The 56272-nt window shown below is 67.1% G+C and carries 57 protein-coding genes (2 of these 57 running past the window's edge); 26 read left to right on the plus strand and 31 right to left on the minus strand.

Annotated features, from left to right (window positions below):
* Positions 1–100 carry the 5' portion of an alternate-type signal peptide domain-containing protein gene (locus tag FIV50_RS17250; protein ID WP_140038496.1) on the minus strand. Its footprint begins 584 nt before the window's first position, so 100 of the gene's 684 nt are visible here — the first part of the coding sequence; the start codon lies at positions 98–100; its stop codon lies beyond the left edge, outside the window.
* On the opposite strand from FIV50_RS17250, the gene FIV50_RS17255 reads away from it, so the two are divergent.
* Positions 99–1261, plus strand: a protein-coding gene (locus FIV50_RS17255) for an IS3 family transposase (protein WP_140038497.1) whose coding sequence is annotated in 2 segments (ribosomal slippage) — positions 99–383 and positions 386–1261 — 1161 coding nt in all. Because the reading frame shifts where the segments join, the coding sequence is not laid out codon by codon here. The two genes, FIV50_RS17250 and FIV50_RS17255, sit on opposite strands and share 2 nt — an antisense overlap.
* A 659-nt stretch (positions 1262–1920) precedes the next feature.
* Entirely contained in the window at positions 1921–2220 is a 300-nt protein-coding gene (locus FIV50_RS17260; protein WP_140038498.1) for a hypothetical protein, read from the plus strand.
* A gap of 219 nt (positions 2221–2439) precedes the next feature.
* Here FIV50_RS17260 and dnaB read toward each other — a convergent pair whose 3' ends face one another.
* Entirely contained in the window at positions 2440–3822 is a 1383-nt protein-coding gene (dnaB, locus tag FIV50_RS17265; protein WP_375137385.1) for a replicative DNA helicase, read from the minus strand.
* Positions 3823–4377: 555 nt separating this feature from the next.
* On the opposite strand from dnaB, the gene FIV50_RS17270 reads away from it, so the two are divergent.
* The 6 genes from FIV50_RS17270 to FIV50_RS17295 all read left to right on the plus strand — a co-directional run bounded on the left by FIV50_RS17270 (position 4378) and on the right by FIV50_RS17295 (position 9374).
* On the plus strand, positions 4378–5475 hold the full coding sequence (locus tag FIV50_RS17270) for a hypothetical protein (RefSeq protein ID WP_140038500.1): 1098 nt from the start codon (positions 4378–4380) through the stop codon (positions 5473–5475).
* Positions 5476–5584: 109 nt separating this feature from the next.
* Positions 5585–6742 (plus strand): chaplin family protein, encoded by a 1158-nt coding sequence (locus FIV50_RS17275; protein ID WP_140038501.1) that lies wholly within the window; start codon positions 5585–5587, stop codon positions 6740–6742.
* 235 nt (positions 6743–6977) lie between these two features.
* Entirely contained in the window at positions 6978–8183 is a 1206-nt protein-coding gene (locus FIV50_RS17280; RefSeq protein ID WP_140038502.1) for a hypothetical protein, read from the plus strand.
* Positions 8180–8596: a hypothetical protein gene (locus tag FIV50_RS17285; protein WP_140038503.1), complete on the plus strand. Its 417-nt coding sequence runs from the start codon at positions 8180–8182 to the stop codon at positions 8594–8596. Before FIV50_RS17280 ends, FIV50_RS17285 begins: the two co-directional genes overlap by 4 nt.
* Positions 8596–8886 (plus strand): WXG100 family type VII secretion target, encoded by a 291-nt coding sequence (locus FIV50_RS17290; protein WP_140038504.1) that lies wholly within the window; start codon positions 8596–8598, stop codon positions 8884–8886. Before FIV50_RS17285 ends, FIV50_RS17290 begins: the two co-directional genes overlap by 1 nt.
* Positions 8883–9374: a hypothetical protein gene (locus FIV50_RS17295; protein ID WP_140038505.1), complete on the plus strand. Its 492-nt coding sequence runs from the start codon at positions 8883–8885 to the stop codon at positions 9372–9374. The genes FIV50_RS17290 and FIV50_RS17295 overlap by 4 nt, the downstream gene beginning before the upstream one ends.
* A gap of 113 nt (positions 9375–9487) precedes the next feature.
* Here FIV50_RS17295 and rplI read toward each other — a convergent pair whose 3' ends face one another.
* The 4 genes from rplI to rpsF form a co-directional block, all read right to left on the minus strand.
* Positions 9488–9940, minus strand: a complete 453-nt coding sequence (gene rplI, locus FIV50_RS17300) for a 50S ribosomal protein L9 (RefSeq protein WP_140038506.1) — start codon at positions 9938–9940, stop codon at positions 9488–9490.
* An 11-nt stretch (positions 9941–9951) separates the two neighbouring features.
* Positions 9952–10206, minus strand: a complete 255-nt coding sequence (gene rpsR, locus FIV50_RS17305; RefSeq protein ID WP_042541518.1) for a 30S ribosomal protein S18 — start codon at positions 10204–10206, stop codon at positions 9952–9954.
* A 71-nt stretch (positions 10207–10277) separates the two neighbouring features.
* Complete coding sequence (locus FIV50_RS17310; protein WP_042541519.1) at positions 10278–10793, minus strand: single-stranded DNA-binding protein; 516 nt, start codon at positions 10791–10793, stop codon at positions 10278–10280.
* A 5-nt stretch (positions 10794–10798) separates the two neighbouring features.
* Positions 10799–11167: a 30S ribosomal protein S6 gene (gene rpsF, locus FIV50_RS17315; RefSeq protein WP_042541520.1), complete on the minus strand. Its 369-nt coding sequence runs from the start codon at positions 11165–11167 to the stop codon at positions 10799–10801.
* Between the two features lie 226 nt (positions 11168–11393).
* Between rpsF and FIV50_RS17320 the strand changes: the two genes are divergently transcribed.
* Complete coding sequence (locus FIV50_RS17320) at positions 11394–12092, plus strand: hypothetical protein (protein ID WP_258184331.1); 699 nt, start codon at positions 11394–11396, stop codon at positions 12090–12092.
* Positions 12093–12310: 218 nt separating this feature from the next.
* Here the strand turns inward: FIV50_RS17320 and FIV50_RS17325 are convergent, their stop codons facing one another.
* The 6 genes from FIV50_RS17325 to FIV50_RS17350 all read right to left on the minus strand — a co-directional run bounded on the left by FIV50_RS17325 (position 12311) and on the right by FIV50_RS17350 (position 18053).
* Entirely contained in the window at positions 12311–12589 is a 279-nt protein-coding gene (locus FIV50_RS17325) for a hypothetical protein (protein ID WP_140038508.1), read from the minus strand.
* A gap of 199 nt (positions 12590–12788) precedes the next feature.
* Positions 12789–13628 carry an ABC transporter ATP-binding protein gene (locus FIV50_RS17330; protein WP_140038509.1) on the minus strand — a complete coding sequence of 280 codons (840 nt, stop codon included), beginning with the start codon at positions 13626–13628 and terminating at the stop codon, positions 12789–12791.
* Positions 13621–14487, minus strand: a complete 867-nt coding sequence (locus FIV50_RS17335) for an ABC transporter ATP-binding protein (RefSeq protein ID WP_140038510.1) — start codon at positions 14485–14487, stop codon at positions 13621–13623. Before FIV50_RS17335 ends, FIV50_RS17330 begins: the two co-directional genes overlap by 8 nt.
* Entirely contained in the window at positions 14484–15395 is a 912-nt protein-coding gene (locus FIV50_RS17340; RefSeq protein WP_056275557.1) for an ABC transporter permease, read from the minus strand. Before FIV50_RS17340 ends, FIV50_RS17335 begins: the two co-directional genes overlap by 4 nt.
* Positions 15392–16453 (minus strand): ABC transporter permease, encoded by a 1062-nt coding sequence (locus tag FIV50_RS17345; RefSeq protein ID WP_140038511.1) that lies wholly within the window; start codon positions 16451–16453, stop codon positions 15392–15394. Before FIV50_RS17345 ends, FIV50_RS17340 begins: the two co-directional genes overlap by 4 nt.
* A gap of 13 nt (positions 16454–16466) precedes the next feature.
* Complete coding sequence (locus tag FIV50_RS17350; RefSeq protein ID WP_140038512.1) at positions 16467–18053, minus strand: ABC transporter substrate-binding protein; 1587 nt, start codon at positions 18051–18053, stop codon at positions 16467–16469.
* Positions 18054–18202: 149 nt separating this feature from the next.
* On the opposite strand from FIV50_RS17350, the gene FIV50_RS17355 reads away from it, so the two are divergent.
* Positions 18203–18790, plus strand: coding sequence for an Lrp/AsnC family transcriptional regulator (locus tag FIV50_RS17355; RefSeq protein ID WP_258184332.1), 588 nt, complete (start codon positions 18203–18205; stop codon positions 18788–18790).
* Here FIV50_RS17355 and FIV50_RS17360 read toward each other — a convergent pair whose 3' ends face one another.
* The gene (locus tag FIV50_RS17360) at positions 18791–19150 is read right to left on the minus strand and encodes a hypothetical protein (protein WP_258184333.1); all 360 of its coding nucleotides are present in this window, start codon (positions 19148–19150) and stop codon (positions 18791–18793) included.
* A gap of 237 nt (positions 19151–19387) precedes the next feature.
* On the opposite strand from FIV50_RS17360, the gene FIV50_RS17365 reads away from it, so the two are divergent.
* Positions 19388–20350: a hypothetical protein gene (locus FIV50_RS17365; RefSeq protein WP_258184334.1), complete on the plus strand. Its 963-nt coding sequence runs from the start codon at positions 19388–19390 to the stop codon at positions 20348–20350.
* Positions 20347–21477: a hypothetical protein gene (locus tag FIV50_RS17370; RefSeq protein ID WP_140038514.1), complete on the plus strand. Its 1131-nt coding sequence runs from the start codon at positions 20347–20349 to the stop codon at positions 21475–21477. The genes FIV50_RS17365 and FIV50_RS17370 overlap by 4 nt, the downstream gene beginning before the upstream one ends.
* A gap of 311 nt (positions 21478–21788) precedes the next feature.
* Here the strand turns inward: FIV50_RS17370 and FIV50_RS17375 are convergent, their stop codons facing one another.
* Both FIV50_RS17375 and FIV50_RS17380 read right to left on the minus strand, forming a co-directional pair.
* Positions 21789–22109: a type II toxin-antitoxin system RelE/ParE family toxin gene (locus FIV50_RS17375; protein WP_140038515.1), complete on the minus strand. Its 321-nt coding sequence runs from the start codon at positions 22107–22109 to the stop codon at positions 21789–21791.
* Positions 22106–22351, minus strand: a complete 246-nt coding sequence (locus FIV50_RS17380; protein WP_140038516.1) for a ribbon-helix-helix domain-containing protein — start codon at positions 22349–22351, stop codon at positions 22106–22108. The genes FIV50_RS17375 and FIV50_RS17380 overlap by 4 nt, the downstream gene beginning before the upstream one ends.
* A gap of 119 nt (positions 22352–22470) precedes the next feature.
* Here FIV50_RS17380 and FIV50_RS17385 point away from each other — a divergent pair, with 119 nt between their 5' ends.
* From FIV50_RS17385 to FIV50_RS17410, 6 genes are read left to right on the plus strand one after another with little or no spacing between them, the layout of a single operon-like run.
* Positions 22471–23166: a DUF1684 domain-containing protein gene (locus FIV50_RS17385; protein ID WP_140038517.1), complete on the plus strand. Its 696-nt coding sequence runs from the start codon at positions 22471–22473 to the stop codon at positions 23164–23166.
* Between the two features lie 28 nt (positions 23167–23194).
* On the plus strand, positions 23195–24688 hold the full coding sequence (locus FIV50_RS17390) for an ABC transporter substrate-binding protein (RefSeq protein WP_140038518.1): 1494 nt from the start codon (positions 23195–23197) through the stop codon (positions 24686–24688).
* A 52-nt stretch (positions 24689–24740) separates the two neighbouring features.
* Positions 24741–25703 carry an ABC transporter permease gene (locus tag FIV50_RS17395; protein WP_140038519.1) on the plus strand — a complete coding sequence of 321 codons (963 nt, stop codon included), beginning with the start codon at positions 24741–24743 and terminating at the stop codon, positions 25701–25703.
* Positions 25700–26560, plus strand: a complete 861-nt coding sequence (locus FIV50_RS17400) for an ABC transporter permease (RefSeq protein ID WP_181164269.1) — start codon at positions 25700–25702, stop codon at positions 26558–26560. The genes FIV50_RS17395 and FIV50_RS17400 overlap by 4 nt, the downstream gene beginning before the upstream one ends.
* Positions 26557–27354, plus strand: coding sequence for an ABC transporter ATP-binding protein (locus FIV50_RS17405; RefSeq protein ID WP_140038520.1), 798 nt, complete (start codon positions 26557–26559; stop codon positions 27352–27354). Before FIV50_RS17400 ends, FIV50_RS17405 begins: the two co-directional genes overlap by 4 nt.
* The gene (locus tag FIV50_RS17410; RefSeq protein ID WP_140038521.1) at positions 27351–28106 is read left to right on the plus strand and encodes an ABC transporter ATP-binding protein; all 756 of its coding nucleotides are present in this window, start codon (positions 27351–27353) and stop codon (positions 28104–28106) included. The genes FIV50_RS17405 and FIV50_RS17410 overlap by 4 nt, the downstream gene beginning before the upstream one ends.
* 128 nt (positions 28107–28234) lie before the next feature.
* On the opposite strand, the gene FIV50_RS17415 is transcribed toward FIV50_RS17410, so the two are convergent.
* A complete protein-coding gene (locus FIV50_RS17415; RefSeq protein ID WP_140038522.1) occupies positions 28235–28699 on the minus strand; it encodes an HIT family protein in 465 nt (154 codons plus the stop codon).
* Between the two features lie 198 nt (positions 28700–28897).
* Here FIV50_RS17415 and trpS point away from each other — a divergent pair, with 198 nt between their 5' ends.
* The gene (trpS, locus tag FIV50_RS17420) at positions 28898–29932 is read left to right on the plus strand and encodes a tryptophan--tRNA ligase (protein ID WP_140038858.1); all 1035 of its coding nucleotides are present in this window, start codon (positions 28898–28900) and stop codon (positions 29930–29932) included.
* A 125-nt stretch (positions 29933–30057) separates the two neighbouring features.
* Here trpS and FIV50_RS17425 read toward each other — a convergent pair whose 3' ends face one another.
* The 3 genes from FIV50_RS17425 to FIV50_RS17435 all read right to left on the minus strand — a co-directional run bounded on the left by FIV50_RS17425 (position 30058) and on the right by FIV50_RS17435 (position 33658).
* Complete coding sequence (locus tag FIV50_RS17425) at positions 30058–30474, minus strand: DUF779 domain-containing protein (RefSeq protein ID WP_140038523.1); 417 nt, start codon at positions 30472–30474, stop codon at positions 30058–30060.
* An 81-nt stretch (positions 30475–30555) separates the two neighbouring features.
* Positions 30556–32121, minus strand: coding sequence for an acetaldehyde dehydrogenase ExaC (gene exaC / locus FIV50_RS17430; RefSeq protein WP_140038524.1), 1566 nt, complete (start codon positions 32119–32121; stop codon positions 30556–30558).
* Between the two features lie 211 nt (positions 32122–32332).
* A complete protein-coding gene (locus tag FIV50_RS17435; RefSeq protein ID WP_140038525.1) occupies positions 32333–33658 on the minus strand; it encodes a GAF domain-containing protein in 1326 nt (441 codons plus the stop codon).
* 330 nt (positions 33659–33988) lie between these two features.
* Between FIV50_RS17435 and FIV50_RS17440 the strand changes: the two genes are divergently transcribed.
* Positions 33989–34846, plus strand: a complete 858-nt coding sequence (locus FIV50_RS17440; RefSeq protein WP_181164270.1) for a response regulator — start codon at positions 33989–33991, stop codon at positions 34844–34846.
* Positions 34847–35142: 296 nt separating this feature from the next.
* Here FIV50_RS17440 and FIV50_RS17445 read toward each other — a convergent pair whose 3' ends face one another.
* Positions 35143–36570, minus strand: coding sequence for a CCA tRNA nucleotidyltransferase (locus FIV50_RS17445; RefSeq protein WP_140038527.1), 1428 nt, complete (start codon positions 36568–36570; stop codon positions 35143–35145).
* 168 nt (positions 36571–36738) lie between these two features.
* Between FIV50_RS17445 and FIV50_RS17450 the strand changes: the two genes are divergently transcribed.
* Complete coding sequence (locus FIV50_RS17450; RefSeq protein ID WP_258184335.1) at positions 36739–38499, plus strand: alkaline phosphatase family protein; 1761 nt, start codon at positions 36739–36741, stop codon at positions 38497–38499.
* A gap of 21 nt (positions 38500–38520) precedes the next feature.
* Positions 38521–38982 (plus strand): ASCH domain-containing protein, encoded by a 462-nt coding sequence (locus FIV50_RS17455; RefSeq protein ID WP_140038529.1) that lies wholly within the window; start codon positions 38521–38523, stop codon positions 38980–38982.
* A gap of 120 nt (positions 38983–39102) precedes the next feature.
* Here the strand turns inward: FIV50_RS17455 and FIV50_RS17460 are convergent, their stop codons facing one another.
* Together FIV50_RS17460 and FIV50_RS17465 are read right to left on the minus strand one after the other, a co-directional pair.
* Positions 39103–40158: an LLM class flavin-dependent oxidoreductase gene (locus FIV50_RS17460; RefSeq protein ID WP_140038530.1), complete on the minus strand. Its 1056-nt coding sequence runs from the start codon at positions 40156–40158 to the stop codon at positions 39103–39105.
* A gap of 40 nt (positions 40159–40198) precedes the next feature.
* Entirely contained in the window at positions 40199–41755 is a 1557-nt protein-coding gene (locus FIV50_RS17465; protein ID WP_140038531.1) for a DUF7059 domain-containing protein, read from the minus strand.
* A 75-nt stretch (positions 41756–41830) separates the two neighbouring features.
* On the opposite strand from FIV50_RS17465, the gene FIV50_RS17470 reads away from it, so the two are divergent.
* The 4 genes from FIV50_RS17470 (at position 41831) to trxA (ending at position 47097) form a co-directional block, all read left to right on the plus strand.
* Positions 41831–44032 carry a DUF6049 family protein gene (locus FIV50_RS17470; RefSeq protein WP_140038532.1) on the plus strand — a complete coding sequence of 734 codons (2202 nt, stop codon included), beginning with the start codon at positions 41831–41833 and terminating at the stop codon, positions 44030–44032.
* Positions 44025–45644: a murein biosynthesis integral membrane protein MurJ gene (gene murJ, locus FIV50_RS17475; RefSeq protein WP_140038533.1), complete on the plus strand. Its 1620-nt coding sequence runs from the start codon at positions 44025–44027 to the stop codon at positions 45642–45644. Before FIV50_RS17470 ends, murJ begins: the two co-directional genes overlap by 8 nt.
* Positions 45645–45732: 88 nt before the next feature.
* Positions 45733–46707, plus strand: coding sequence for a thioredoxin-disulfide reductase (trxB, locus tag FIV50_RS17480; RefSeq protein WP_140038859.1), 975 nt, complete (start codon positions 45733–45735; stop codon positions 46705–46707).
* 66 nt (positions 46708–46773) lie between these two features.
* The gene (trxA, locus tag FIV50_RS17485; RefSeq protein WP_042541543.1) at positions 46774–47097 is read left to right on the plus strand and encodes a thioredoxin; all 324 of its coding nucleotides are present in this window, start codon (positions 46774–46776) and stop codon (positions 47095–47097) included.
* A gap of 147 nt (positions 47098–47244) precedes the next feature.
* Here the strand turns inward: trxA and FIV50_RS17490 are convergent, their stop codons facing one another.
* The 9 genes from FIV50_RS17490 to yidC form a co-directional block, all read right to left on the minus strand.
* Positions 47245–47673, minus strand: coding sequence for a GrpB family protein (locus tag FIV50_RS17490; protein WP_219846228.1), 429 nt, complete (start codon positions 47671–47673; stop codon positions 47245–47247).
* A 22-nt stretch (positions 47674–47695) separates the two neighbouring features.
* Positions 47696–48031 (minus strand): tryptophan synthase subunit alpha, encoded by a 336-nt coding sequence (locus FIV50_RS17495; protein ID WP_140038535.1) that lies wholly within the window; start codon positions 48029–48031, stop codon positions 47696–47698.
* Positions 48032–48040: 9 nt separating this feature from the next.
* Complete coding sequence (locus tag FIV50_RS17500) at positions 48041–49489, minus strand: sugar porter family MFS transporter (protein ID WP_140038536.1); 1449 nt, start codon at positions 49487–49489, stop codon at positions 48041–48043.
* A 64-nt stretch (positions 49490–49553) separates the two neighbouring features.
* Positions 49554–50525, minus strand: a complete 972-nt coding sequence (locus FIV50_RS17505) for a ParB/RepB/Spo0J family partition protein (RefSeq protein ID WP_140038537.1) — start codon at positions 50523–50525, stop codon at positions 49554–49556.
* Positions 50525–51400, minus strand: a complete 876-nt coding sequence (locus FIV50_RS17510; protein ID WP_308810380.1) for a ParA family protein — start codon at positions 51398–51400, stop codon at positions 50525–50527. The genes FIV50_RS17505 and FIV50_RS17510 overlap by 1 nt, the downstream gene beginning before the upstream one ends.
* A 216-nt stretch (positions 51401–51616) precedes the next feature.
* A complete protein-coding gene (locus tag FIV50_RS17515) occupies positions 51617–52057 on the minus strand; it encodes an AAA family ATPase (RefSeq protein WP_140038539.1) in 441 nt (146 codons plus the stop codon).
* Between the two features lie 2741 nt (positions 52058–54798).
* Positions 54799–55422, minus strand: a complete 624-nt coding sequence (gene rsmG, locus FIV50_RS17525; RefSeq protein WP_258184337.1) for a 16S rRNA (guanine(527)-N(7))-methyltransferase RsmG — start codon at positions 55420–55422, stop codon at positions 54799–54801.
* Between the two features lie 34 nt (positions 55423–55456).
* Positions 55457–55948, minus strand: a complete 492-nt coding sequence (locus tag FIV50_RS17975) for a Jag family protein (protein WP_258184338.1) — start codon at positions 55946–55948, stop codon at positions 55457–55459.
* Positions 55945–56272: the 3' end of a membrane protein insertase YidC gene (gene yidC, locus FIV50_RS17530; protein ID WP_140038541.1), read on the minus strand. It continues 743 nt past the right edge of the window; the window shows 328 of its 1071 coding nt (coding positions 744–1071); its start codon lies off the right edge, out of view; its stop codon occupies positions 55945–55947. The genes FIV50_RS17975 and yidC overlap by 4 nt, the downstream gene beginning before the upstream one ends.

The raw sequence follows: 56272 nt of genomic DNA on the forward strand, positions 1-56272 counted from the left end.
ACTTGACGTTGATACTGGTGCTTGCCGCGGGACTGCCGCACTGATAGGTGACATCTGATCTGGCTTGCCCGTAGGGGCGGCCTGGAAGGATGTGCACCATGCCCGCTCCCTACCCACAGGAGTTCCGCGAAGATGTCGTGCGCGTGGCCCGGTCCCGTGAGGACGGCGTCAGTCTCGCGCAGATCGCGAAGGACTTCGGCGTCCATGAGATGACGCTCCACAAATGGATCCGCCAAGCCGACATCGACGACGGCAACCGCCCCGGAAGGAGCCGGGAGGAGTCGACCGAATTGCGCGACGCCCGCAAGCGGATCCGGCTGCTGGAGCAGGAGAACGAGGTCCTCCGCCGCGCAGCCGCCTACCTCTCGCAGGCGAACCTGCCGGGAAAAGGCTCTACCCGCTCGTGGGCGAGCTCGCCGATGACGGCATCCCCGTCGTGGTGTCCCTGCGGGTCCTGAAGCTCTCCCGCCAGCCTTACTACCGCTGGCTCAAACACCAGGTCACGGAATCAGAGATAGTCGAGGCGTATCGCGCCAACGCGCTGCTGGACGCCCACCACGACGATCCCGAGTTCGGCTACCGGTTCCTCGTCGGCGAAGCGGCAGGAGCCGGCGAGGAGATGTGTGAGCGGACCGCGTGGCGGATCTGCCGAGACAACCAGTGGTGGTCCGTGTTCGGGAAGAAGCGCGCCAAGAACGGAAAGCGCCCCGGCCCGCCAGTCCACGACGACCTCGTCAAGCGGGACTTCTCCGCCGATGACGTCAACGAACTGTGGCTCACTGATATCACGGAGCACTGGACCGACGAGGGCAAGCTCTACCTCTGCGCCATCAAAGACGTGTTCTCCGGCCGCATCGTGGGCTACTCGATCAGCGACCGAATGAAGGCCCGTCTCGCGGTGAACGCCCTGGACAACGCAGTATCCCGGCGTCGCGACGCGGCCGGTTGCATCGTCCATTCGGACCGCGGATCTCAGTTCAGGTCCCGGAAGTTCGTGCACGCTCTGAACCGTCATCACCTCATCGGATCGATGGGCCAGGTCGGCGCTGCCGGTGATAATGCCGCGATGGAATCGTTCTTTGCCCTGCTGCAAAAGAACGTCCTGGACCGCAAACGGTGGCGAACCCGAGAAGAGCTCCGAATCGCAATCATCACCTGGATCGAAAGGACCTACCACCGACGCCGCCGGCAAGCTGGCCTGGGCCGATTGACCCCCATCGAATACGAGACCATCATGAACCCGGTCGCACTCGCGGCCTGACACCCCAACTGTCACCTGTTCGTGCGGCAGTCCCGTAGTCCGGCACGTGTGCACGCCGAGTACCGCTTGCGGCGAGGAGCTTGAACGGTTGCGACCACATGCGCACAACATCGTGATCGAACTCGGCCACAAGCAAGTGACTGAGTTCGAGACGCGACTCGTAGCCAACATGCGCCTGCATCTTCTCGGACCAGAACGAACCCGGAAAGTTCGGTTGGCCGTGGTTCCACCGGAACGACCTGAACGGCACGGAATCGCCCATCGCCTCAAGCGACAGTCGCGCCAGCGTCAGCGCGTCGACCGCCCCTGCTGGCCGACGCACGTGCACCGACGTTTCCCACAGCTCGCCACGTCTTTCGCGATTCGCGATTCGCGAAATGCCAGCATGGGACTACTTTGCCTGCATACGCCGCACAGCGCAATAGTCCGTCTGCACTGCTCGCGATGCAACGAGTAGCACCCAGCCCGCTCGACCTCACACAGCCTCGACGGGCCGGTGAGCGACGCGGGCGGCGCCCGTTGACGTCTGAATCATGCAGTGCACCGCCCGACGTCAACTCATACAGTTGAGCCGACACTCGACCCTCGGCTGACGGCTTTACTACGCTAGACATGTCTAGGTTGCACATGTGCAACGCGTGCGAACGGGGCAGGAAGCAGTGACGAACACCACGACACGCGAACAGTCGAAGTTGCTCTTCGGCAACAGCAACATGTTCGCGTTCCTCTGCGCCCTCCGCGAGCTCGATACGGATGAGTTCACCATGCGGGATCTGCTCCATCGCACCGACATCCCTACGAACATCGCGTACGGACTGCTCTCCAGGTGCATCAAGCTCGGCATCGTCGCCGCAGTCGATGAGTCGACACTCGAACGAGCAACTCGGTATCGACGCCTCGCGCATCCATTGCTCGCGCAGTTGCCTGACCTCGAGCAGGCGTTCGCGAACAACATCTAACGGCAGACCTGCGGCCACGAGCCGAGCGCGGAGCGACAGAACGAGACTCGCGCACGCACGACGGCGGGCACCAAGCACGAGTCGCCTATTGGCACGGACCCGACACGCTTGACGCCCGCTGCCTCCGACTTGAGCAGACTACGCAGTCTCGTCCAATTCCGGCCGACCTGTCCCATCGGACATCTCTATGACAAATCAGCCCGGAATTGGACATTTCACTCAGGAACCGTCATTGAAGTCGCCGCCCGGCGCCATGTCCATGAAGCGCGAGTAGTGCCCCTGGAAGGCCACGGTGATCGTCGCGGTCGGGCCGTTACGGTGCTTGGCCACGATCAGGTCGGCCTCGCCCGGACGAACGTCCTTGTCGTAGACGGAGTCGCGGTGCAGCAGGATCACCATGTCGGCGTCCTGCTCGATCGAGCCGGACTCACGCAGGTCGCTGATCGCGGGCTTCTTGTCGGTGCGCTGCTCAGGACCACGGTTCAGTTGCGACAGTGCGATGACCGGAACCTGCAGTTCCTTGGCGATGAGCTTGAGGCTTCGCGAGAACTCCGAGACCTCCTGCTGACGCGACTCGACGCGCTTGCCCGACGTCATCAGCTGCAGGTAGTCGATGATGACCATCCGCAGCCCCTCACGCTGCTTGAGTCGACGACACTTCGCCCGGATCTCGACCAGCGTCATGTTCGGGCTGTCATCGATGTACAGGGGGGCATCGTTGATGCGTCCTCGGGTCGCCGCGACCGTCGTCCAGTCCCGAGGGTCGAGGTTTCCCTTTCGCATGTTCTGCAGCGGGATCTGCCCCTCGGCGCTCAGCAGACGCATCGCGATCTCGCTCTTGCCCATCTCGAGCGAGAAGAAGACGGAGGGGATGTTGTGACCGATGGATGCCGAGCGCGCGAAGTCGAGCGCGAGCGTCGACTTACCCATCGCAGGACGCGCGGCGACGACGATCATCTGCCCGCCGTGAAGGCCGTTCGTCAGCTCGTCGAGCTCTTTGAAGCCGGTCGGAACGCCCGTCATCGAGCCGTCGCGGCCGCTGGCCGCCTCGATCTCCTCGAGCGCGGCGTCGACCGCGATCTGCAGCGGCACGTAGTCTTCGGCGGTCTCCGAGCCGGTGATCGAGTAGATCTCGGCCTGGGCGTTGTTGACGATGTCGGTCGCGTCGCCCTGGCCGTCGTAACCGAGCTGCACGATGCGGGTGCCCGCATCGACCAGACGACGCAGGATCGCCCGCTCCGACACGATGCCCGCGTAGTAGCCGGCGTTCGCCGCGGTGGGGACGATCGAGGTGAGCGTGTGCAGATAGTCGGCACCGCCGGCCCGACTCAGCTCGCCCGTCTTGATGAGCTCGTCGGTGACGGCGACGACGTCGGTCGGCTCGCCGTGCGAGTAGAGCGACAGGATCGCCTCGAAGATGAGCTCGTGCTTGGGGATGTAGAAGTCAGCGCCCTTGAGCGTCTCGATCACATCGGCGACAGCATCCTTCGAGAGGAGCATTCCGCCCAGCGCGCTCTGTTCGGCGAGCGTGTCGTGCGGGGGCGTGCGCTCTGGTGGACGCTTGCCCCCGAGGCGCTCCTCTGAGATGTCGGCGATCGACACACTGCTCCCTTCGATGCGACGTTCTTTCCGGTGTGCTCCGTGCCGACTGCGTCGGACACTCGATGCGAGTCAGCTGGAGAAGGACCGTTCGCACAGCAAAACAGGCACTTCCGACATCGGGTCGCTGCACCACGCTACGAGCGGGGGTTTTCGGTCGCAACACGCCCTGTGGATAACTATGTGGAAAGCGTGCGAACAAGTCCGGAGAGTCTGTGCAGAACACATGTGGATAACTCGGTGGAGTACGTCGAAACCGAGGTCTGTTTTTCCACTTGGCCTGGAGTTTAGAGTTTCCCCAGCCTGTGGATGAGAACGTGGTTCAACCGGGCGTTGAAGGTTGATCGAATCCGGTGGGGGATGTGTAGAACCTGGGGAAAGTCAAGCCGAGATGCAACCGGGCGAGTCACACTGCGCAACCCTCTGAAATGTGCGCGCGATGACGCCGTTTTCGAGCGGATCCCTCTAGACATCGCGATCTACCGGGAGTAACGTCACCCGCAATCGACGCAGTGTGCGTCGACGACGAACGATGGCTCTCGGGGGAGGGAAGTCGACGTGAACGCTCAAGCAACCCGGCGTGGCCTTCCGGCTGTCGCCCTCTGGGGCAGCCTGGGCGCGGTCGCGTGGGCGGCGCTCACGGTCTTCACGGGAGGGTCGTCTGCGAGCGCGGACGACAGCTCGAACGATTCGCTGCTCGGCGACGTCGCCTCTGTCGTGAGCGAGACGGTCTCGACCGTCGACGACACCGTGACGGCAGTGACTGCACCGGTCGTGGCCCCGGCCGCACCCGTCGTCACGCAGGTCGTGGCCCCGGCCGTCGAACACGTCGTCGAAGCGGTCGACACTCAGGTCGTCGAGCCGGTCGTCGCCCCCGTCGTCGAGCCCGTGCAGCAGATTGCTCAGCCGACCGTCGAACACGTCGCGGAGACGATCACGCAGGTTCCGGTCGTCGGCCCGGCGACATCGCCGATCATCGACGTCGCCGCCGACACCGCCGAGGCCGTCGTCACTCCCGTGACCGACCTGATCGACGGATCCCCGGTGGCGTCGATCGTGACACCCGTGACGGACGCGATCGCAGAGTTGCCGATCGTCGGAGACGTGACCGACGACATCGGAGTGCCCGCCGTGATCGACGTGGTCGTCGGAGTCATCGACGACACGACACCGATCGTCGGCGGGGTCGTCGACGACACCGTGCCGCCGGTGGTCTCGGGCGTCACGCCCACTCGGCCCACCATCCCGGCATCCGAGCCCGAATCCGATCCCCTCGGAGCGGCGCCGCTCGCCTCCGACACTGCAGAGGTCGTCTCCGCAGCATCCGATACACGGGCAGGCGGCTCCTCCCCCGCGGTCGCGCGCCTTCAGCTCGCCGGCCCGGCAGCATCCGACCTCCGGTCGGCAGCACCCGTCGCTGCGCCGGCCACGACTGTGCCGGCATCCGACCGTGGGCACTCGCCGTCCGCACCGCCCGCCGGAGCTCCCGCGGCTCCCTCTTCCTCCGCCGGTTCGAGCGGAGCCTCCTCGCTGTCCCCCGCGCTCCTCAGCGACGCGGGCCTTTCCGCGCTCCGTGCTGTGGAGCGCACCCCCGGTGCACCCGACGACGTCTTGCCGACGTCTCTGGTCGCCGACACCGACGTCTCTCCTGACTGAGGGGTTGTCCGGTCGTTCCATGTGAACGACAGATGCCGTGCTGCGCGCGCACATGCTCTTCGCGTGCACCCATCCAGACACACCCAATTCCAATCAGGAGAAGGTCATCATGCGTACATACATCAAGCGGGCCCTGTGGGGCACGCTTCTCGCCGGCGGGATCACCCTGCTCGGCGCGACGGCCGCTAACGCGGCAGACACCTCAGGAGAAGACGGGCTGCTCTCGGGCACCCAAGCGGATACCGCGATCTCGGCGCCCATCACGGTCGTCGACAACGCCGTCTCCCTGCTCGGAGATTCGTCCGCTCAGCAGGCCCCGGCGCCCGCTCCGGCACCAGCGCCGGCACCAGCGCCGGCCCCCACCACGAGCGGAGACTCCGGCACCGCCTCCGGCACTCAGGCCGTCGTCGACGTGGTCGCGCCGGTCACAGTGACCGGCAATGCGATCGCCGTGCTCGGCGACTCGTCGAGCGAGTCGGCGGCGCCGGCCGAGGCTCCCCAGGCACCGGCCCCCGCCCCCGCTCCGGCGATCACGACGAACGGCGATGACGGTCTGCTGTCAGGCACCCAGGCCCTGCTTCAGGTCGACGCACCCGTCACGGTGTCCGGCAATTCGATCGCCGTGCTCGGCGACAGCGAGACCCTCGGACAGGATGCCGCAGCACCGGCCCCCTCGAGCGGCAGCGCAACCGGATCCACAGCGCCGTCGACGTCGGGCGACGACGGCGTCGCGAGCGGCACGCAGGTGACCGCACCCGTGACCGCACCCGTCACGATCGGCGGCAACGCGATCTCCGTGATCGGAGACAGCGAGTCGACGAGCGGGACCGGCTCCACCGGAACCACCGGGGGAACCCCGTCCACCGGCAGCACCACCTCCGGTGACGATGGAATCCTCGGCGGCACCCAGGTCACCGCACCCGTGACTCTTCCGATCACGATCGGCGGCAACGCGATCTCCGTGGTCGGCGAGAGCACGGTCACGGCTCCCCCGAGCGATCCCGGGACCGATCCCGGAACCGACCCGGGAACCGATCCCGGCACCGACCCCGGAACCGACCCCGGCACGACTCCCGGCACTGACCCCGGAACAGACCCCGGAACAGCTCCCGGCACAGACCCCGGAGCCGATCCCGTGACGACATCCGCTCCGGCAGAGGGACTCGCCGCCACCGGTGATTCCACCTCGCTCGGCTTCGCCTTCCTCGCCGCACTCCTGCTCCTCCTCGGAGCCGGAATGCTGCGTCGTCGTCCCATGACGGCGTAGCCGCAGACCCCGGCGGTGTCGACGTCCTCGGGGGAGGAGATGCGACACCGTCGGTGTGCGGGTCCCGTGATGCCATGAGCAGGTTCCCCAGACCTGCCCGCGTCTGCGATGCCGCACAGTTCACGGATGCCCCGCGTCCCCAGCGCGGGGCATCCGTCGTGCTCGGAACCCGCCGCAAACGCTTCAGATGAGGCCGATGGCGATGCGCCTAGACTCTCTGAGGGGGAGGTTCAACATGCAGGTCGATTACGGTCAGATGGCGCTCGCGTCGCAGGTGCTGCGGAGGCAGCAGGAGACGCACACTCGAGCGATCGCCGACTACATCCAGCGCTACGGCGTCCTCACGCCATCGGATACGGGCATCGTCATGCTGCCGTTCACCGGGGTCTCGCTGGTGGTGGCCATGCTCGGAGTGCAGGCGGCAGACACGTTCGGGCAGGTCTGCGCGCTGGCAGCCGATCGGGTCGATGATGCCGCGCGCTCATACGAAGCCCATGAGCAGCAGGCCCATCAGGCCGCGCAACAGTTGATGCAGCAGATCGGCCTCAGTCTCCCTCCGTATCAGAGCCCTCTGTCGTCCTCGCCCACGCTCGGCGCTGCCGGTGCTGCTGCGGATGCCGACCACGGCGCGCCGGAACCGAACCTCATCGTGGAGCTCGTCGAGACGCCGGGGACGCTGTCCGACGGTGTCACCGACCTCTACGAGAACGCGACCTCCCGCATCGACGGGTGGCCGGGAGGCGGTTCCGTGAGCGAGCGAGCGGATGCGTCGTCGTGGCTTGTCGCCCCGAACGCCACCAAGAGCGAGATCGAGAACATGCGATGGGGCGCCGGCCCGATCCTGGGCGGCGTCGACTGGCTCATCGAGCAGCTCATCGGCATGAGCCTGCTCGAGGACGTCATCATGAAACCGTTCGCCGGGGACTGGACGGGCATCGAGGAGGTGCAGCAGGCGTGGACCCACGTCGGGGAGGCGATGCGCGCGATCTCCGACAACAGCGCCGGCCTCGCCGAGACGGCCGCCTTCTGGGAGGGCGATGCCGGGACCGCCTATCAGGGCGGGATGACGGCGATCGGACTCGGGGCCTACGGATTGGGAAGCGTGGCCGATACTGTCGCCGGTCTCGTCGGCCAGCTGGTCCTGGCGTCGAAGACTGCGGCCGCGACCATCGGCTTCGCGATCAACCAGCTCTCGCAGACGCTCCTTCGCATGGCGGTCGAAGCGACCGTCCCCATCGCCGGGTGGATCGTCGCCGCGGCGGAGGGCGCCCTCGCCGCGACCAAGATCTTCGGAGTGATCCGCCTGATCTACTCCATCATCAACATCATCTACGACGTGATCGAGAGCGTCGTGTCGGCCCGCGCCCAGCTGGTGGAGAACGTCCTCCGCCTCGAGGATCTGGCCCAGGTCCTCCTCCAGACCACGAGGAAGTACGCATGATCTCTGCGAACGACCCTGCCGCGTGGCGGGAGCGCCTCGCCGCCGTCCGATCGGAGCTCGACGAGCTCTTCCCTCCGGGGGAGGCGGAAGACGCCGAGGAGGCCTTCGCCGCGCAGGCGCGCGCGGGGATGCTGGGGCGCGAATGGCAGGTGCTGCAGGGCCGGATCGATCTGAACCTCACGACGCGAGAGGCCGTGCTCTCCGGGGAGGACGACTCGGTCGAGGCGGCTTTCGTGCGTGAGACCGGAGCCCGACAATCGGAGGCGCTCGTCGAAGCCCTGCGGCGCACAGCACCGGGCGATTCGCGTGATCCGGGAGCGGAACTGCGCGCCCTGCACGCAGAGACGACCGCCCGCGGTGCACGCATCGATGCGATGCTGCGCGACATGGCAGCACGTGAGAGGGGGATCTGATGGCGGTCCTCAAGGCGGAGCCGACGCAGATCACCGCCCTGGCGGCGGAGATCTCCTCCGGCAGTGCGCAGATCAGCGCGGCGCTCGCCCGGCTGGAATCGATGTCCGACGACCTCTCCCACCGCTGGAGCGGCGAAGCCCAGGCGGCCTACGCCGCAGCGCACAGCCGATGGACGAGCCAGATGATCGAGCTCGCTGCCATCGCGAAAGCGGCCGGCGAGCTGGCGGACCAATGGTCGACGGGGCTGCGCGACCTCGAGCGGTCACTCGCTCAGGGGTGGCCGCGGTGACGGAGGATCCCCGCCGTCTGCGGTGGGCTGTCAACGGCGCACGGACGTTCCGCATCCCTGCTGAGGCCGCCGATGTCGCTCTGGTCGAGATCGACCGTGCGATGCAGGCTGCTCATTTCCGTGCAGACGCACCGGGGGCCGAGGCGGGAGTGCAGCGGCTCTACCGACGCGGGTCGGTCGTCGGCGATGTTCTGATCGGCGGAAGCGGGCTCTCGGCCCTCACGACCAGGCTCGGTCCGCTGTCTGCCCGAGGCGTCGCCGTCACCTGGATCGGCCCGGTCGACGCGAACTCGATCTGCGTGATCGTCTCGCTCGTCGCGGGCTCCCACGTCGGAGGAGATTTCGTGGACGGAGTCGACGACGCCGTGCACGCTCTCGTCTCTCGCGGCATCCCCGTAGAGGATGAGGGGTGGTCACGGTCCGTCGATGTCGATCAGACGCTGCCGGCGAATCCCCGTCGCGCCGCCGAACTCGGTCTCACCCGCTAGCCGAGGGCACCAGGCGATCCGCGGCACAGACCGGCCTCGAACGCAGAACGCCCCCTGTCCCGAAAGACAGAGGGCGTTCATACTTCGACGGGCTCAGTGGCCCGCCGACGTCGTCACTTGGCGGCGACGACCTGCAGCGTGATGACTGCGGTCACGTCGTCGTGCAGACGAACCGTGGCCTCGTGCTCACCGGTCGACTTGATCGCCGACGGGATGTGCACCTTGCGCTTGTCGATCGAGCCGAGACCCGCGGCTGCGACAGCGTCCGCGATGTGATCGGTCTTGACCGAACCGAAGAGGCGACCCTCGTTGCCGGCCTTGACGGCCAGGCGCACCTTGGTGGCCTCGAGGGAGTTCTTCAGCGCCACGGCCTCGTCGCGGTCGTGGATCGCGCGAGCCTGACGAGCAGCCTGGATCGAAGCGACCTGCTTTTCGCCACCGCGGGTCCACGCCGTAGCGAAGCCCTTGGGGATGAGGTAGTTGCGGGCGAACCCGTTCTTGACCTCGACCACGTCACCGGCGCTACCAAGCCCGGCGACCTCGTTCGTGAGAATCAGCTTTGCCATCTCGATACCCCTTACCGGCCGGCGCCAGCGTAGGGCAGGAGTGCCATTTCGCGTGCGTTCTTGATCGCGGTGGCGATCAGACGCTGCTCCTGCACCGAAACACCGGTGATACGACGGGCGCGGATCTTGCCACGCTCCGAGACGAACTTGCGGAGGGTGGAGACATCTTTGTAATCGATGACTCCGACCCGGATCGACTTCGCGGGAGCGGTGGGCTTGCCACCCTTCCGCGGCTTGCGGCGGTCGCCGCTAGACTTTCCAGCCATTGTTTTTCCTTAATGATGAGACGGATGCCGAGCCCTTCGACAGGCTCAGGGACCCGGTTCCAGAAGTTGTTTCAGAAGGGGGTGTCGTCGCCGAAGCTGCCCGGAGTGCTCCAGGCATCTGCGCTCGTCGACGAACCGGGCGTTGACCACGGCTCTTCCGACACCTGCTGCTGCTGTGCGGGGCGCGACTGTCCGCCGCCACCACCGCCGCCGCCACCGGTCGACGCCGCACGGGTGACCTGCGCGGTCGCGTACCGAAGCGAGGGGCCGATCTCGTCGACCTCCAGCTCGATAGCGGTGCGCTGGTTGCCCTCGCGGTCCTGGTAGGAGCGCTGACGCAGACGGCCCTGCGCCATGACGCGCATGCCCTTGGTCAGCGAACCCGCCACGTGCTCGGCGAACTCGCGCCAGACCGACGCGCGGAGGAACAGCGCTTCGCCGTCCTTCCACTCGTTGGCGGCGCGGTCGAAGTTCCGAGGCGTCGAAGCGATGGTGAAGTTCGCCACCGGCAGTCCGTTCTGCGTGTAGCGCAGCTCGGGGTCGGCCGTGAGGTTGCCCACCACGGTGATGACTGTTTCGCCGGCCATCGGACTCAGGCCTTCGCAGCCTTGGCGGCCTTGCGAGCAGCCTTCTCTTCGGTGCGCTTCGCTTCGAACGCGACCATCGCCTGAGCTTCCTCAGAACGGAGGACCTTGGTGCGCATGATCTGCTCGTTCAGCTTCAGCTGACGGTCGAGCTCCTGCGTGGCCTCGCTGGTGGCGGTGAAGTTGACGACGGCGTAGATGCCTTCGTTCTTCTTCTGGATCTCGTAAGCCAGACGGCGCTTACCCCAGATGTCGACCTTGTCAATCGAGCCACCATCGTTGGTGATGACCTTCAGGAACTTGTCGAGCGTAGGGGCGACCTGGCGCTCGTCGATCTCGGGGGTCAGAATGACCATGAGTTCGTACTGGTGCGTCACTTACCCACCTCCTTCGGACTAGAACGGCTTCCGGGACGTTCCCGGAAGCAGGAGGGTGTGTGAACGTCATCCGCCGAGCCACCCGAGTGGGTGCCTGATGGCAGACAACCTTGACAGTCTAGCGGAGAATCCTTCGGCCTGCCCCCACGCGTATCTCCGAGCAGTTGGCATGCTGGAGTGCGTGCGGGCTGACACTCAGCGCGCACACGACCGAAGGGGGAACGCCATGCGCGTCAACAAATGGGGGGTCGGCATCGTCCTGACCGCCACCGTACTGCTCACCGGGTGCACTGCGGGTGCCGAGGAGCCCGCCGAAGAAGAGCCCACCGCGGCCGCGGAGGAGACCACCGCGCCCGAGTCCGACTGCCCCGAGCTGACCGAAGGGGCGACCGTCGACGGCACCGCGCTCGGCGCGTGCATCACCGAGGCGATGACCGACACGGCCGGTTACCAGGCCAAGACGTCGATCCTGGGCATGGACACGACCGCCCGGTACAACCCCGCGACGGATGCCGTCGAGACGATCACGCCCATGGGATCGCTGATCCTGATCGGCGACGACGCCTGGGTCAAGACGCCGACGACTGACTGGCAGGTCGCCGACCCGAACTCGAGCGACCCGATCGTGGCCGCGCTCAGCAGCGGTGCGGCGACGGCGGCGGGCACCGACCCGGCCACCGCCGCGGGCGCGCTGACCGGCGAGTTCACCGTCACCGGAACCGGCAGCCGCCTGGGGCAGGACGTCTACCTCGTGAGCGGTACGTCCGAGGCGCAGGGCGTGCCGGTCGACGTGGTGTTCGAGGTCACCGACGACTACGTGGTGCTGGCGACGACCGGCAGCACCGAGGCCGCCGGCCAGATGATCGAGACCTCGCTCGAGATCACCGAGTGGGACGTCGAGCAGGACATCGTCGCACCTCTCTGATCCACGAGCGGATGCTGCGGGCCGGGGCGATCGCCTCGGCCCGCAGTGCGTTCCCGGGTCTGCTGGCGCAGCATCCGTTCTGGTCATCTCGGTCGGGAGGAGAACTCCCCTTCGGGAGGAGATTCGGGCTCGAAGCCTCCTCCCCAGGCGCGGATCGCCTCCCGAGAAGCAGGGATCGAACGCATCAGCCCTGTTCAGCCGGCGCCGGCACTTGCCGGTCAGGCTGTGGCGTCCGCGATACGCCGATCGACCTCAGCGAGCTCGGCTCGGGTCTGCACGAAGGACTCCGGGGTGAAGCGCCGCACCTGCATGTCGAGGATCGCCTGGGCCGCGTCGTCGCTCACATCGAAAGCCTCGGCCACCGCCGCCACCGCAGACGCCACATCACCGGGGGTGTCTGCGCAGATCCGCAGCAGTTCTTCGGGCCGTTCGAGAGCGACGACGTATGCCGCGATGATCTCCCGGCGCTTTCGCAGATTGCCAAGGTTCTCAGCCATGGGTGCCACTCTACGGCGCGGGTCTCCCCTGACTACGAAAGGGATCTCCCGCATCGGAGCACCGCCACGCAGCATCCGCTCAAGGCCTCCCTCGGGCCTCCCTCTCGGGCGGAGATCTGTGCCTGGGGAGGAGGGTCAGGCTCAGAATCTCCTCCCGAGGGGCAGATCTCCTCCCGAGCGAGGGAGCAGGCGACGCGTGTCAGTCGATGACGGGGGCGATCTCCGACCAGACGATGCGCTCGTTCGTCGAGGGGGCGACCGGAATGCGGCCGGCTCCGTCGGGCTCGGGGATCGCGGCGAGCAGCGCCTGCGTGTACGGATGCTGAGGCGCAGACCACACACGATCGGTGGCCCCCGCTTCGAGCACCCGGCCGGCGAACATGACGAAGGTGCGGTCGGCGATGCGGCGCACCACGGCGAGGTCGTGCGAGATGAACAGCATGCCCGCACCGGACTCGGCGACCAGGTCACGCATGAGCCCCGCGACGCTGGTCTGGGTCGATGCATCCAGAGCCGAGATCGGCTCGTCGGCGACGAGCAGCGACGGCCGTGCGGCGAGCGCCCGCGCGATCGCGAGCCGCTGCTTCTGACCGCCCGAGAACTGATGCGGGAAGCGCGTCGCGACCTCGGTCGGCAGCCCTACACGCTCGAGCCACTCCGCGACGGTCGACCCTTCGGCGCCACGGGCGCGGGCGGTGGCGATGCCGTCGGCGATCTGGTCGCCCACACGGCGTCGGGGGTTGAGCGACGTCGAGGGATCCTGGAACACCATCTGGATGCCGGTGAGCGCGAGGTCGCGCCGACGGATGCCCAGCGGCTTGACGGGCGCATCTCGGAAGCGCACCTCTCCCCCGGCGAGCTTCTCGATGCCGACGACCGCGCGGGCCAGGCTCGACTTGCCACTGCCGGATTCGCCCACGAGCGCGACGGTCTCTCCGGGTGCGACGGTCAGCGAGACGCCGTCGACGGCGACGACGGGCGGGCTCCCGGGGTAGCGCACGACAACGCCCTGCGCGTCGAGGACGGCGACGTCAGTCATCTGCGGCCTCCTCTTCGGCATCCTTCACGGCCGCATCCGACGTCACCGGATCGAGCAGAGCGGGATCCGCATCTGCGCTCTCGAGCTTCGACCCCGGCAGGGCCGCGAGCAGCGTGCGGGTGTACTCGTGCTGCGGGTCGCGGAACAGCGTCTCGCGGTCTGCCCGCTCGACGATCTGCCCGTTCTTCATCACGGCGACCTCGTCGGCGATCGCGCTCATGACGCCCAGGTCGTGCGTGACGAGCAGCACGGCGAGGTTGCGCTCGGTCGCGAGGTCGCGCAGCAGGCGCAGGATGCCGGCCTGCACGGTGACGTCGAGCGCGGTGGTCGGCTCATCGGCCAACAGCACCTCGGGGTCGCACGCGAGAGCGCAGGCGATCGCGATGCGCTGCCGTTGACCGCCCGAGAACTGATGGGGGTAGCGCTTGAGCGCGGCATCCGGGTTGGGCACCTGCACGGTCTCGAGCAGCTCGATGGCCCTGGCCTTCGCGGCCTCGCCCCGCAGTCCGAGGTGCACGCGCATGTGATCGGTGAGCTGGCGGCCGATCGGCAGCTGCGGGTGCAGCGACGCCGAGGGATCCTGGAAGATCATCGCGATGCGCTTGCCCCGGATGCGGTTGAGAGCCCGGCGGCGCATGCCGACCAGCTCCTCCCCCGCAAGCAGGATGGATCCGCCGGTGCGCGCCTGCCGCGGAAGCAGTCCGAGCACAGCGAGCGAAGTGAGCGTCTTGCCCGATCCGGATTCCCCGGCGAGGCCGTGGATGCGACCGGCCTCGAGGTCGAGCGAGACGCCGTGCACGAGCGGACGACCGATCTCGATCGTCAGATCGCGGATGCTGAGAGCGGGTGCGCCGTTCATGCTGCCGCACCCTTCGCCGATGCCACGTGCTCGGCCTGCTTCTCGTGCGTGACCTCGGCCGTCGGGTCGAGGATGTCGCGCATCGCGTCGCCCAGGAAGTTGAAGGCGAGCACCACGGTCAGGATCGCAAGACCCGGGAAGACCCCGAGCCACCACGCGTCGAAGTTCTGCATGGCCGCCGAGATCATGGATCCCCACTCGGCCGTCGGCGGCTGGGCGCCGAGACCCAGAAAGGAGAGGCCGGAGAGCAGCAGGATCGCGGCACCGATGTCGAGCGTCGCGAGCACCAGCACGGGCCCGGCGATGTTCGGCAGGATGTCGATGAACAGCGTCCGCAGCGGCGAGTGGCCGAGCAGGCGACCCGCGATGACGTAGTTCTGCCCGCGGAGTCCGAGCACGATGCTGCGGGTGACTCGCGAGTACTGCGGCCACGAGACCACGATCGCCGCGATCACCGCGTTGAAGAGCGACGGCCCGAGCGATGCCGCCACCACCATCGCGAGGATGACGGTCGGGAACGCCATGAACAGGTCGGTGATGCGCATGAGCGTCTCGTCGACCCATCCGCCGAAGTAGCCGGCGACGGCACCGATCACGGTGCCGATGATCATCGCGGCGATCACGAGCATGAGCGCCAGCGGAAGGCTCACGGTCGCACCCGTCATCAGACGCGAGAAGATGTCGCGGCCGTTGCCGTCGGTGCCGAGCAGCGTGTCGATGCCCGGCGCCTGCAGACGTGGCAGCACCTGGGCGTTGGGGCCATACGGCACCCACCACTGGGCGGTGAAGGCGACGATGATCCATGCTCCGGCGATGACGGTGCCGATCACGCCGAGGGGTGTGCGCCAGGCACGCGGCCAGCGGAAGCGGAACCGCCAGGGGCCGGATGCCGAATCGATGCGGCTCATGCGATCCTCACTCTCGGGTCGAGGACGCCGTAGAGCAGATCGACGACGAAGTTGATGAGGAGGTAGATGAATCCGACGACGAGACCGACGCCCATGATGCCGGGCAGGTCGAGGTTCGCCGCCGAGTTGTAGGCATAGGTGCCCAGACCCGGCCACGCGAACACCGACTCGACGAGCACGGTGCCCGAGAGCAGCGAGCCGAAGGCGACGCCGACGACGGTGAGGATCGGCAGGGATGCGCCGCGGAGCACGTAGTCGAGGATGACGCGCATCGCGGGAAGACCCTTGGCGCGGGCCGCCCGCACGTAGTCGCTGCCGAGCACCTCGAGCACCGACGTGCGGATGAAGCGCGTGAGCAGACCGATGGTCACGAGAGACAGCACCATCACCGGCAGGGCCAGGTGCGCGAGGGCGTCGGCGAAACCGACCCCGTCTCCGTTGAGCAGGTAGTCGACCGTGTAGAGGCCTGTGATTCGGGGAGGCGGCGTGATCGACGGAGAGATTCGACCGGAGCCGGGCGCGATGCGCAGCTCGAGGAAGAACACGTAGAAGCTGACCAGTGCGAGCCAGAAGGTCGGCACGCTCAGTCCGATCAGCGTCACGATGCGGATGACCTGGTCGGTGACCAGACCGCGACGGTAGGCCGCGAGCGTTCCGAGCACGACGCTCACCGCGAGGCTGAGGATGATGGCGCCGATCGCGATCTCGATCGTCGCCGGCACCGCGGTGGCCAGGTCGCTGGTGACCGGTCGCCCGGTCACCAGCGATGTTCCGAGGTCTCCTCGAAGCAGATTCCCCATGTAGATGAAGTACTGCACGAAGAGCGGCTGGTCGAGGCCCTGGGCCTTGATGAACGCCGCACGCGTCTCGGGGTTCTGCGATGCTCCCTCACCCAGCGCCGCCGACACGGGGTCGCCGGGCACGAGGTTCGTCAGCGCGAAGGTCACGATCGTGACCCCCACGAGCAGGAGCAGCGAAGTGCCGATCCGGCGCAGCAGGTATCCGACGAGCGGCGACCTGCGACGCTGAGCCTGCCGTCGCACGGCCACCGTCGTCATCAGTCAGCCCCGATCAGCCGGCGGGCGTGATCTCGGCGATGTCCATCTCCCACACCGAGTTGTACACGGCGCCGGTGACGGCATCCGCCGTGGCGATGTTGCGGCCGGGGACGATCAGCGGCACGAAGGGCCCCTCGGCCTGCATCGCCTCGGCGAACGAGGTGAAGGCCTCGCTGCGCTGGGCCTCGTCGGTCGCGGCCGCAGCACCGGCTGCGATGCCCGCGATCTCGGGGTTGGCCTCGGCGGCCCAGCCTGCGCGCAGACCGACCTTCAGACCCGGAGCGAACGGAAGGAAGTTCGCGGAGTCGGCGTAGTCAGGGCCCCAGAACCACAGGCCGAAGCCCTCGGTGCCGTTGACGTACGCGTCGAGCTCGGTGGCGAAGGGGGCCGGAGCGAGTTCGACGGCGATGCCGGCATCCTCGAGCTGAGCCTGGACGCGCTCGGCGAGCGGGGTGAACTCCACGCCGCCGACCGGGTAGTCGTTCGGGAACTGCAGCTTCAGGGTCTGGCCCGTGTAGCCCGCCTCGGCGAGAGCGGCCTCGGCCTTGTCGAGGTCCTGCTCGATGCCGGTGTCGAGGGCGCCCTCGAATCCGGGCGGGATCACGCCGGTCGCCTGCACGGCACCCGCACCTGCGAGCTCGAGCAGCGCGTCGTAGTCCAGTGCGTAGCGGATCGCCTCGGCGATCTTGACGTTCGCGAGCTCACCCGCGACGGCCTCGGACTGGTTGAGCAGCAGGAAGATCGTCTGGCCCGACGGCACCGACTCGACGTTCAGCCCGTCGCCGAGGCCGGAGACCTGGTCGCCGTTGAGGTCCATCGCGACCATCGAGTCGCCGCCCTTGAGGTTGGCGAGCTGCGTCGCGCTCTCCGAGACGTTGCGCACGACCACACGGCCGTAGGCCGCCTCTTCGTCGCCGTCGTACTCGTCGCTCTTGGTCAGCACGACCTGCGACGAGAGGTCGAGCGTGTCGAGCACGAACGGACCGGAACCGGCGGACTCGCCGTCGAGGAAGCTCTGCGCGCTGTCGGAGCCGTCGATCGATCCGCCGTTCTCGATGACCACGTCGGCGTTGACGATGCCCAGCGCAGGGTTGGCGAGGATCGCGGGGAGCTGCAGCAGCGGCGTCTCGGAGGTGATCGAGATCGTCTTCTCGTCGACCTCGGTGATCGTCAGGCCGCCCAGGAGGAAGTTCGGCTTGGCGTCGGTCATGCCCTGGATGCGCTGCAGGGTGAAGACGACGTCCTTCGCCTCGATCGGCGAGCCGTCGGAGAAGACGCGGTCGCCCTCGAGCGTGAAGGTGAACTCTGTCGCCTCGTCGTTCTGCTCCCACGACGCCAGGCCGGGCACGGGGGTCGAGACATCCGAGCCCTCGAAGTCGACGAGCGTCTCGTAGAGCGCCTTGGCGATCATGTTGCCGGTCGGGTCGTAGGTGTGGCCGGGGTCGGCGGTCTCGATCGAGAATGCGGTGTCGATGACCAGAGAGTCGGAACCGGAGGATTCTCCGCCGTTGTTCGCCGAGTTGCCACCGGAGCAACCAGCGAGAGCGAAGAGCGCGACAGCTCCGATCGCGATGACGGACGTGCTGCGACGTGACGACATATGGGCCTCCAGGGGCGAGGAGTTTCATCGGGTTCGGTCGACGCCGGGTGGACGACCGGTGATCAGATTCGCATTGTATGGGACTATGTGTCCAGCAAGAATGCAGACGTCATCACAGTCTGTCCAAGACCCCGCCCATGAGGAGCATTGTGTCCACCAAGAGCGACGAAGCCGTGAAGCAATCTGGACGAAGTGCCGCCCCACTGGACGACATCGGATACAGAATCCTCGAGACGCTGCGCGATAACGGTCGCATCTCGATCGCTGCGCTGGCCGAAACCGTGGGGATCTCCCGCGCGAACGCCTACACGCGCGTCGAGACGCTGATGCAGGACGGCGTCATCACCGGGTTCAGTGCCCGGGTCGACCAGTCCAAGGCGGGACTGTCTATCGGCGCGCTCGTCTTCGTCACCGTGCACCCGCAGGCCTGGGCATCGTTCCGCGAGAGCGTGCTCGAAATGCCCGACGTCGAGTGGTGCGCCATCACCACGGGCGAGCACGACGCCATGCTGCTCATCCGCGCCGTCGATGTGAGTGGCGTGCACGAGTTCACGACCGGCGTCATCGCACAGCTGCCCGAGGTGCGCACCGTCGTCAGCGTGGTCGTGCTCGACGAGGTGATCCGCCGTTCGTTCCTGCTGCCGAGCGACCTGCCGGAGCGCGACCTGGCGACTCCGCTGGGCATGACGCGATGGACGCCGGCGACGCCGGGTCGCGACATGCTCCCGCCGCGCTGATCAGGCTGCTGCGGCCTCTTCGCACACGCTGAGCTGCGGCAGTCCGTGCATCTCGTAGTGCTCGACGAGTCGGATGCGACCGTCGTGCGTGAGTTCGAGCTGGCTCTCGCCGTCTCCGGTCACGACGGCGCCGTCTGAGACGAGCACGTGCACGAACGACACCCAGATGGTGTCGCCGGTGCGGGTGCCGACGAAGCGTCCGAAGGTGACGGTGTCACCGGAGTAGTCGCCCCAGATCGCGCCGTCCTTCTCCCGATAGACGAACTCGCTGGGCGATTCGGGGTCTACCGCCGAAGTGGTGGAGGAGACCATCCGGAACCGGCGGCCGTCGAGCGAGGGAATGGTTGCAGTCGAGCTCACCCTCCGATTATGGAGGGCACTCTCGGGTGCGCTGAAGCCTCGTCGGCAAGCGTCTTCCCGGCCCGCTCGCCGGGCAGATCGGGCAAGACGAAACATGCCTGGCCCTCGACGCCCGCGGCGTTTCGTCTGACGCTGTTCGAGCTCGGCGGGCCTCACACTCCCCCGCATATTCCGCCGCCTCCGCCGCGCGAAGGGGTGATCCGATATCTCGCAGGTACCGTGGGTCGCATGCATTGGATGTCTGACACCTCGGCCGGCGACTGGCTGCGCGAGCGCCTCGACGAGCCATGGAACGCGACGATGCACGCCGTCGTGCCGCACGGCTTCCCGGCCTACGCGCGCATCCTGCATCCCGGCATCGTTCGCTCACTGCCCGACCGGCCGGTGCCGACCTACGACGAGTACGACGCGATGCCGGAGGCGGAGCGGCAGGCGCTGTTCGATCGGTTCATCGATGAGCCTGCGACCTGGGCCGAGACCGCATCCGCCTTCGGCACCACGCTGCATCCGCTGGCGCAGTGGCAGCGCATCGTCCGCACTCCGATGGACGGGGACTGGCGCACGCGGATCTCACCGGACGGGCGCGAGTTCAGTGCCCCCACGGAAGGCGAGCTGGCGCCCGAGATGCTCACATCCATCGCCTCGCATCTGATCGCTCACACCACGACTCCGGATGCCGGCTTCGCGGCGCTCTGGGAGGGCCGGGGCGGTCTGGTCGGCCATATGGGGCACGGCCCGTCCCGCGCCTTCTACACATTCAGTGATGACCCGAATCATCAGGCGATGCTCGATCGCAGCGTGAAGAATCCGTTCAACAACGCCTTCCGCAAGCGGACCTGGCAGGAGGGCATCCTGTCGCGCGAGATCTCGGAGGGCCCGCGCTTCCGCCTCCCCGACCGGGACCACGTGCTCTTCCGTGGAGCGATCGGCGCCTTCGCGAATCAGGACTGGGTGCTGGATGTCCCCTGGCGCGACCGCCCGGGCGAGGAGCACGGCTTCGCCCCGTCGGCGCAGACTCCGAGCATCCTGTGGCCCGACGACCACGCCTGGGTGATGGTGAGCGAGATCGATCACGACTCGACGATCGTGGCCGGGTCGACCGAGCTGGTCGCCGCGATCTGCGCCGACGAACGGCTCGAGGCATTCCTGATCCCCGAGAACGCCGACCTCACGTGGGATGCCGACGAGGTCAACCGATGACGACGACGCCGCAGACGGGACCGACCTTCGACGCCGCTCCGCTCACCGAGCCGGTCGATCCGAAGGCGGTCACCGCGTTCGCCGCCGAGCTTCGCGCTCGAGGATCCAGCGGCACGAACGCCGCGAGCATCATCGCGATCGTCGTCGTCGCTCTCATGGCCATCATCGTGGTCCCGGTGATCTTCACGACCATCGTCAGCATGGTCTCCACGCCCGGCGGATCAGGGTTCGCCATCGTCCCGCTGCTGATCTTCGGCGCCGTCGCTGTCGTGATCGCCGTCGGGTCGTTCATCGGCTGGCGTCGCGCCCGCGTCACCCGCTATCGCCTCCACCGCTTCGCGCAGGCGAACGGCATGTCGTACGAGGGAAAGGTCACTGCCCCCGCGCTGCCGGGGATGATCTTCAGCCTCGGCGGCTCGCGCATGTCGACCGATCTCGTGCGCGGCACGACACCGCGGTTCGTCGAGTTCGGCAACTACCAGTACACGGTGAAGCGGGGAAAGAGTTCGACCACCTACCGCTGGGGCTATGTCGCGGTGAAGCTCGACGTGCCACTGCCGAACATCGTGCTCGACGCCAAGGGCAACAACGGCTTCGGGTCGAACCTGCCGGCGTCCTTCCAGAAGGAGCAGCGGTTGTCGCTCGAAGGCGACTTCGACGAGTACTTCACGCTCTACTGCCCCGAGGGATACGAGCGTGACGCGCTCTATCTGTTCAGCCCCGACATCATGGCCCGGTTCATCGACAACGCCGCCGAGCTCGACGTCGAGATCGTCGACGACTGGATGTTCCTCTACACGCAGCGCAGGGTGTCGACGCTCGACCCTGCGACCTGGGCGTGGCTGTTCGGTGCCGTCGGCGCGTTGATCACGAAGCTCGATCAGTGGGAACGCTGGAGAGACGAGCGTCTGCTCGTCGAGAATCCGACGGCTGCGGCATCCGCTTCGCCGGCCACCTCAGCACGGCCCGCGAACGAGCGCCTTCCGTTCGCTCCCCCGGTCGGCCTGCTGTCGCCGCCGCCGGGCGTCGCGCACGAAGGACGCAGACTGAAGCGCCGCTTCCCGTGGGTGCCGGTGGTCTTCATGATCGCCTTCGCGGCGTTCTGGTTCTGGTCCAGATCGTTCTGAACGCGAACCCCCGAGGGTGGGTTGTGGGGGTGGGTGCTGACTGGGGATCAGCGTTCCCACCCCATCCCCCCCTCGGGATCAGAAGGAGATCTGACACTCCCTCCGCAGGACGGTCGAACCGCCCGTACGCGCGGGTCAGCTGGGGACTGACGACTCTGCGCGTATATGAGTAATGGTATACCGGCATACGTTGCATTCCATTGCGCGGAAGAGACTCGACCGAACGCGTTGCATCGCGTCCAAAAACGTGCGGAATGAGGGCCGGCAGCCCCTTTCCGGCGCGACATTCGTGCATGCTCGCGATAGCGCTGTCACCCTCCGGCCAGACCGGTCGGAATGTCACGACTCGTGTGAAGCACTCGATGGATGCGGACGGCATCCGCGTCGTCCGTGTAGAAGATGACGAACGGGAAGCGCTTCACGGCGACATCACGAAGCTCAGGGATCTCGGTCTCGAGCGCGAAGCGCGACGAGCCGATGGAGGGGAACTCCGCGATGAGGTCCTTCGCATCTTCCAGGGCGTCGATGAACCCGCTCGCCGCCTCGTCCGCCCCCGAGATCACGTAATAGTCGATCGCTCCCACGATGTCATCGTCAGCAGATGCGGTCGTGACGACCCGACGAACACTCACTTCTTGTCGAGCCCGGCGTCCCTGACGCGCTGTCGCAACCTGTCGAAGTAGTCGCCGTCCATCTCCGACCCCGGGCCGGAACCCATGCCGGAGACCACGAGAGCCCGGAGGGTCGAGCGGGCCTGCTCCTTGCGGATCAGGTCTCGAACGAACTCGCTGCTGGTGCCGAAACCGCGTTCGGCCACCTGATCCTCGACGAACTCCTTGAGGGGATCGGGAAGCGAGACATTCATCGTTGCCATGCGACGATTCTACGATCGATGACAAGGTTTGTCATCGATCCCTCACAGGTCACGGCTCCCATTACCCAGAGTGACGGTGCCGACCCCACCCCCTTCTGCATGCAAGAGAATGGAAGGTGATGTCTGAACGCGAAGATCACACCCAGTGGCAGGCCGAGCGCCGTGCCTCCGTCACCTCGGCGACCGGAAACCTCTCCCTGATCGAGACCCGCTGGACGGGCGAGGCACCCGATCTGGATGCCGAGCAGCAGGCGGCATCCGACACGGTGACCGTGACGCCGATTCAGCGCACGAACATCGAGACCGGTGAGGCCGAGCACGGACTGCGCCTGTGGGATGCCGACGCGCCCGCTGTCCGCGCCTTCGACCGCATCGACACCTATGACTACGACCCCGCATGGGTGCTCGAGGGGCATTTCACCCCGGTGTCCGGCGATCGCCGGGTGTCGTTCGAGCACATCCGCGACAACGGCGGCACCCGAGAGCTCGTGGTCCCCGGCGACATCCATTTCGAGCTCGACGGCCGCGAGTACACCCTGGCGGCCTTCGACGACGGCGGAACGCTGCTGCTCGTGTTCGGCGACGAGACCAACGGCTCGGAGACCTACGGGTCGGGCCGCTTCCTGTTCGTCGAGCTGCGCGACGACGCGGGATCCGTGACCCTCGACTTCAACCGCGCTTTCGTGCCGCCTTGCGGATTCAGCGCCCAGTACAACTGCCCGCTGCCGCCGGCATCCAACCGCTTCCCCCTGCCTATCCGAGCAGGCGAGAAGAACGTCGTCTTCCGCGACGGCTTCGACATCTACGCGGCGTGACGCCGCACCCTCTCACCCTGGAGCACTCATGAGAAGAACCCGAACTCTCGGCGCGCTCGGCGCCGTGGCCACGCTCGCCCTCGTGGCCGGCTGCGCCTCGGGAGCCACCGACGACGCCTCGAGCGAAGACGCCACGATCTTCATCGGGTCGCTGTACGAGCCGACCAACCTCAGCAACACCCAGGGCGGCGGCCAGGGTGTGACCGAGGCGCTGACCGGCAACGTCTACGAGGGCCTCTACCGGCTGACCGACGACGGCGAGGTCGAGCCGCTTCTCGCCGAGGACGCTCAGGTGTCCGACGACGGACTCACCTACACGATCACGCTGCGCGACGACGTGACCTTCCACTCCGGTGACCCGCTGACCTCCGCCGACGTGAAGTCGAGCGTCGAGGCCGTCACCGCCGAGGACTCGGTCTCGGCCCGCAAGTCGAGCTTCAAGACCATCGCCGACATCGCGACCCCCGACGACCAGACCGTCGTCTTCACGCTGTCGCAGCGGTCGATCTCGTTCCTCTACAACCTCAGCTACGTCTGGGTCGTGAACGACGAGGCCGGCGACATCACCGGATCGGAAGACGGCACGGGCCCCTACACGCTCGACGAGTGGAAGAAGGGCTCGACCCTGACGCTCGAGCGCTGGGACGACTACTGGGGCGAGCCGGCCAAGAACGCCGAGGTCGTCTATACGTACTTCACCGACGCGACCGCCGAGAACAACGCTCTCGCCACGGGCGAGATCGACGTGATCACCAGCGTGCAGAGCCCGGATTCGCTCGCGCAGTTCGATAACGACGACTACGTGATCAGCGAGGGCACCTCCACCACGAAGGAGCTGCTCGCGTTCAACGACCGCGTCGCCCCCTTCGACGACGCGCTCGTGCGCAAGGCGATCTACTCGGCCGTCGACACCCAGAAGCTCCTCGAGTCGATCTGGGGCGACTACGGCACGCTCATCGGCTCGATGGTGCCGCCGACCGACCTGTGGTACGAGGACCTCACCTCGGTGAACCCGTATGACGTCGAGCTCTCGAAGGATCTGCTCGCTCAGGCCGGCTACGCCGACGGCTTCACGTTCACGCTCGACACCCCGAGCTACGACCCGCACCCCGCCGTGGCGGAGTTCCTGCAGTCGCAGCTCGCCGAGGTCGGCATCACGGTCGAGATCAACACGATCAGCGCCGACGAGTGGTACACGAAGGTGTTCAAGGAGCAGGACTTCGAGGCCACGCTCCAGGAGCACGTGAACGACCGCGACGTGGTCTGGTACGGCAACCCCGACTTCTACTGGGGCTACAACGACGCCGACGTGCAGCAGTGGGTCGCCGAGGCCGAGCAGGCCGCGACGACCGACGAGCAGACGGCACTGCTGAAGCAGGTCAACGAGAAGATCGCCGAGGATGCCGCGAGCGTATGGTTGTACCTCTACCCGCAGATCGTGGTCGCCTCGAGCGACCTCAGCGGCTACCCGGTCAACGGCCTGAACTCCCAGTTCTTCGCCTACGACATCGTCAAGTCCTGACGCGCGAGGGGGATGCCGCGCGTCGGCATCCCCCTCCTCATCCTGAACAGTCATGCTCGCTTATCTGATCCGCCGCCTCGCCTTCCTCGTGGTCTCGCTCGTAGTCGCGATGATCGCGATCTTCGTGCTGCTGCGACTGCTGCCGGGCGACCCGGCGAACGCCCTGCTCTCGGTCAACGCCACCCCCGAGCAGATCGCCGCCGCCCGCGCGCAGGTCGGCTCCGATCAGCCCCTGCTGCAGCAGTTCACGACCTGGGCGGGGCAGCTGCTGCGCTTCGATCTCGGAGAGTCCTTCCTGAGCTCTCGTCCGGTCGGCCCCGACATCGCCGACCGCCTCGCCGTGACCCTCCCTCTCACTCTCATCGCCTTCACGGTGGCCCTGCTCGTCTCGCTCGTGATCGGCATCACGGCGGCGGTGAAGTCCGACCGCTGGTACGGCATCGCGCTCTCGGGCTTCGCGCAGCTCGGCGTCGCGGTTCCCGTCTTCTGGGTGGGCGTCGTGCTCGTGTGGGTCTTCGCTCTCGGACTCGGCCTGCTGCCATCCGGCGGGTTTCCCCGAGACGGCTGGGAGGATCCGGCCGACGCTCTGCGCTCGCTCGCCCTGCCGGTGATCACCATCGTGATCGTGATGAGCGCCTCCCTGAGCCGATACGTGCGGTCGGCCACCCTCGACGTGATCGGCAGCGATTACCTGCGCACCGCTCGGGCCGGGGGCTCCGGCACTGCCGAGGCGCTTCTGCGTCACGGCGTGCGAAACGGCTCGGTGCCCGTCGTCGCGATCCTCGGCATCGAGCTGTCGACGACACTGCTCGGCGCGGTGGTCGTCGAGAGCGTCTTCACTCTTCCCGGACTCGGCAGCCTGCTGCTGTCGGCCATCGAGCAGCACGACTTCCAGGTCATCCAGGGCGTCCTCGTCGTCAGCACCCTCTTCGTGCTGCTGGTCGGGTTCGCCGCAGACATCGTGCAGCGCCTGATCGATCCCCGTCTGCGCACGAGCGTCTCGGGCAACCGATGAGCCGCGTCGCCGAGCAGCTGATCACCGGCTCCGTCCCCGTGCGGCGCCGGCCGAAGGCGACCCTGCTGATCGGACTCGTACTCACCGGCGTCGTCGTGCTGATCGCCCTGGTCTCGCTGTTCTGGCTGCCCTATCCGCTCGCCGACACCAGCGGCAGTCGCCTCGAAGGGCCGAGCGCCCTGCACCTGCTCGGCACCGATCGTCTCGGACGCGACCTGCTGTCACAGCTCATGTGGGGTGCACGGATCGCGCTGATCGTCGGCACCTGCTCGGTCGCGATCGCCGCCGTCCTCGGCACCATCGTCGGCCTCATCGCCGCGTTCTCCCGCCCCTGGGTCGACGACACGCTCTCCGCCGGCCTCGATGTCGTGATCGCCTTCCCCGTGCTGCTGCTCGCGATGCTCGTCGTCGCGGTGCAGGGGGCGTCGCTGTGGTCGGCGGTGCTCGCGATCGGTCTCGCGATGTCGGCGGTCGTGGCGCGACTCACCCGCATCCTGTCTCGCCGAGTGCTGCAGGAGCAGTTCGTCACCGCCGCCCGCACGAGCGGCACTTCGACGCTGGGCATCGTGTTCCAGCACGTGCTGCCGAACATCGCGCCGACTCTCGCCGTCAGCCTCGCGCTGCAGTTCGGCGCCGCCGTGCTCGCCGAGGCGAGCCTGTCGTACCTCGGACTCGGCGCTCCGCCGCCCAACGCCTCGTGGGGTCGGATGCTGCAGGAGGCGCAGGGCACCGTGCTCACCGCTCCGGTCGGCGCGATCGCGCCCGGTATCGCGATCATCGCTCTCGTGCTCGGCGTCAACTTCCTCGCCGACGGCCTGCGCGACCTCGCCGACCCGACCCGCAGGAGGAGCCGATGAGCATTCTCGAGGTCGCAGGTCTCACGGTGCGCTCGGGCGCGGGCGCGTTGGTACGCGATGTCTCGTTCTCGCTCGCGGCCGGCGAGCGTCTGGGCCTGATCGGTGAATCGGGGTCGGGCAAGTCGCTCACCTCGCTCGCCGTCACCGGACTGCTTCCGGATTCTCTCGACGCCTCCGGTTCGGTGCTGCTCGATGGGCACCAGATCGTCGGTGCTCGGGATGCCGAGCTGCGACCGCTGCGCGGACCCGTGGCGCAGATCGTCTTCCAAGAACCGCTGACCGCCCTCGATCCGCTGATGAGGGTCGGTCGTCAGATCGCCGAGCCGCTGCGCCGTCATCTCGGGCTGCGGGGTGCGGAGCTGCGTTCGGCTGTCGCGAGCGCTCTCGACGAGGTCGCACTGTCGGATCCGCGCATCGCCCGCGCCTACCCACACGAGCTCTCGGGCGGCCAGCGCCAGCGTGTGGCGATCGCGATCGCCCTCGCGGCGCGTCCGCAGCTGCTCATCGCCGACGAGCCGACGACCGCGCTCGACGTGACGGTGCAGGATGCCGTGCTCGCCCTGCTCGAGCGACTCGTCGCCGACCGGGGCATGGCGCTGCTGTTCATCAGCCACGATCTCGCCGTCGTCTCGCGCATGGTCGACCGCATCGTCGTGCTGCGTGACGGGCTCGTCGTGGAGGAGGGCGCGGTCACGCAGGTTCTGCAGGATCCGGCGGAGCCGTACACGCGGATGCTGGTCGACAGCGCGCGTGCACTCGACGCGTTCCTCGACGCCGCGGAGGGCGAGCGATGAGCCTTCTCGAACTGCGCGGTGCGAGCTTCGCCTATGGATCCCAGCGGGTGCTCGACGACGTGTCGCTGAGCCTCGACGACGGCGACTCCCTCGGCCTCGTCGGCGAATCGGGCGCGGGCAAGTCGACGATCTTGAGGCTGCTGCTGGGGCTGTCTGCACCGCGTGATGGGCAGGTGCTGTTCGACGGCGAGCCGCTGTCGTTGCGTGATCGCGCGCAGATGCGTCGCTTCCGCGCGAGCGTGCAACCCGTGTTCCAAGACCCGTACTCGTCGCTCGACCCCCGCCAGCGCATCGACCGCATCATCGGCGAGCCGCTCCGTTCGCTGCGCCTGGTATCAGGTGCCGACGCGCAGCGCCGCATCGCCGAGGCACTCGAATCCGTCGGCCTCCCCGCCGACACCGCCCGCCGCTACCCGCACGAGTTCTCGGGCGGGCAGCGTCAGCGCATCGCGATCGCGCGGGCGGTCGTCTCGCGCCCGCGGGTGCTGCTCGCCGACGAGCCGGTCAGCGCGCTCGACGTCACGACCCGCGTGCAGGTGCTCGAACTGCTCGACCGCCTCCGCCGCGAGAACGGCCTGTCGCTCATCATGGTGTCGCACGACCTCACCGCGATCGCCTCGGCGTGCGTCCGGACGGTCGTGCTGCAGAACGGTCGTGTGGTCGAGCAGGGTGCCACGGCATCCGTGCTGCACGCCCCGCAGGATCCCTACACGCGAGCGCTGGTCGACGCGGTTCCGCGCCTCCCGCGCTGAGGCGGGTCGTCCCCACCGTCCCCACCATCCCGGATGGCTGACAGTTTCACGGATGGCTGCCCGACCGACGGTGTGTCTCCCGCCAGGCGGGTATCGTCCAGCCGAGTGACCGGGGACGACTCCTGGTCTCAGACGACCGCGTGCCAGGCCTCTCGTAGTGCCGCCATAGAATCCCTCATCTCCGGGTCAGGGAGGTAGACAGGTCCGTCGGAGATGTCGACGTTTCGCAGAGGGTCATCCGTGAGGTGCTGCGGGAACACATGGCAGTGAAGATGCGGGGCCCGATGCCCCATCACCAAGTAGTTGATCTTCCGCGGGTCGAATGCCTCATCGACGGCCCGGCCTGCGCGCTGGACATCGCGCCAGAACTCGCTGAGCTGACCGGCGTCCAGCTGACTGAGGTCAGTGAGATGCTCGCGGAGGATGACCACGGTGTAGCCGGGATGCGCCTGGTTGCGCACCAGTCGCATGTGAGTCATGTCGGTCGAGGCCACCAGGATGCTGTGCTCGTTCTCCGGCAGATGTGCGTCGGCACACATGCCGCAGAGCTCCGGGTCCACGAGTTCGGCCCACTCCTCATCCGTCCACCACATCGGACCATGTAACCAGGGGAATGCCGCTGCCGGTCGCCTCGAGCGCCGCGGGTCGCTATCCTCGAGCCATGCGTTTCACCGTTTCGTCGTGGTGGCTGCCGGAGCAGCCGTAACGCATTGACGCGCGGGCTGCACGGCAGCCCGCGACCCCTTCGCGGCACCATGTCCGTGCAGCTCCTCTCGAATCAGGAGCAGATCATGGACTCGTACGCCGCAACCCTCGCTCGCATGCCCGACCTTCGCGAGGCGATCGCGGAGCATCCAGAGAAGTACCGCGTTCTCACCGGGGAGCGCCCCACGGGGAGGCTGCACCTCGGCCACTACTTCGGCACCATCCGCGAGCGTGTCCGATTGCAGGATGCCGGTGTCGAGACGTTCATCATCCTGGCCGACTACCAGGTGATCACCGACCGCGACTCGGCCGGTGATGTGCGAGACAACGTGTACGGCGCGATCCTCGATTACCTCGCCGCCGGTCTCGACCCGAAGACCACCACGATCTTCACCCATTCCTCGGTGCCGGCCCTCAACCAGCTTCTGCTCCCCTTCCTCAGCCTGGTCACCGAGGCAGAGTTGCACCGCAACCCGACGGTCAAGGCCGAGCTCGCCGCATCCGGTCGAGCCCTGAGCGGCCTGCTGCTCACCTACCCCGTGCACCAGGCGGCCGACATCCTGTTCTGCAAGGGCAACCTCGTTCCTGTGGGGAAGGACAACCTGCCGCACGTCGAGATGACACGCACGATCGCGCGTCGCTTCAACGACCGCTATGGCCAGGTGTTTCCCGAGCCGGCGGCTCTCGTGACCGACACCCCTGAGCTTGCCGGCCTCGACGGTCGCAAGATGTCGAAGAGCTATGGCAATGCCATCGCGCTGGGGATGACAGCTGACGAGACGGCCGACGCCATCAGGCGCGCTCCCACCGATTCGGAGCGGGTCATCACCTACGACCCCAAGAATCGGCCAGGAGTCTTCGGGCTGCTCGCGACGGCCGCGGTCGTCCTCGACCGCACTCCGAGGGAGATCGCGGACGAGGTCGGCGGCGCGGGGGCCGGTGCGCTCAAGCGCCTGACGACCGAGGCGGTGAACGAGTTCCTCGCAGACCACCGCGCACACCGTGCGACGCTCACCGTGGCTGATGCCGCCGCCGTGCTCCGAGAGGGCAACGAGCGCGCGGAATCCATCGCGAACGACACTCTCGACGAAGTGAGAACGGCGATGGGCATGACGTACTGACGGCCGTCAAGAGGTCAGTACGGCTGAGCTACGTATCGCTTCGTCGTCTCCTGCATCCGTCACGGATGACTGGCCGTTTCACGGATGGCTGACCGATCGACGGCGAGTCGCCCGCCAGTCGGGTATCAGCCAGCCGATCGGCCGCCCGCCGAACCCGCCAGCCCGAAGTACGCGAGCTCCGCGTCGTTCAGCATCCGCGAGCGGATGAGGAACCGCATCCCCGTCGGGCCCTCGACCGAGAAGCCCGCACCTCGACCCGGCACGACGTCGATGGTCAGGTGCGTGTACTTCCAGTACTCGAACTGCGACTCCGACATGAAGACCTCGACCGGGGCCTCGAGTCCGACATCGAGCGCCCCCAGCAGCACGTCTCCGGCCCCCGTGATGAACATGCCCACGGGGTAGCACATGGGCGACGAGCCGTCGCAGCATCCACCCGACTGATGGAACATCAGAGGTCCGTGCTGCACAGTGAGATCTCGCACGAGGGATGCCGCGGCATCCGTCACGTCGACCCGCTGGTAGGTGCCGATACTCACCATGCTCCGCGCCTTCCTGGGGTGGTTCGAGGGCAGATGGTTCCGGGCGGACGCTGAGGATGCAGCGCCCGCCCGGGGTCGAACTCAGAAGAAGCCCATCGGGCCCTCCGCATAAGAGACCAGGAGGTTCTTGGTCTGCTGGTAGTGGTCGAGCATCATCTTGTGGTTCTCACGCCCGACGCCCGACTGCTTGTATCCGCCGAACGCGGCGTGCGCCGGGTACTGGTGATACGTGTTGGTCCAGACGCGGCCCGCCTCGATCGCCCGCCCCGCGCGGTAGGCGGTGTCGCCGCTGCGACTCCACACTCCCGCGCCGAGTCCGTAGAGCGTGTCGTTCGCGATCGAGATCGCGTCGTCGAAGTCGTCGAACGAGGTGACCGACAGCACCGGCCCGAAGATCTCCTCCTGGAAGATACGCATGTCGTTCGTGCCCTCGAACACGGTCGGCGCGACGTAGAAGCCCTCGCTGAGGTCGCCGCCGAGGTCGACGCGGTCGCCACCCGTGAGCAGCCGCGCGCCGCCCTGCTTGCCGATGTCGATGTAGCTGAGGATCTTCTCCAGCTGATCGTTCGACGCCTGCGCGCCGATCATCGTGGCGGGGTCGAGCGGGTTGCCCTGAATCACCTTGCCGACGCGTTCGAGTCCGTCGGCGAGGAAGCCGTCGTAGATCGACCGCTGGATGAGCGCACGCGACGGGCACGTGCAGACCTCGCCCTGGTTCAGCGCGAACATCGTGAAGCCCTCGAGCGCCTTGTCGTAGAAAGGGTCGGCGGTGTTGCGGGCGACGTCCTCGAAGAAGACGTTGGGGCTCTTGCCTCCGAGTTCGAGTGTCACGGGGATCAGGTTCTGCGAGGCGTACTGCATGATCAGGCGCCCGGTCGTGGTCTCCCCCGTGAAGGCGACCTTGCGGATGCGCTTGTGCTGCGCGAGCGGTGCACCCGCCTCGATGCCGAACCCGTTGACGATGTTGACGACACCCGCCGGCAGCAGGTCGCCGATGATGTCGAACAGGAACAGCAGGGATGCCGGAGTCTGCTCTGCCGGCTTGATGACCACGCAGTTGCCTGCGGCGAGCGCCGGCGCGAGTTTCCATACGGCCATCAAGATCGGGAAGTTCCACGGGATGATCTGGCCGACCACTCCGAGCGGCTCATGGAAGTGATACGCGACGGTGTTCTCGTCGAGCTGGCTGATGCCGCCCTCCTGCGCCCGGAGCACGCCGGCGAAGTAGCGGAAGTGATCGACCGCGAGGGGGATGTCGGCGGCGAGCGTCTCGCGCACCGGCTTGCCGTTCTCCCAGGTCTCGGCGACGGCGATCTCTTCGAGGTGCTGCTCGATGCGGTCGGCGATCCTGTTGAGCACGACCGAGCGTTCGGCCGGGCTGGTCTTGCCCCAGCTCGCGAACGCCTTCCAGGCGACGTCGACCGCGCGGTCGATGTCTTCGACGGTCCCACGACCCACCTCGGTGAACGGCTTGCCGTTGACCGGACTCACGTTCTCGAAGAACTGACCCTTGACCGGATCCACGAATTCTCCGCCGATGTAATGGCCGTACCGCGGTCGGTAGGTCGCGACGGCGCCCGGCTGGCCGGGAGCGGCGTACGCGGAGGATGCGGGGGCGGTGGACACGTCTTCTTCGACGATCGTCATCGGAACTCCTTCGACGGGCCACGGCGTCGGTGCTGCGGCTGTCCTCTGACGGTAGGTCGGCGGAGGTTGCGCTCCGATGCGCAACGTTGCGAACGGTTGCACGGCGATCCCAGGCTGGATCCGCTCGGATGGCTGATGATTCCCCGGATGGCGGGCATACCGTCGGCGTGTACACGTCCGGGCGGGGATCCGTCAGCCGTATGACCCCGCGTCAGCGATCTTCGATGCGTTCGATGCGCGCGACGAGTCCCGCGCGCTTCGGTGACCGGGCCGGCAGCATCTCGAGAGCGAGACGGAGAGCCGCGGCATCCCCCTGCCCCTCCGGAATATCGGCGTACTCCAGGAGCACATCGAGGCTCGCTTCCGAGAGCATCGCCTCGCGCAGCGCCGCCCTCACCGACTCTCGGAACTCCTCCACACCGGGCGAGGTCGATTCGGGAAGCACGGGGCCGCGATAGGCGGTCAGTGCGACCCGATGCGCGCCTCGGTCGAGCAGCGAGAGCACGTCGTGCGCGTCGGTCTCGAGGGGCACCGTCAGTCGGTAGGGCCGGGATTCGGGAACGAGGCTGGGCGCGTGCTTCTCGAGCACCTTGCGCAGGCGCACCATCTCAGGGCGCAGAGTGTCGGCGGATGCGCCGGGTCCGTAGACGAGTTCGCTCAGGCGCTCGGCAGACAGGCCCTGCCGGTTCACCGCGAGCATCAGCAGGATGGCCGCGTGGCGAGCGCTGAGCTCGATCATCGACTCCTCGAGTTCGGTCTCGGACTCCAGGCGCGCTCTGTCCCGCCCGAGCACGTGCAGGGTCGCGCGGGTCGTGGGCTTGGCGCGAGACGAGAAGGTCGTGGGGCGTGGCGCGTCGCTGCGCGCCCGAAGCCGCGCCACCATCAACTCGGACTCGACCGCCCGCGCCGTGGCATCGACCAGCAGCCGTGCCTGAGTCGAGACGACTTCGTCTCCGCCCGTGACGTCGATCACTCCGAGCACGCGCCGCGTCTCAGGGTCGCGCACGGGCGCCGCGGTGCACGACCACGGATGCACGAGTCGGTTGTAGTGCTCGGCCCCGCGGATCTGCACCGAGTGCTCGAGCTCGAGCGCGGTGCCCGGGGCGGTGGTGCCGACGGCATCCTCCGCCCAGTTCGCTCCGGCGACGAATCCCATCCCCTCGGTGAGCGACTGCAGCTGGCGGTCGCCTTCGATCCAAAGCAGCCGGCCGGCCTGATCGCCGACGGCGACCACGACCCCCGACTCTTCGGGGGTGCCGGGCAGAAGCAGGGCACGGATCATGTCCATGGCGGATGCCAGCGGATGCGCGAGTCGATAGGCCTCGAGCTCCTCGCTCACGAGCTCGATGCGTGGGGCTTCCTCGGGCGCGACCCGGCCTCTCCACGAGCGCACCCACGACTCCCGGACGAGAGGACGCACCTGCTGCAGTCGATGATCATCGAGGTTGCCGGCGATGAGTTCTTCATGTGCGCGCTCGATCAGCAGACGAGAGGCCTCAGGAGGACCATCACGTGACACCTGCCACGACGCGACCACAGCATCTCCATTCGTCGTCGGTGGAGCGTAACCCCAGTGTAGGAGCCGGATGCCGCGGGCGTAACCCGCGATATTCCGCCGAGGCACGGGTCCCTTTACTGGTATACCGGCACTTCGGTCCAGAGTCCGTAATATGCACGAAGGCACCTGCTGGTGCGACCTTGACGGCCTCTCGCGACCCGTGCGACGCCCCGGGGCGCGGTGACACCCCGAGGCGAACCCTCGCGGTGCACACTTCGGCCCATCAGATCGATGCAGATGAGCGAGGTGCATCGTCGCGATCGGAGAGATCATGCCAACGGGCCCCGTCGCGCCGTTCGAGGTTCGGCGATGGCTGCGCTACGCGTACTGATCGTCGATGACGACCCGATGGTCGCACAGCTGCATCGGATGTTCGTCGAGCGGACCCCCGGTTTCGTCGTGACGGGCATCGCGTCCTCCGGCGAGGCGGCGATCGAGATGGTGGACGGCGACCGTCCCGACGTCGTCCTGCTCGACCTCCAGCTTCCCGGCATCTCGGGAATCGATGTTCTGCGCCTGTTGCGCACGCATCCCGGCGACGATGTCGATGTCATCGCCGTCACCGCAGACCGCAGGGCGAGCAGCGTCGCGCAGATGCGGACGCTGGGCGTCGCGCACTATCTCGCCAAGCCGTTCTCGCTGCGAGAGCTTCGCTCTCGGCTCCGATCGGTGGCCCGGGTGCGCAGCGCCCTCTCATCGCGACAGATCTTCGACGGCCAATCCGAGATCGACGAGGTCATGCACAGCGAGTTCGTCGTCGACATCTCGCCCGGCCGACCCGACGACCCCACCGATCGGGACATCCGAGCCGGGCATCCGCTCGATCTTCTGCGTGAGCGCGCCGATCTCGCGATCTCGGAGCAGGCCCACTCGATGGATTTCACGCTGCACGCCCTCGCTGACTCGCTGCACGTCTCGGCACGCCAGCTGCAGCGGGCGTATGCACGCGACGGACGCTCGGTGCAGGACGCGATCCGTGATCATCGGGTCGGAGTGGCCGCGATGCTGATGCTCGGAGTGGAGCGCCTGACGGCGACCGAGATCACCCGGCGAAGCGGCTTCAGCAGTCCGCGCAGCTTGCGGCGCGCCTTTCAGGACGTGCACGGGGTTCCTCCCGCTCGCTGGCGAGCCGCGCACGCGACGGTCGAGATCGACGAGTCGGAATAGCGACGGGAAACGGACAGAACGCGTCGGGCTGATGAGGAAGGGCCCTGCCGTGGTCAGGCGCGTCGACGCGAGCCGCGAAGATGTTCGGGAGGTCGCTGTGGCGCGAGACGCGACGTGATCGCCGCTCGTGCGACGTGATCTCGGTCGCGCGTGGGGCGCGACACGGCACACGTCCTCGGACGTCTGCGTGAGAGGAGCCGATGAGGCTCCTCGCCGTGAGGGGCGTTCGACTGGGGGGACCCCCCTCATGGGCGCGCCGCGCGCGGGCCGTCAGGGAGTGGAGCTGCTCGATGGGCTCAGGCCCTGGCGGCCCACCATTCGCGGAGGCGCCGCTCGGCGGCATCCGTTCCGATGACGCCCTCGTCGAGACGCAGCTCGAGCAGGAATCGGTAGGCCTCACCGACCTCGCGACCGGGCGCGATGCCGAGGATGTTCTGGATCTGGTTGCCGTCGAGTTCCGGACGGATGGAGTCGAGCTCCTCCTGCTCGCGCAGCGCGGCGATACGCGACTCGATGTCGTCGTACGCCGAGGCGAGCCGCCCCGCCTTGCGCTTGTTGCGCGTGGTGACGTCGGCGCGGGTGAGGATGTGCAGTCGCTCGAGCTGGTCGCCCGCATCGCGCACGTAGCGGCGCACCGCAGCATCCGTCCAGGCTCCCTCGGCGTAGCCGAAGAACCGCAGATGCAGTTCGATCAGCTTCGACACGGCCTCGGCGGTGTCGGAGTCGAACCGCAGCGCCTGCAGCCGCTTGCGCGCCATGCGCGCTCCGACGACGTCGTGGTGGTGGAACGTGACGACGCCGCCGTCTTCGAGCTTGCGGGTGCGCGGCTTGCCGATGTCGTGCAGCAGGGCCGCGATGCGCAGGGCGACATCGGGCTCTGCGCCCGGGGTGCGAGCGTGCTCGAGCGAGATCGCCTGCTTGAGCACCGTGAGCGAGTGCTCGTAGACGTCCTTGTGATGGTGATGCTCGTCGACCTCGAGACGCAGAGCGCTCACCTCGGGGAGGAACTCCTCGATCAGCCCCGTGTCGACCAGCACGCGGACACCGCGCACGGGGTCGTCGGTCTGCATGAGCCGCACGAGTTCCGACTGGATGCGCTCGGGGCTCACGATCTCGAGAGTCGCGCGCAGCTGTGCGATCGCGTCGATGGTGTCGTCGTCGATGCGGAAACCCAGCTGAGCGCTGAAGCGCGCAGCGCGCAGCATCCGCAGCGGGTCGTCACCGAACGACACGTGGGGGTCTGCGGGAGTGCGCAGGACACCGGCGATGAGGTCTTCTACTCCTCCGGTCGGATCCACGAGCTTCACGGCCGGAACCAGCAGCGCCATCGCGTTGACGGTGAAGTCGCGTCGGTGCAGGTCGGCCTCGATCGTGTCGCCGAACTCGACGGTCGGCTTGCGGGTCACTCCGTCATAGCTGTCGGCTCGGTAGGTCGTGACCTCGACCTGCTCGCCCTGCACACGCGCGCCGATGGTGCCGAACGCCCGGCCGATGTCCCACTGGGCGGTCGAGATCGGCTTGACGATGCGCAGGATGTCGTCCGGCATCGCGTTCGTCGTGAAGTCGAGGTCGTGGGTCGGCCTGCCGATAAGGGCGTCACGCACGGGTCCGCCGACCACGGCGAGCTCGAAGCCCGCTGCCTCGAAGGCCTCGGCGAGGGTGCGGACGACCGGGTTCTCGGCGAGCGCGCCGAGACGGACGAGGCCGTCAGCCATATTGAGCATGGGTTCCAGCGTACCGGGGTGCGGGTGTCATCCGTCGGCGTCGGGTGAGTCCGGGCACAGCTTCGGATGCGGGGGCCGACAGGCCGTTCGACGTCCGATCGCTCCGGTGAGTCGTCCCCGCGATCCGAATCCGTGCGCCGACGCCATCCCGGTCCTAGGATCGGCATCGTGAGCGGAGAACAGAGCGATTCCCCCGCAGCGCCTGTGCCCTCCCGGCGGGGGTTCCTCAAGATGGGCGGCGCCGCACTGGCCGGCGCCGTGATCGGTGGCGCCGGCGGCGCGGCGATCGGTGCGCACGTCGCGAATCAGCGCAGCGGCTTCGCAACCGAGCCCGATCCGTTCGCCGCACTCACTCCGCGCAGCGAACCCGGGTTCGACCACCTCGTCGTGGTGATGGGCGAGAACCGCTCGTTCGACAACCTGCTCGGGTACCTGTATTCGAAGGACACGCTGCCTGCGGGCGAGAAGTTCGAGGGTCTCGCGTTCGGCACGCACAGCAACACCGCGGCTGACGGCACGGTCGTCGACGCACACGTCTACACGGGCGACACCGACCGGATCATGAGCCTCCCCGACCCCGACCCGGGCGAGGAGTATCCGCACGTGAACACGCAGATCTTCGGCACGGTAGACCCGAAAGACAACGCCGACCTCTTCGTCGACCAGATGTCGGCCCCGTTCAACGCACCGACGCACGGCGAGAAGGCGACGATGTCGGGGTTCCTCGAGGACTACATCATCAACTTCCGCCGTCTGCGCAACGGCGCCGAGCCCCAGCCCGATGAGGCCGCGCACATCATGGGCTCCTTCTCCCCTGAGATGCTGCCTGTGCTGTCGACGCTCGCCTCCGAGTTCGCGGTGTTCGACCACTGGTACGCGGGGGTGCCGTCGCAGACGTTCTGCAACCGGTCGTTCTTCCATGCGTCGACCTCGCATGGCTTCGTCACCAACCAGGCCGGCGGCGGGTACCGCAAATGGCTCGATGCGCCCGCGGCGCCGACGGTGTTCAACCGACTCGAAGACGAGAAGGTCAGCTGGAAGATCTACATCGACAAGCTGCAGCTGGTGTCGTTCACCGGGATGCTGCATGCCGCGGTGCTCGAGAAGTACTGGCGCACCGAGCATTTCGGCACGATGGAGGACTTCTACGCGGAGGCTGCGAACGGCACCCTGCCGGCATACGCCTTCATCGAGCCGCGCATGGTCTACGACCACAACGACTTCCATCCGCCGTTCGGCTCGCCGCGCGAGAGCGAGGTCGACGGCGAAGCCGTGTATGACAGTGCGATCTCGGATGTGCGCGCCGGTGACCGGCTGATCCACGACATCTACGAGGCCGTGCGCACCAGCGCGTCGCCGAAGGGCTCCAACGCCGTCAACACCCTGCTGCTCATCACCTTCGACGAGCACGGCGGATGCTACGACCATGTGCCCCCTCCTTCGGCGACGAAGCCGACGAAAGACACCGAGGCGGGCGAGATGGGGTTCACCTTCGATCGACTCGGATGCCGAGTGCCGGCGATCGCCGTGTCGGCCTACACGCGGCGAGGCACCGTCGTCCACGACGAGATGCACCACGGGTCGGTCACGTCCACCCTCTCGCGCCTGCACGGCCTGAAGCCGCTCAACGACCGCGACCAGTCGGCGAACACGCTGTTCAACGCCGTGAACCTCGACCAGCCCCGGCATCCGGCCGACTGGCCCGTCACGACACCCGCGTACACGCCCCCGAATCCCGAGCGCGCTGAGCCGAAGCCCGGTGACCCCACCGAGATGAAGCCTCTCACCCCGCCCGCCCGCGGTCTGCTCGGTCTGCTCATCGCCAAGTACGGCAAGCCGGGAGAACCCGAGCCCGAGACGTTCGCCGACGCCTACCGTCTGCTGCACGAGCACGGCGAGGAGCTGTTCGGCCCCGCGGACTCGAAGTAGCCGCGGCAATAGGCTTGCCGCATGACCGACAGCGCCGTGCTCACCGCCTTCTGGAACCACGTCCGCGCAGAGAATCCTGCGCTTCCGGAGCAGACGCCCGGCGCCTGGGCATTCGGTGCGACGCCCGCGCATGCCGACGCCCTGCTGGCGCTGGTGCTCGACGGGGTGAAGACCGGCACCGCCTCCGCGCAGTGGGACTACGACGAGACGGGTGATCCCGAGCCGTACGTCGGTGAGCTGAGCATCATCCTCGACGGATCCGGTGCGCCGCGGGCGGTGCTCGAGACGACCGCCGTCCGCACCGTGCCCTTCGACGAGGTCACCGAGGAGCACGCGCACTCCGAAGGCGAGGGAGATCGCACTCTCACCTACTGGCGCGAATCACACGAACGGTACTGGCGCGCCCACTCCGAGAGCCCTCGGGGCTTCGAGGCCGACATGCCGATCATCTGCGAGCGCTTCCGCGTCGTCCACCCCGCCTGACCGGACCGTCTGTCTCGGAGGGGCGAGTCTCAGTCGCCGCGGAGTCCGTCGCTTCGGAGCATGAAGAAGGGCGGATGCCGTCAGCATCCGCCCCCTCTCATCGGCTGAACCCGTCGGTCGTCAGACCGGATCGCCCTGCACAGGGCCCTCGGTGTTCGGCTTCCAGCCGAGCGCCGGGGCGACGTGCGTCGCGAAGGACTCGAGCACGTGGAGGTTGTAAGCGGGGCCCAGCTGGTTCGGGATCGTCAGCAGCAGGGTGTCTGCCGACATGACCGCCTCGTCGGCCAGGAGCTGCTGGATGAGCACGTCGGGCTCGGCCGCATACGTCTTGCCGAACGTCGAGCGGAAGCCGTCGATGATGCCGATCTGGTCGGCGTTCTCCTCGCTGCGCAGGCCGAAGTACGCCCTGTCCATGTCGGAGACCAGCGGGAAGACGCTGCGGCTCACCGAGACTCGCGGTGCACCGGTGTGGCCGGCCTCTTTGTAGGCGGCGCGGAAGAGGTCGATCTGCTCGCGCTGCAGCTGGTGGAACGGCACCCCCGTCGCCTCGGTGAGAAGCGTGGAGCTCATCATGTTGAGACCCTTGCGCCCGGTCTCCTCAGCCGTGGCCCGTGAGCCAGAGCCCCACCAGATGTGGTCGCGCAGAGTCGGTGACTGCGGCTCGATCGCGAGATAGCGGCCGGCGCCGACCATGCGGGGGTCGCCGGGGGCGAGGCCCTCGCCGTCGATGGCGCGGAGGAAGAGGTCGAACTTCTCGCGCGCGATCACGCTGCCGCGCTCGGGGTCCTCCTCGTCGTGGAAGCCGAAGGTCTCGTATCCGCGCAGAGCCGTCTCGGGTGACCCACGGCTCACGCCGAGCGCGATGCGCCCGTCGGCGATCAGGTCGAGAGCGGCCGCCTCCTCGGCGAACTGGAACGGGTTCTCGTACCGCATGTCGATCACGCCGGTGCCGACCTCGATGCGCTGCGTGCGTGCGGCCATGGCCGACAGCAGCGGCATGGGCGACGCCGCCTGGCGAGCCCAGTGGTGAACGCGCACCGAGGCGCCGTTCACGCCGATCTCGTCGGCACCCTCCGCGATCTCGATGGTCTGCTTCAGCATGTCTCCCGCGGTGCGGGTCGCCGAACCGGGCACGTCTGCATAGTGCCCGAAGGAGAGGAATCCGAAAGCCTTCATGGTGTATTCGAACGCATAGATGCGGTGCAGTATTCCTTCGTCACTCCCCCGCGATCAGCAGGCCGTCGAGCACGAGCTGTCGGATGCGGGGTTCGAGGTCGGCCCACAGCTCGACGAGCGGCACCTCGAACAGGTCGGCGAGGGCCGAGACGATCTGCATGACGGTGAGATCGCCGTCGCACGCTCCCACGAAGCCGGCGAGCGCGGGATCCACCGCGATCGTGCGCGCGAATCCCCCGCCCTGTCGGAGTTCGATGATGCTCGGATCATCGTTCCCGGGGAGCAGATGGCGTGCCTCGGTGACGTCGGGCGCGACGAGCAGCGTCGCGGGCACTCCTGCCGCGAGCACGTCGTGAGCGGCGAGGCCCGAGCGCAGTGCACCGCCCACGTTCGAGACGGGTTGCGTCACCCGCTCGAGACGGCGCAGCGGGATGCCGTCGGCGACCGGCCGGCGCACCAGGATGTAGCCGAATCCGACCGCCGTGACGCCTCGAGCGGTGAAGTCGTCGAGCCAGGCCGTGAGCAGCGGGGTGAACGCGGCGTCTCGCGGCGTCGTGCCCCCATCTCGGATCCACAGTTCTGCGTACCCGAGCGGTGAGAGCTCCTCACGCTGGATCACCCATAGGTCGAGGTCGCCGGGAACCCACGACGAGAGGCGGTCGAGACCGGAGCGACCGGTGAGCGATGCCTGACCTCCGCGGGACTCCCAGTTGCCGAGCAGCTGCGCCACACCTCCCGGGGTCAGGAACGACGGAACCGCACGCAGGAACTGCTCGACGAGCGCGTCGCCGACGAGGCCTCCGTCGCGGTACTCGTACTCGGGCACGCCTTCTGCGCGCGGGGTGATCACGAAGGGCGGATTCGAGACGATCAGGTCGAAGGCCTCACCTGCTACGGGCTCGAACATGCTCCCCAGGCGGAACTCGATGTTCGAGACGCCGTTCAGCTGGGCGTTCAGCTCGGCGTATGCGAGCGCACGCGCCGAGATGTCGGTGGCCACGACCGAACCTGCGTGACGAGCGACCAGAAGCGCCTGGATGCCGCATCCCGTGCCCAGATCGAGAGCGCGGTCGACCTCGATCGGCATGATGATCTCGGCGAGGGTGCGCGAGGCTCCGCCGACGCCGAGCACGTGATCCGCCGGAAGCGCACCATCGAGCGCCACCTCATCCAGGTCGCTGGCGATCCACCATTCGCCCATCCCGTCTGAGTTGACGAACGGCTGCGGCCGCAGAAGAGAAGTGGGAACAACGGTGCTCCCCTCGATCCGCGCGAGGCCGAGAGCGGCGAGGCCGTCGGCGCCGAGTCTCGGCAGAGCCTCGGTCACAGCGGCGAGCGGCTGCGGCATTCCGAGCACCAGCAGCCTGCCGAGAGTGGCGAGCACGCCGTCGTCATCGGCGATCGCGCGCAGGATCGGCTCACGCATGCCCCTGGCGAGCGCGTCGTCCGCTTCTTCGCCCCACAGGCGGCGAAGCGGCTCCGAACGCAGATCCGCGTCGTCGAGATCTGCAGCGAGCGCGGTGCTGCGGAGCGGATCGGGTGCAGGGGTGAGGGTGTCGGACACGGCCGTCACTCTACGCGTCTTCAGGGTTCTCATTCAGCCGGACGCCTAGAATCACAAGGTCAGCACTCACGAGCAGCCTGGGATCCCCGGCGTTCGAGGAAGACCTTCATGACCGCGACCACCTCCGAGAACGGCCTCCGCACGCGCCTGCACCGCCTGGCACGCGGATCCGTCATCTCGGCGATCGTTCTCGGCCTGGCCGGCGCCGGCGCTCCCGGCGCGTTCGCAGCCACGGATGCCGAGCCCGAGGGCTCGTCGGTCGACCTGCTCCTCTCGGCAGGAGTGCGTGGCACGGTCGCTCCCGGATCTGCGACGACCGCCTCGATCACCGTGCAGAACGACTCCAGGTCCGAGCTCTCGTCCGGTCGCGTCACGGTGGAGCTCAACCGCACTCCCCTCACCGACGAGGCCGCGATCACGACCTGGCTCGACGAGGCCGACGCGACAGGCGGCTTCGAGCAGCTCGGCTCAGACACGACCGCGCCCGTCGACGCCGAAGCATCCGCGACGACGAGCCTTCTCCTTCCGCCGGAGGCCCTCGGCGACCTGGCCCCCGGCGTCTACCCGTTGCGCGCGACCCTCAGCGGAGCGCAGACCGACGCTCAGGACGATGCGCGATCGGTGACATCGACGACAGTGCTCGTCGTGACCGCTGCCGCGAACCCGCCCATCGCTGTGATGGTGCCGGTCACGGCGACACCCGACAACGGCGCCCTGCTGACCGCCGACGAGCTCAGTGCGCTCACCGCCCCCGAGGGCGCGCTCACCGCGGTGGTCGAGGGAGTCCGAGGGACCTCGGCGATCCTGGCGATCGACCCGGCGATCCCTGCGGCCATCAGAGTGCTCGGCTCTTCGGCTCCTGAGAGCGCCCGCGAATGGCTGCGCCTTCTCGACGCACTGCCGAACGAGCGCTTCGCCCTGCAGTTCGGCGATGCCGACGCCACCACACAGGCGCAGGCGGGCCTCCCCGCGCTCCTGCAGCCCACGACGCTCGCGCCTTTCCTCAACCCGAGCGGCTTCACCGAGCCCGCAGACGGGACTCCCACGCCCACCCCCACGCCCGCCCCGACCCCGGCCTCGGTGCCGACGGAGAGCACTGCGCCGACAGACGGCACCGCGCCGACGCCGGCGCCAGAGCCGAGTGACGAACCGACGCCTCAGCCCACCGACGGCCCCGTGCTGCCCGGTGACGCCGAACTCACCGCCATCGAGGGCGCGACGTCCGGCATCCTGTGGCCGCGCAGCGACGTGTCCGCCGCCGACCTCGACGTGTTCTCGACGTACGTGAACGGCGCGGTCACCGTCCTGTCGTCCTCCTCGATCGGAGGCGCCGCCGGTGCACACGCCGACGTGGGCGGCCGCAGCGTGCTGGTCACCGCCGCTGCAGCATCCGATGCCGTGTCGCAGGCCGCGAGTGAAGACGACACCGCCGCGCGTCAGCAGCGGCTTGCTGAGGCGAGCGCTCATCTCTCTCTGGCGGGTCAGGCAGATCCGGCCACGCCGATCCTGATCGGACTCGACCGCGACGAGACGCGCACGGCTGAGGCGCTCAGAGACGCCGTCGCGTCAGTCGACTCTCTCGGATTCGGTCTCTCCGAGGTACTCGCAGTCCCGGCGACCCCGGCGACGCTCTCGACCGAGCAAGACCAATCCCGTGCCCTGGCACTGCGGGGGATGCTCGACAGCGAGATCGTGCTCGGCGACTTCGCCTCGATCCTCGACGACACTCAGCTGCTGCTGAGCCCCAAGCGCATCCAGATCATGCGGGCGACCGGCGTCGGCCTCACTGAGAAGGGCTTCGACGACGCCGTCTCCGACGTCAACGTCGCGACGACGGAGACACTGAACGCGGTCGACATCCCTCCCGCGAGCACGATCCAGCTGCTCTCCGCCAACGCCGACCTGCCGTTCTCAGTGCGCAACGATCTGCCGTGGCCGGTGAACATCCAGCTCAGCGTCACGCCGAGCGACCCGCGTCTCGACGTGCAGTCCGTGACCCCGTGGACGATCCAGCCCGGCACCACGACGAGGGTCAAGGTGCCCGTGTCCGCCCGAGTCGGCAGCGGCGAGGTCACCCTCAAGCTTTCGCTCTCGAGCCCCACCGGCGTGCCCATCAGTCAGCCGGAGAGCGTCCGCGTCTCGGTGCGCGCCGAATGGGAGGCCATCGGTCTCGGGGTCTTCGGCGGCCTCATCGTGCTGCTCCTCGGTCTCGGCATCATCCGCACCATCCGACGCCGGCGCCGCGAGGCCGACGCAGAGAACCAGGAGACGACATCCGAATCGGATGCCGTCGAGGAGATGAATGAGTAGTCTCGGGCGCGCCAGCGCACTGATCGGCGCGGGCACCCTCATCTCCCGCGTCACCGGTCTCCTGCGGACCATCGTCCTCGTCGGCGTGATCGGCTCGGTGGGCGCGGGCGCGGCGGATGCTTTCGCCATCGCGAATCAGCTGCCCAACAACGTCTTCTCACTGATCTCGGTCGGCGTGCTCACCGCGGTGATCATCCCTCAGATCGTCAAGGCGACTGCGGATGCCGACGGCGGCAACGCGTTCATCTCCAAGCTGTTCACCCTCGGCACAGTCGTGCTGGTCGCGATCACCGGGCTCGCGACGATCGCGTCGCCCTGGTTGGTGTGGCTCTACGCCGGCAAGGAGGGCTCCCCGGAGTTCCTCGCGCTCGCGACCGCGTTCGCCTACTGGTGCATGCCGCAGATCCTCTTCTATGGCCTGTACGCGCTTCTCGGCGAGGCGCTCAACGCTCGGCGCATCTTCGGTCCGTTCACCTGGGCGCCGGTCGTCAACAACATCGTGTCGATCGTGGGCTTCCTGATCGTCGGCGCCCTGTTCGGCGGCCCGCTCACCCGTGTCTCCGAGTGGACTCCCGAGATGATCGCGGCGCTCGGCGGAACGGCGACGCTCGGCATCGTGATCCAGGCCGCGATCCTGCTGATCTTCTGGCGTCGCACGGGTCTCGCGCTGCGCCCTGACTTCCGTTGGCGCGGGGTGGGCCTCGGCAACGTCGGAAGACTCGCCGGATGGACGTTCCTGATGGCGCTCGCGAGCCTCGGCGCCGGGCTCGTGCAGACGCAGATCCTCACCGAGGCTTCTGGCCAAGGCGCCTCCGTCGCCACGTTCCAGTACGCCTGGCTCATCTTCATGCTGCCGTACTCGATCATCGTGCTGTCGATCGGAACGCCCTACTTCACGCAGATCAGCGAGCACGCTGCGGCCGGCAGACACGCAGAGGTCCAGGCTGACATCGCCCAGAGCATCCGCACCCTTCTGTTCTTCATCGCGGTCGCCGTCGCCGCCGTCGCTGCGGCCGCGGTCCCCGCGTCGAGGGTGTTCACCAACCAGGCGTCGCATGCCGAAGAGGCCGCGCTCGTGCTGGTCTGCTTCCTCGTGTGCCTGGTGCCCCTGACGATCCTGTTCATCGTGCAGCGCACCTTCTATGCCTACGGCGACACACGCACGCCCTTCTGGTTCACTCTCTTCCAGTGCGGCCTCGTGGTCGTCAGCGCCCTGGTCGCCCAGTGGCTGCTCGACGCCGATGTCATCGAGGTGACGATGCTGGCCGCCGCCATCGCGCTGGGTCAGTCGATCGCGAGCACACTGCAGATGATCGTGGCCAGCTGGCTTCTGCACCGCAAGATCGGCGGACTCCAGATCCGCTCCTGGATGACCGCGATCGGCCGGTACGCGGTCGCTGCCGTGCCGGCCGGATTCGCCGGCTGGGGCGTCTTCCTGCTGCTCGGCGGCCCCACCGGCTGGACCACGTCAGACAAGATCCAGGGTGCCCTCGGCACCTGCATCATCGGCATCGCCGTCGTGGTCGTCTACATCGGCATCCTGGCCCTGCTGCGTGCGCCCGAGCTCAAGGTCGCGAGCTCCATGCTGCGGCGATTCCTGCCCGGCCGCTGAGCCCTCTCGCGCGGGAATGTCGCGCGGTTACCATTGGTTGAAGCAGTCGAACGTCTTTCGGCGTCTCAGCATCTACGACGGAGAGCACATGCGTCAGGTCATCATCATCGGTTCGGGTCCCGCCGGATTCACCGCCGCCATCTACGCGGCGCGCGCGAACCTCAAGCCGCTGCTCATCGCGAGCACGGTCGAGGTCGGCGGAGAGCTGATGAACACCACCGAGGTCGAGAACTACCCCGGCTTCCCCGAGGGGATCCAGGGCCCCGAGCTCATGGCCAAGTTCCAGGAGCAGGCTGAGAAGTTCGGCACCGAGGTCGTCTACGACGACGTCACCGAGCTCGACCTCGCCGGCCCCGTCAAGAAGGTCACGCTGGGCAGTGGCACGGTGCACGAGGCCCAGTCGCTGATCTACGCGACCGGCTCGGCCTACCGCAAGCTCGGCATCGAGGGCGAAGAGCGCCTCTCGGGCTACGGCGTCTCGTGGTGCGCCACGTGCGACGGATTCTTCTTCCGTGAGAAGACGATCGCGGTCGTCGGCGGCGGCGACTCGGCGATGGAAGAGGCCACGTTCCTCACCCGCTTCGCCGAGAAGGTCTACGTCATCCACCGCAAGGACTCGCTGCGTGCATCGAAGATCATGCAGGAGCGCGCCTTCGCGAACGAGAAGATCGAGTTCATCTGGAACAGCGAGGTCGCCGAGATCCTCGGTGGCGACTCCGTCTCGGGCGTTCAGCTGCGCAACACGGTCGACGGCACGCTGAGCGACCTCCCGCTCGACGGCCTGTTCATCGCGATCGGCAACGACCCGCGCACGCACCTCGTGCACGACAAGCTCGAGCTGACCGCAGAGGGCACGATCTGGGTCGACGGCCGCTCGTCGGTCACCTCGGTGCCCGGTGTCTTCGCAGCCGGTGACGTCATCGACCCCACCTACCGTCAGGCCATCACGGCCGCCGGCTCGGGCACGGTCGCGGCCCTCGACGCCGAGCACTTCCTCGCGGATCTTGAAGACGCTTCCGTCGAGTTCCCGGCTGCGGAGGCCGCCGAGATCATCACCGCCTGACCGGCAGGGAACAGTTTCACCTCGTCTGCTGTTGTAGCAGGCGAACCTCGAACAAGGAGAACTCTGATGAGTGCAAAGGCTACGAGCCAGGCGACCTGGGAGCAGGACGTTCTGCAGGCCGAAGGTCCCGTCCTCGTGGACTTCTGGGCCGAGTGGTGCGGACCGTGTCGCATGGTCGCCCCGGTGCTGGACCAGATCCAGGCCGACAACCCCGACAAGATCACCATCCTCAAGCTGAACGTGGACGAGAACCCGCAGCTGGCGATGAAGTACCAGATCACCTCGATCCCCGCGATGAAGGTGTTCCAGGGCGGTGAGGTCAAGACGACCATCATCGGCGCCAAGCCGAAGCCGGCCCTCGAGCAGGACCTCGCCGCGTTCATCGGCTGATCCCGCGTCGACAAGGGCCGTCACTCCTTCGGGAGTGGCGGCCCTTTGTCGTGCCGCCTACTTGTCGTAGACCGGCACAGGGGCGAGTCCCCGTGCCGCGCGGGCGCGGTCGACGATCTCCTGGATCACGGGCGTCTTCGCAGCGTTTTACGTCGATGTCCCGCGTGCGGCAGCAGCCACGGCGTCGCACTTGGCGTGGGAGTACCGATCCACGTCCTCCGGATGCGCGAGCAGCCAGTCCCTGAGCAGCCGCTGATGCACGGCATCCCACTCCTCCACGGTGAAGAAGTGCGCGATCGCGCTGCGGATGCCGTCGGCTTCGAGGATCATCACCGGATGCGTGCGCACAGCGCTGCCGAGGCGCCATCCAGCGGCCTCCAGCGCCGCGCTGTGGGCCTCCACGTCGTCGGAGTCTCGGACACGCACCGCCAGATCGATGATGGGCTTGGCGCGCATTCCCGGGATCGCCGTCGAACCGATGTGCTCGATCGTCCACTCGGCATCCCCGAGCCTGTGCAGCTCTGCAGCGATCCTCTCGAACTGCTGCGGCCAGGAGGGGTCGTAGCCGACGAGCATCCGAGGCATCGTGTGATGGCCCTCAGGAGCGGTCGGCGACCGAGGGGTCCCAGCGACGGTGGCGCTGCTTCTCGTCGAGAAGTCCCCAGACCGCCGGCGTCAGCTCCGGGTACTCCAGCGCGATCTGGCGAAGCACCCGATAGTGGCGTGCCTCATTCGGGCGCACACCGTCGTTGGCCGTGATGTTGTCGGCACGCAGCAGGTAGACGACCAGCTCGTCGACGCTCGGCAGCTCCTCCATGAAGTCCCACGGGTCTTCTCCACCGAGAAGCCTCTCCTGGATCAGCACGGCGAGTTCGTCCGACGCTTCTGCTCGCAGCACTTCGAGGCTGGCGCGGCGCGGAACGGACTCGGTCATGCTTCCAGCCTACGACGCCTTTCGAGTGCCCCGGCGCTCCACCTTCAGCTCGTCGGTCATCTCTTCGAGCTCTTTGCCCTTGGTCTCGGGAACCTTGAAGTACACGAAGAAGAACGACACCAGAGCGAAGAACGCGTAGAAGCCATAGGCGAACGTGAGCCCGATCTCCGCGAAGATCGGGAACGTCGTCGAGATGAAGAAGTTGGCAGCCCATTGCGCTGCAGCGGCGACCGCGAGAGCGCCTGCACGGATGGAGTTCGGGAAGATCTCTCCCAGAAGCACCCACACCAGCGGCCCCCAGGTGGCTCCGAAGAAGACAACGAAACCGTTCGCGCAGATCAGTGCGACCGTCGCCCACGGATCCGGCAGCGTCGCCGCCCCTTCGGCGTCGAGGGTGCCGAACGAGAAGGCCAGCGCCATCAGCCCGAGGGTCACGGTCATGCCGACCGAACCGACCAGGAGCATGATGCGGCGCCCGACCTTGTCGACGAGCAGGATCGCGATGATCGTCACGACGATGTTCGTCACCGACGTGATCACCGACGTCAGGAGGGCACTGGATTCATCGAACCCGACCGACTGCCACAGCGTGGTCGAGTAGTAGAAGATCACGTTGATGCCGACGAACTGCTGGAAGACCGACAGCAGGATGCCGACCCAGACGATCGGCTTCAGCCCCAGACGGCTGCCGCGCAGGTCGCTGAGCGACTCCTTTCGCTCGGTGTCGATCGTGCTCGTGATCTCCTTGATCTTGGCATCGACGTCGACAGCGCCCGTGACCGTCTCCAGGACCTCCGAGGCGCGCTTCAGATCTCCCTTGCGCACGAGATAACGGGGGGACTCCGGCAGACGGAACGCCATGATCCCGTACACGAGTGCGGGGATCGCCTCGACGATGAACATCCACCGCCAGGCTGTCAGGCCCCACAGGGGCTGATCAGCGGCGCCGGCCAGCCCTGCCAGCCACGCGTCCGAGAGCAGTGCGGCGAAGATACCGGTGACGATGGCGAGCTGCTGCAGCGAGCCGAGTCGGCCCCGCACGCGAGCGGGCGAGACTTCGGCGATGTACGCGGGGGCGATGACGGATGCTGCGCCGACACCGAGTCCACCGATGACGCGCCAGATGATGAGGTCGACCACGCTGAAGGCGAGACCTGAACCGATGGCCGAGATGAAGAACATGGCGGCAGCGAAGACCATCACCGGGATGCGACCGCGCTTGTTCGCGATCGGTCCGGCGAACCAGGCTCCCACTGCACAGCCGATCAGGGCGGACGAGACCGCGAAGCCCTTCAGGCCCACGCCGAGGTCGAACCCGGAGACGTCACCCGCCAGCGCGTCGACAGCGCCATTGATGACGGCCGTATCGAAACCGAAGAGGAAGCCTCCGAGTGCTGCGGCGATACTCACCGCGATCACTCGTCGCTGGAACTTCGCGGGATCCTGTACTCCGGACATGGCCTTCCCCCTCATCGTCGAGATGTCGCGAGTCTAGGCGAACACACGACTGAACGTACGTAGATCACGCCGGGCCGTATCCCGTCTCACCCAGTTCGCTGAGAATGCGGTTCAGGTCCTGAATGGAGGCGAAATCAATGATGACTTGGCCCTTTCGTGCGCCTAGCGAAACCTTGACCCGTGTGTTGAGGCGATCCCCGAGGTTGCCGGCGACCTCGTCGAGATAGGCACGGCGGGCACCGGGCGTCGCCTTCGCCGCCGAGCGAGTCGGGCCTGCGGGCTCGGTCTTCGCCGCGACCTCGGTGGCTCGCACCGACAGGTCCTCGTTCACTACCTTGTCAGCAAGACGCTGCATCGCCTCCGGCGACTCCAGGCTGAGGATCGCACGAGCGTGTCCGGCGGTCAGTACACCGGCGGCGACGCGCTGCTGCACCGGCATGGGCAGCTTGAGCAGGCGGATCGTGTTGCTGATCTGCGGACGCGATCGACCGATCCGAGTGGCCAGCTCCTCCTGCGTGATGCCGAAGTCCTCGAGCAGCTGCTGGTAGGCCGAGGCCTCTTCCAGCGGGTTCAGCTCTGAGCGGTGCAGGTTCTCGAGCAGTGCGTCGCGCAGGAGGTCTTCGTCGGCAGTCTCGCGGACGATGGCAGGGATCTTCTCGAGGCCCGCCTCGCGCGCGGCACGGGTGCGCCGCTCCCCCATGATCAACTCGTACTCGCCGTCGCTGTTCTTGCGCACGACGACCGGCTGCAGCACGCCGAACTCACGCACGCTGTGCACGAGCTCAGCAAGGTCTTCCACGTTGAAGTGCGTACGCGGCTGGCGCGGGTTCGGCACGATCTTCTGCGGATCGACCTGGATCAGGTGGATGCCGGGCACGACCTCGAGGTCGGCTTCTGCGGCGGGCTGGTCGCTGGCCTGATCCGTCGCCGGACGCAGATTGGCGCCGGGGAAGAACACATCCACGGGACGCTCGGACTGATCAGCTGTGGGAATGAGGGCACCGATGCCCCGACCCAGTCCAGTGCGCTTCGCCATCATTTCTCCTTGCTCTGCGTCGCCGTCCGCGACGCGATCTCGACAGCAGCCTCGCGATACGCGACGGCGCCGGCGGATTGCCCATCGTAGGCGATCACGGTCTGACCGAAACTCGGTGCCTCCGACACCCGCACCGAGCGCGGGATGACGGTATCGAGCACCTGATCGGGGAAGTGTGTGCGGACCTCGTCGGCCACCTGCTGCGCCAGTCGAGTGCGGCCGTCGAACATCGTCAGCAGAATCGTCGAGAGATGAAGTCCGGGATTCAAATGCTTCTGGATCATCTGGATGCTGCCGAGAAGCTGGCTCAGTCCCTCGAGGGCGTAGTACTCGCACTGGATCGGGATGAAGACCTCGCTGGCCGCGGTGAAGGCGTTGATCGTGAGCAGCCCGAGAGACGGAGGGCAGTCGATGATCACGAAATCCATCGGGTTGTCGACGAGATACTCGTCGAGTGCTCGTCGCAGTCGATGTTCACGTGCGACCTGAGCCACCAGCTCGATTTCGGCGCCGGCGAGGTGGATGGTGCTCGGGGCGCAGAAGAGGTTCTTGTCCTCCGGGCTCTGCTGCACGATGTCGGCGAGCGGGAGGTCGTCGATCAGCACGTCATACACACTCTGAGTGTCTGCGTTGTGCGGCACACCGAGAGCGGTCGACGCGTTGCCCTGGGGGTCGAGGTCTATGACCAGGACCTTCGCTCCGAGACGCGCCAGTGCCGAAGCCACGTTGACGGCGCTCGTGGTCTTGCCCACGCCGCCCTTCTGGTTCGAGACCGTGAGGATGCGGGTATCTCCGGTGAAGTCGATGTTCACCGTCTCGAGCACTCGGCGTCGAGCGGAGAGGTCGGCGAGTTCCCGCGCGAGCGGCGTATCCATCCCGAAAGAGTCCTTCGGTGATGCCTTTTCGGGCTGTTTCACGTGAAACATCCACTCCTTTCGGGGCCGTCCTCCACTCTAATCGCTGCGACGGACCTTGCCGTGTCAGAGGTGGGCTCCGTCGCTCGGATCGTTGGGGACAGCGAGGCTGCTAGGTGGCATCAGGACCCCAGAATCAGCGGTTCCGCGGTGACTCCCACGCCAAGACGGACCCGTTCAGCGGAGCAGCTCTTCAACCCGATCGACGATGTGAGGGAGTGGCTGCGTGGCGTCTATCTCGACCGTCGCTGTCGCACGAAGCAGCGGCTCAACCAACGCGTGATTCGACCTGATCTCTTCGCGGTCGTCCGGAGTCGACCCGTAGGGATTCGTGGTTCGTTGGCGCACCCGATCGAGCAGTACTGAGACGGGCGCCGACAACAGAACCACGTGGTCGAAGCGATCGTAGAAGTCGCCCTGATTCTCGACGGTGCCGGAGACCACCAGCTCAGTGCTCTCCCCGAGAAGGGCGCCCATCAGCATGTCATCCCATCGCCCCGAGTCCGTCGTCCACGGGCCGTAGTCCGTATCGACCGTCGGGTAACCCCGCTCCCCCAACTCACGAAGAACGCTCGACTTGCCTACCCCTGACATCCCGGTGATGAGCAAGCGAACCATCCCCTCACAATATCGATGTTTCACGTGGAACTGACCGGCTGATAGCGCGCCAGTCTGCGGACCCGGCCGATCGATGGTCATGCGAAGCGCGGGCTTCGTGCGCTCGGTGCTGAGCACCTCCCGGTACCGAGCTGCTGAGCTCGTGTGCGGCGCAAAGGAGCATCAGTCGTCCCAGCTCGCCGGGTGCGGGCTTCTGCTGAGCCGCGGCGCTTTCGGTTCTCACCGCTGCTCCTCAGCGCCTCGAGTGCCCATCGGCCGCGCACTGGAGTGTCAGTACTGCCTTTCGCCGACGCTGATTGTGCTGGGTCGAAGGCGTTTCCCCGGGGGTGTGTTTCACGTGAAACGTTCCGCGGTTCGCTGCCGCACACAAGGGACACCGCGGGATTGCGGTGCTCGCCACCGCGGCAATCCTCATCTCCCCCTCATCTCCTCCTTGCCAACCAGGGGACATCTCCACACCCCCCCGGGCATCATCTGGGACCTGTAGCGGTGTTGTGCAGTCCAGCGCGTGTCCCCCTCCTGTCTCATGTCAACAACGCACGCTCAAGGTCTCCGCGTTCTCGAACTGCAGCGGACTCCGCCTATCGTCGCGGTCGCATCACACGCCGCTCCCGGCAGCCCGACGTAGAAGAATCGCGAGCGCGTTTCGCTACCGAGACTGGCGTTCGCGGGCGCGCGTGACTCAGGTCGAATGCGTATCGGTACGGCGGTTTCACGTGAAACACCCGTCTACGGTGACCGCGCGCACAAGACAACTCGGGCTCCCGGGTATAGGCCCCCGCCGAGGAGAGCCTGCCCGCTAGTGCACCCCAGCACCAGAACTCACAGGCGGCGTCACCCAGGTTGCAGGGCCGCAGGGTGTCCGGCTCGATCGCCTAGCGGCTCGCCTGGGCCCACAACCGCTGGACGGTGCGACACGCCACTCGACTGCATACCTGCAGCTCCGGGCCACGCCGGTCCGCAGTGGGCCAAGACCACGCCGACTACCGTGTGCTGCGGGCTGGGTGATCCCCCGCGCGCTCCCCCGGATGCTCGCAAGGGGTGTCCCGGGCAAGCAGACCACGGTTCGGCCGTCGCACATGCCGCACCCACCCTCAGGGAAGCCCATTCAATCGCCCCACAGAGTGCCGCGCAGATCGCTGACGAAGCGGAGGTATCTCCGCAACAGCTCCGACATCACACCAAAATCGGGTCCGCCCCGCATCGAAAGGGCAGCTTCTGCCCGTCATCCAAGCGGCACATGGAGCATCCGCCCCTTGGGACATCAGCTCATACACCCGTATCGGTGCCTCGCTAGCCCGGCCCACGGTACGTCAGTGACGTTCTGACCCTCGTTCCCAGGCAGATCGATCGCATCGTGGACAGGGCTCCCATGTTTCACGTGAAACAGTAGTCCGAGCCTCATGTGGCTGAACCTCACTTTGATTGAGGCCACGGTTCAGCGCGCGGTTTCCCTTTGCCGAAGTCGCACTCCGAATGAAGGCTCGCTCCCCCAACCCCGCCGACTCACGGCGACGACCTGCGACCGGCACTACGGGTTCACTACTCGCATGAGGTGCCCTCGCTGAGATCCGTCCGCGGATGCAGTCACTCGTGCGCAGGTCGCCAGACCCTTCGCCAGGCTGGCGCACCGCACCCAACACCGACACCGACGCCGACACCGACACCGACACCGATGCCGGGACCGACACCGAGACCGATACCGAGACCAATCCCGAAACTGCGGCCGGCGCCAGCCTCGGTCCAGGTCCACGCAGCAGCGCTACCGCTGAGCTCAGGTGCGTTCTATAGCCGCCACCACCGCGCTCGAGACTCGCGTTTCACGTGAAACATAGGCACGAGATATGGTTGCGAGACCCTGGGCCAAGGCCCGTCGACCTCCTACCGCAGACCCTCATCGCGTCTCCTTCTCGGACATGAGTTGGATGCCGATGAACCTGCCGATGCATGGGTGACGGTGTGTTACACGTGAAACACACCCCCCTGTCGTATCGGTTGTACTCTCACTCCCAGCGCAGCGCGCTCATCGGGGCCACCTCACCGGATGAGCTCGTATCCGAGTGGTGGAGTCTCAATCCCGGCGCCAAGGCGACCCGATGAATAGATCCCCCACCTGAGACGGGATCCCCATGCACGAGCACGACAGCGGCGGAATCGAGCCGCGGTCGTGCGTACGCACGAAGGGAGGAAAGGGAAGACATCGACCAGCCTCCGTGACGTGGGGTGTGCGAGCACCGCGTCGCCGCTGCTGGGCGCCCAGTCCTTGCAGCAGTGGTCGGCGTAGCAAGGCAATCTCTAGACACCTAGCCCCCCACCACAGCGCTGGCTGTCGGCATAGGTCAGATGCCCACCCTATTCACCGCCATCCGGCCGCACCGTAGATGTCTATCAGTGCAAGCCCCTACTCAGCCGGCCAGCCGACGCATCCTCTCTCTTCCCTGACTGGTCCCCGGACAGCACTCCCATGCGCGGCAGCCAGTACAGATGTTTCACGTGAAACAACAAGTCGGCGGAGTAGCCGATCGCCGTAGATCCCCGATGACGACGACGACAAGCGGCTGCAGTAGGTCACTCGTCACTCGTGTTCGCGCAGCAACGCTCTCCCCTACCCAAGACGGTCGCTTGCTACGCATGCAAGAGCCGATGTGCTGCCCATGCCCATCAATGGACTCAGGGCCGACCCACGCAGCATCATCCGCAGCGCGAAGAGCTATGAGGAACTCACGTTCCTCAGACAGCAGCTATCGAACGACAGCCCGCACTACTCGCGTCGTCTCAGGGAGCACGTTCTCCCCGAGCCTCTCTACTCGGACGTGAGAGAGGCGGAACTTCTTGATCTGCTTCTGCGCCGCGTCGATCTCGTTGTCGGCATTCATCCCCTTGAGCAGGATGAGCTCACCACCGTCACGCACGAGCGGCGCGGTGAGGGGGATCAACGTCTTCAACGCACTGACAGCTCGCGCGGTGACGACATCGAAGCCCACTGGGCGACTCACGTCCTCGGCACGCGCTCGAAGCACCTCGACGTTGTCGAGGTGCAATTCTGCAACCTGCTCGTTGAGCCAGATCACGCGGCGTTCCATCGGCTCGATGAGCGTCCACTGCACATCGGGCCGCGCGATCGCCAGCACGATTCCGGGCAGGCCGGCACCAGAGCCGATATCCGCAACGGATCCGTGGAACAGCGGAGCAGCGATGACACTGTTCAGGATGTGTCTGGTCCACAGACGGGGCAACTCCAGGGGGCCGATCAGGCCCCTCTCCTCGCCATGCTCAGTGAGGGCCGCCGAGAACTGGCGTGCCAGCTCGATCCGATCCCCGAACAGCTCAGCGGCTACGGAAGGCTCGATCTCAACGTCACTCACTGCGGCATCCCGACCAGATGTTTCACGTGAAACGTCAACGACGACGCAGAACCGTGTGGCGGTCAGCGCCCTCGCCGTAGGACTCGGAGACAAGTCCCTGATCAGCGGCAATATCGTGGACCAGCTTGCGCTCGTAGCTCGACATCGCGGGCAGGGACGCCTGCGTCGCGCCATCATCGAGCTTCGCAGCCGCCGCGTTGACGAGCGTCTCGAGCTGGCGACGCCGCGCATCCCGGGACCCGCCGACATCGAGGATCAGTCGTGAGAACGAACCGGTCTTGTTCTGAACAGCGAGGCGAGTCAGTTCCTGCAGAGCCTGCACCGTGTCGGGCGCCGACAGCAGAGCAAGTCCATCTCCTTCAGCCTCGACCGACACATAGGCGCGGCCCTGGCGTACATCGAGATTCAGATCGCCATCGATGTCTGCGATATCGAGCAGCTCCTCGAGGTAGTCGGCTGCGACATCGCCCTCGTTCTCGAGATCAGCGACCGTGGGCTCCACGGTCTCGGTCATGTTGTCGGTCATGAACCGCTCCCCTTCTTCTTGGCACGCTTCTTGCCCACGGGCTGCTGGCGCTTGGGAGTCTGCGCCTTGGCGCGCTCCGCCTCTTCGAGCAGGCGCTGCTGCTCCGCTTCGTAGGCCGCCATGGGAACGACCTTGCCCGACGAGTCGATCGCCTTGCCCTTGCGAGCCAGTCGCTCCTCACGGGCCTTCGCCGCCTCAGACCCGGGAGTCGGCATCTCACGGATGACGAGGAACTGCTGACCCATGGTCCAGAGGTTCGAGATGAACCAGTAGACGACGACGCCGAGCGGGAAGAAGATACCCGAGAAGATGAAGCCGAGCGGC

The organism is Microbacterium foliorum, from assembly GCF_006385575.1.
Lineage (GTDB): Bacteria > Actinomycetota > Actinomycetes > Actinomycetales > Microbacteriaceae > Microbacterium > Microbacterium foliorum_B.

Excerpts from the sequence above, each read along its gene's own strand:
- FIV50_RS17275 (WP_140038501.1), top strand. The coding sequence starts at position 5,585 with ATGCGTACATACATCAAGCGGGCCCTGTGGGGCACGCTTCTCGCCGGC.
- FIV50_RS17280 (WP_140038502.1), top strand. The coding sequence starts at position 6,978 with ATGCAGGTCGATTACGGTCAGATGGCGCTCGCGTCGCAGGTGCTGCGG.
- FIV50_RS17285 (WP_140038503.1), top strand. The coding sequence starts at position 8,180 with ATGATCTCTGCGAACGACCCTGCCGCGTGGCGGGAGCGCCTCGCCGCC.
- FIV50_RS17290 (WP_140038504.1), top strand. The coding sequence starts at position 8,596 with ATGGCGGTCCTCAAGGCGGAGCCGACGCAGATCACCGCCCTGGCGGCG.
- rplI (WP_140038506.1), bottom strand. The coding sequence starts at position 9,940 with ATGGCAAAGCTGATTCTCACGAACGAGGTCGCCGGGCTTGGTAGCGCC.
- rpsR (WP_042541518.1), bottom strand. The coding sequence starts at position 10,206 with ATGGCTGGAAAGTCTAGCGGCGACCGCCGCAAGCCGCGGAAGGGTGGC.
- FIV50_RS17310 (WP_042541519.1), bottom strand. The coding sequence starts at position 10,793 with ATGGCCGGCGAAACAGTCATCACCGTGGTGGGCAACCTCACGGCCGAC.
- FIV50_RS17320 (WP_258184331.1), top strand. The coding sequence starts at position 11,394 with ATGCGCGTCAACAAATGGGGGGTCGGCATCGTCCTGACCGCCACCGTA.
- FIV50_RS17325 (WP_140038508.1), bottom strand. The coding sequence starts at position 12,589 with ATGGCTGAGAACCTTGGCAATCTGCGAAAGCGCCGGGAGATCATCGCG.
- FIV50_RS17330 (WP_140038509.1), bottom strand. The coding sequence starts at position 13,628 with ATGACTGACGTCGCCGTCCTCGACGCGCAGGGCGTTGTCGTGCGCTAC.
- FIV50_RS17335 (WP_140038510.1), bottom strand. The coding sequence starts at position 14,487 with ATGAACGGCGCACCCGCTCTCAGCATCCGCGATCTGACGATCGAGATC.
- FIV50_RS17340 (WP_056275557.1), bottom strand. The coding sequence starts at position 15,395 with ATGAGCCGCATCGATTCGGCATCCGGCCCCTGGCGGTTCCGCTTCCGC.
- FIV50_RS17345 (WP_140038511.1), bottom strand. The coding sequence starts at position 16,453 with ATGACGACGGTGGCCGTGCGACGGCAGGCTCAGCGTCGCAGGTCGCCG.
- FIV50_RS17350 (WP_140038512.1), bottom strand. The coding sequence starts at position 18,053 with ATGTCGTCACGTCGCAGCACGTCCGTCATCGCGATCGGAGCTGTCGCG.
- FIV50_RS17365 (WP_258184334.1), top strand. The coding sequence starts at position 19,388 with ATGTCTGACACCTCGGCCGGCGACTGGCTGCGCGAGCGCCTCGACGAG.
- FIV50_RS17370 (WP_140038514.1), top strand. The coding sequence starts at position 20,347 with ATGACGACGACGCCGCAGACGGGACCGACCTTCGACGCCGCTCCGCTC.
- FIV50_RS17380 (WP_140038516.1), bottom strand. The coding sequence starts at position 22,351 with ATGGCAACGATGAATGTCTCGCTTCCCGATCCCCTCAAGGAGTTCGTC.
- FIV50_RS17385 (WP_140038517.1), top strand. The coding sequence starts at position 22,471 with ATGTCTGAACGCGAAGATCACACCCAGTGGCAGGCCGAGCGCCGTGCC.
- FIV50_RS17390 (WP_140038518.1), top strand. The coding sequence starts at position 23,195 with ATGAGAAGAACCCGAACTCTCGGCGCGCTCGGCGCCGTGGCCACGCTC.
- FIV50_RS17395 (WP_140038519.1), top strand. The coding sequence starts at position 24,741 with ATGCTCGCTTATCTGATCCGCCGCCTCGCCTTCCTCGTGGTCTCGCTC.
- FIV50_RS17400 (WP_181164269.1), top strand. The coding sequence starts at position 25,700 with ATGAGCCGCGTCGCCGAGCAGCTGATCACCGGCTCCGTCCCCGTGCGG.
- FIV50_RS17405 (WP_140038520.1), top strand. The coding sequence starts at position 26,557 with ATGAGCATTCTCGAGGTCGCAGGTCTCACGGTGCGCTCGGGCGCGGGC.
- FIV50_RS17410 (WP_140038521.1), top strand. The coding sequence starts at position 27,351 with ATGAGCCTTCTCGAACTGCGCGGTGCGAGCTTCGCCTATGGATCCCAG.
- FIV50_RS17415 (WP_140038522.1), bottom strand. The coding sequence starts at position 28,699 with ATGTGGTGGACGGATGAGGAGTGGGCCGAACTCGTGGACCCGGAGCTC.
- trpS (WP_140038858.1), top strand. The coding sequence starts at position 28,898 with ATGGACTCGTACGCCGCAACCCTCGCTCGCATGCCCGACCTTCGCGAG.
- FIV50_RS17425 (WP_140038523.1), bottom strand. The coding sequence starts at position 30,474 with ATGGTGAGTATCGGCACCTACCAGCGGGTCGACGTGACGGATGCCGCG.
- exaC (WP_140038524.1), bottom strand. The coding sequence starts at position 32,121 with ATGACGATCGTCGAAGAAGACGTGTCCACCGCCCCCGCATCCTCCGCG.
- FIV50_RS17440 (WP_181164270.1), top strand. The coding sequence starts at position 33,989 with ATGGCTGCGCTACGCGTACTGATCGTCGATGACGACCCGATGGTCGCA.
- FIV50_RS17445 (WP_140038527.1), bottom strand. The coding sequence starts at position 36,570 with ATGCTCAATATGGCTGACGGCCTCGTCCGTCTCGGCGCGCTCGCCGAG.
- FIV50_RS17455 (WP_140038529.1), top strand. The coding sequence starts at position 38,521 with ATGACCGACAGCGCCGTGCTCACCGCCTTCTGGAACCACGTCCGCGCA.
- FIV50_RS17460 (WP_140038530.1), bottom strand. The coding sequence starts at position 40,158 with ATGAAGGCTTTCGGATTCCTCTCCTTCGGGCACTATGCAGACGTGCCC.
- FIV50_RS17465 (WP_140038531.1), bottom strand. The coding sequence starts at position 41,755 with ATGAGAACCCTGAAGACGCGTAGAGTGACGGCCGTGTCCGACACCCTC.
- FIV50_RS17470 (WP_140038532.1), top strand. The coding sequence starts at position 41,831 with ATGACCGCGACCACCTCCGAGAACGGCCTCCGCACGCGCCTGCACCGC.
- murJ (WP_140038533.1), top strand. The coding sequence starts at position 44,025 with ATGAGTAGTCTCGGGCGCGCCAGCGCACTGATCGGCGCGGGCACCCTC.
- trxB (WP_140038859.1), top strand. The coding sequence starts at position 45,733 with ATGCGTCAGGTCATCATCATCGGTTCGGGTCCCGCCGGATTCACCGCC.
- trxA (WP_042541543.1), top strand. The coding sequence starts at position 46,774 with ATGAGTGCAAAGGCTACGAGCCAGGCGACCTGGGAGCAGGACGTTCTG.
- FIV50_RS17490 (WP_219846228.1), bottom strand. The coding sequence starts at position 47,673 with ATGCTCGTCGGCTACGACCCCTCCTGGCCGCAGCAGTTCGAGAGGATC.
- FIV50_RS17495 (WP_140038535.1), bottom strand. The coding sequence starts at position 48,031 with ATGACCGAGTCCGTTCCGCGCCGCGCCAGCCTCGAAGTGCTGCGAGCA.
- FIV50_RS17500 (WP_140038536.1), bottom strand. The coding sequence starts at position 49,489 with ATGTCCGGAGTACAGGATCCCGCGAAGTTCCAGCGACGAGTGATCGCG.
- FIV50_RS17505 (WP_140038537.1), bottom strand. The coding sequence starts at position 50,525 with ATGGCGAAGCGCACTGGACTGGGTCGGGGCATCGGTGCCCTCATTCCC.
- FIV50_RS17510 (WP_308810380.1), bottom strand. The coding sequence starts at position 51,400 with ATGGATACGCCGCTCGCGCGGGAACTCGCCGACCTCTCCGCTCGACGC.
- FIV50_RS17515 (WP_140038539.1), bottom strand. The coding sequence starts at position 52,057 with ATGGTTCGCTTGCTCATCACCGGGATGTCAGGGGTAGGCAAGTCGAGC.
- FIV50_RS17975 (WP_258184338.1), bottom strand. The coding sequence starts at position 55,948 with ATGACCGACAACATGACCGAGACCGTGGAGCCCACGGTCGCTGATCTC.